The sequence below is a fragment of the Chryseobacterium sp. RU33C genome, assembly GCF_900156015.1.
Lineage (GTDB): Bacteria > Bacteroidota > Bacteroidia > Flavobacteriales > Weeksellaceae > Chryseobacterium > Chryseobacterium candidae.
Genome location: NZ_FTMT01000021.1, coordinates 57,672 through 106,391 on the forward strand (window position 1 = coordinate 57,672; position 48,720 = coordinate 106,391).

The 48,720-nt window shown below is 36.0% G+C and carries 48 protein-coding genes (1 of these 48 cut by a window edge); 36 read left to right on the forward strand and 12 right to left on the reverse strand.

Annotated features, from left to right (window positions below):
* The 14 genes from bglX to BW946_RS16850 form a co-directional block, all read left to right on the forward strand.
* On the forward strand, nucleotides 1-1,270 hold the 3' portion of the coding sequence (gene bglX / locus BW946_RS16785; protein WP_076597260.1) for a beta-glucosidase BglX. It extends 1,058 nt beyond the left edge of the window; 1,270 of the gene's 2,328 nt are visible here — the last part of the coding sequence; the start codon falls outside the window, past its left edge; the stop codon is at nucleotides 1,268-1,270.
* An 89-nt stretch (nucleotides 1,271-1,359) separates the two neighbouring features.
* Complete coding sequence (locus tag BW946_RS16790) at nucleotides 1,360-1,758, forward strand: hypothetical protein (RefSeq protein WP_076597261.1); 399 nt, start codon at nucleotides 1,360-1,362, stop codon at nucleotides 1,756-1,758.
* Between the two features lie 117 nt (nucleotides 1,759-1,875).
* On the forward strand, nucleotides 1,876-2,286 hold the full coding sequence (locus BW946_RS16795) for a hypothetical protein (RefSeq protein WP_076597262.1): 411 nt from the start codon (nucleotides 1,876-1,878) through the stop codon (nucleotides 2,284-2,286).
* Between the two features lie 423 nt (nucleotides 2,287-2,709).
* Nucleotides 2,710-2,853 carry a bacteriocin-like protein gene (locus tag BW946_RS21475; protein ID WP_170872095.1) on the forward strand — a complete coding sequence of 48 codons (144 nt, stop codon included), beginning with the start codon at nucleotides 2,710-2,712 and terminating at the stop codon, nucleotides 2,851-2,853.
* Between the two features lie 377 nt (nucleotides 2,854-3,230).
* Nucleotides 3,231-4,658, forward strand: a complete 1,428-nt coding sequence (gene purB, locus BW946_RS16805; RefSeq protein WP_076597264.1) for an adenylosuccinate lyase — start codon at nucleotides 3,231-3,233, stop codon at nucleotides 4,656-4,658.
* Between the two features lie 43 nt (nucleotides 4,659-4,701).
* Nucleotides 4,702-5,724, forward strand: a complete 1,023-nt coding sequence (locus BW946_RS16810; RefSeq protein WP_076597265.1) for a hypothetical protein — start codon at nucleotides 4,702-4,704, stop codon at nucleotides 5,722-5,724.
* A 23-nt stretch (nucleotides 5,725-5,747) separates the two neighbouring features.
* Nucleotides 5,748-6,719 (forward strand): WG repeat-containing protein, encoded by a 972-nt coding sequence (locus tag BW946_RS16815; protein ID WP_076597266.1) that lies wholly within the window; start codon nucleotides 5,748-5,750, stop codon nucleotides 6,717-6,719.
* A gap of 17 nt (nucleotides 6,720-6,736) precedes the next feature.
* The gene (locus BW946_RS16820; RefSeq protein WP_083688902.1) at nucleotides 6,737-8,164 is read left to right on the forward strand and encodes a serine hydrolase; all 1,428 of its coding nucleotides are present in this window, start codon (nucleotides 6,737-6,739) and stop codon (nucleotides 8,162-8,164) included.
* A gap of 211 nt (nucleotides 8,165-8,375) precedes the next feature.
* A complete protein-coding gene (locus BW946_RS16825; protein ID WP_228402630.1) occupies nucleotides 8,376-9,377 on the forward strand; it encodes a PDDEXK nuclease domain-containing protein in 1,002 nt (333 codons plus the stop codon).
* 26 nt (nucleotides 9,378-9,403) lie between these two features.
* Nucleotides 9,404-13,099 (forward strand): phosphoribosylformylglycinamidine synthase, encoded by a 3,696-nt coding sequence (locus BW946_RS16830; protein WP_076597269.1) that lies wholly within the window; start codon nucleotides 9,404-9,406, stop codon nucleotides 13,097-13,099.
* Nucleotides 13,080-13,493 (forward strand): barstar family protein, encoded by a 414-nt coding sequence (locus BW946_RS16835; RefSeq protein ID WP_083688903.1) that lies wholly within the window; start codon nucleotides 13,080-13,082, stop codon nucleotides 13,491-13,493. The genes BW946_RS16830 and BW946_RS16835 overlap by 20 nt, the downstream gene beginning before the upstream one ends.
* 444 nt (nucleotides 13,494-13,937) lie before the next feature.
* A complete protein-coding gene (locus tag BW946_RS16840; protein ID WP_083688904.1) occupies nucleotides 13,938-14,567 on the forward strand; it encodes an SGNH/GDSL hydrolase family protein in 630 nt (209 codons plus the stop codon).
* The gene (locus BW946_RS16845) at nucleotides 14,567-14,899 is read left to right on the forward strand and encodes a gamma-glutamylcyclotransferase family protein (protein ID WP_076597270.1); all 333 of its coding nucleotides are present in this window, start codon (nucleotides 14,567-14,569) and stop codon (nucleotides 14,897-14,899) included. The genes BW946_RS16840 and BW946_RS16845 overlap by 1 nt, the downstream gene beginning before the upstream one ends.
* A gap of 334 nt (nucleotides 14,900-15,233) precedes the next feature.
* Nucleotides 15,234-15,692 carry a GyrI-like domain-containing protein gene (locus BW946_RS16850; protein ID WP_076597271.1) on the forward strand — a complete coding sequence of 153 codons (459 nt, stop codon included), beginning with the start codon at nucleotides 15,234-15,236 and terminating at the stop codon, nucleotides 15,690-15,692.
* Nucleotides 15,693-15,833: 141 nt separating this feature from the next.
* On the opposite strand, the gene BW946_RS16855 is transcribed toward BW946_RS16850, so the two are convergent.
* The gene (locus BW946_RS16855; RefSeq protein WP_076597272.1) at nucleotides 15,834-16,190 is read right to left on the reverse strand and encodes a diacylglycerol kinase family protein; all 357 of its coding nucleotides are present in this window, start codon (nucleotides 16,188-16,190) and stop codon (nucleotides 15,834-15,836) included.
* A gap of 184 nt (nucleotides 16,191-16,374) precedes the next feature.
* Here BW946_RS16855 and dnaN point away from each other — a divergent pair, with 184 nt between their 5' ends.
* From dnaN to BW946_RS16880, 5 genes are all read left to right on the forward strand, one after another.
* A complete protein-coding gene (dnaN, locus tag BW946_RS16860; RefSeq protein WP_034699704.1) occupies nucleotides 16,375-17,505 on the forward strand; it encodes a DNA polymerase III subunit beta in 1,131 nt (376 codons plus the stop codon).
* Nucleotides 17,506-17,854: 349 nt separating this feature from the next.
* Nucleotides 17,855-18,685: an AraC family transcriptional regulator gene (locus tag BW946_RS16865; protein ID WP_076597273.1), complete on the forward strand. Its 831-nt coding sequence runs from the start codon at nucleotides 17,855-17,857 to the stop codon at nucleotides 18,683-18,685.
* Nucleotides 18,686-18,748: 63 nt separating this feature from the next.
* The gene (locus BW946_RS16870) at nucleotides 18,749-19,366 is read left to right on the forward strand and encodes a DUF417 family protein (protein ID WP_076597274.1); all 618 of its coding nucleotides are present in this window, start codon (nucleotides 18,749-18,751) and stop codon (nucleotides 19,364-19,366) included.
* A gap of 206 nt (nucleotides 19,367-19,572) precedes the next feature.
* Nucleotides 19,573-21,975, forward strand: coding sequence for a phenylalanine--tRNA ligase subunit beta (pheT, locus tag BW946_RS16875; RefSeq protein ID WP_076597275.1), 2,403 nt, complete (start codon nucleotides 19,573-19,575; stop codon nucleotides 21,973-21,975).
* A gap of 490 nt (nucleotides 21,976-22,465) precedes the next feature.
* Nucleotides 22,466-22,876 carry an META domain-containing protein gene (locus BW946_RS16880; RefSeq protein WP_047433591.1) on the forward strand — a complete coding sequence of 137 codons (411 nt, stop codon included), beginning with the start codon at nucleotides 22,466-22,468 and terminating at the stop codon, nucleotides 22,874-22,876.
* A 49-nt stretch (nucleotides 22,877-22,925) separates the two neighbouring features.
* Here the strand turns inward: BW946_RS16880 and BW946_RS16885 are convergent, their stop codons facing one another.
* The 7 genes from BW946_RS16885 to BW946_RS16915 form a co-directional block, all read right to left on the reverse strand.
* Nucleotides 22,926-23,165, reverse strand: coding sequence for a hypothetical protein (locus BW946_RS16885; protein ID WP_002977986.1), 240 nt, complete (start codon nucleotides 23,163-23,165; stop codon nucleotides 22,926-22,928).
* A 45-nt stretch (nucleotides 23,166-23,210) separates the two neighbouring features.
* Nucleotides 23,211-24,107 (reverse strand): 3-hydroxybutyryl-CoA dehydrogenase, encoded by an 897-nt coding sequence (locus tag BW946_RS16890; protein WP_170872097.1) that lies wholly within the window; start codon nucleotides 24,105-24,107, stop codon nucleotides 23,211-23,213.
* Nucleotides 24,108-24,117: 10 nt separating this feature from the next.
* The gene (locus tag BW946_RS16895) at nucleotides 24,118-24,528 is read right to left on the reverse strand and encodes a hypothetical protein (protein ID WP_076597276.1); all 411 of its coding nucleotides are present in this window, start codon (nucleotides 24,526-24,528) and stop codon (nucleotides 24,118-24,120) included.
* Nucleotides 24,529-24,560: 32 nt separating this feature from the next.
* Nucleotides 24,561-25,439, reverse strand: a complete 879-nt coding sequence (gene bla-A / locus BW946_RS16900; protein ID WP_076597277.1) for a CGA/CIA family class A beta-lactamase — start codon at nucleotides 25,437-25,439, stop codon at nucleotides 24,561-24,563.
* A 68-nt stretch (nucleotides 25,440-25,507) separates the two neighbouring features.
* Complete coding sequence (locus BW946_RS16905) at nucleotides 25,508-27,238, reverse strand: cellulase family glycosylhydrolase (RefSeq protein WP_076597278.1); 1,731 nt, start codon at nucleotides 27,236-27,238, stop codon at nucleotides 25,508-25,510.
* A 41-nt stretch (nucleotides 27,239-27,279) separates the two neighbouring features.
* Nucleotides 27,280-27,729 carry a hypothetical protein gene (locus tag BW946_RS16910; RefSeq protein WP_076597279.1) on the reverse strand — a complete coding sequence of 150 codons (450 nt, stop codon included), beginning with the start codon at nucleotides 27,727-27,729 and terminating at the stop codon, nucleotides 27,280-27,282.
* Nucleotides 27,730-28,014: 285 nt separating this feature from the next.
* On the reverse strand, nucleotides 28,015-28,977 hold the full coding sequence (locus BW946_RS16915; protein ID WP_076597280.1) for a Gfo/Idh/MocA family protein: 963 nt from the start codon (nucleotides 28,975-28,977) through the stop codon (nucleotides 28,015-28,017).
* 134 nt (nucleotides 28,978-29,111) lie between these two features.
* Between BW946_RS16915 and BW946_RS16920 the strand changes: the two genes are divergently transcribed.
* The 3 genes from BW946_RS16920 to BW946_RS16935 all read left to right on the forward strand — a co-directional run bounded on the left by BW946_RS16920 (nucleotide 29,112) and on the right by BW946_RS16935 (nucleotide 31,456).
* Entirely contained in the window at nucleotides 29,112-29,759 is a 648-nt protein-coding gene (locus tag BW946_RS16920) for a hypothetical protein (RefSeq protein WP_076597281.1), read from the forward strand.
* A gap of 101 nt (nucleotides 29,760-29,860) precedes the next feature.
* On the forward strand, nucleotides 29,861-30,511 hold the full coding sequence (locus BW946_RS16925) for a protein-L-isoaspartate(D-aspartate) O-methyltransferase (RefSeq protein ID WP_076597282.1): 651 nt from the start codon (nucleotides 29,861-29,863) through the stop codon (nucleotides 30,509-30,511).
* A gap of 651 nt (nucleotides 30,512-31,162) precedes the next feature.
* On the forward strand, nucleotides 31,163-31,456 hold the full coding sequence (locus BW946_RS16935) for a hypothetical protein (RefSeq protein WP_076597284.1): 294 nt from the start codon (nucleotides 31,163-31,165) through the stop codon (nucleotides 31,454-31,456).
* 114 nt (nucleotides 31,457-31,570) lie between these two features.
* Here the strand turns inward: BW946_RS16935 and BW946_RS16940 are convergent, their stop codons facing one another.
* A complete protein-coding gene (locus tag BW946_RS16940; RefSeq protein ID WP_076597285.1) occupies nucleotides 31,571-32,008 on the reverse strand; it encodes an endonuclease domain-containing protein in 438 nt (145 codons plus the stop codon).
* 245 nt (nucleotides 32,009-32,253) lie between these two features.
* Between BW946_RS16940 and BW946_RS16945 the strand changes: the two genes are divergently transcribed.
* From BW946_RS16945 to BW946_RS21480, 5 genes are all read left to right on the forward strand, one after another.
* On the forward strand, nucleotides 32,254-34,239 hold the full coding sequence (locus tag BW946_RS16945; protein ID WP_076597286.1) for a urocanate hydratase: 1,986 nt from the start codon (nucleotides 32,254-32,256) through the stop codon (nucleotides 34,237-34,239).
* Between the two features lie 544 nt (nucleotides 34,240-34,783).
* A complete protein-coding gene (locus BW946_RS16950) occupies nucleotides 34,784-35,704 on the forward strand; it encodes a tetratricopeptide repeat protein (RefSeq protein WP_076597287.1) in 921 nt (306 codons plus the stop codon).
* A gap of 12 nt (nucleotides 35,705-35,716) precedes the next feature.
* Nucleotides 35,717-36,175 carry a DUF3997 domain-containing protein gene (locus tag BW946_RS16955; RefSeq protein WP_076597288.1) on the forward strand — a complete coding sequence of 153 codons (459 nt, stop codon included), beginning with the start codon at nucleotides 35,717-35,719 and terminating at the stop codon, nucleotides 36,173-36,175.
* Nucleotides 36,176-36,237: 62 nt separating this feature from the next.
* Nucleotides 36,238-36,933 (forward strand): TonB-dependent receptor plug domain-containing protein, encoded by a 696-nt coding sequence (locus BW946_RS16960; RefSeq protein WP_076597289.1) that lies wholly within the window; start codon nucleotides 36,238-36,240, stop codon nucleotides 36,931-36,933.
* Between the two features lie 325 nt (nucleotides 36,934-37,258).
* The gene (locus BW946_RS21480) at nucleotides 37,259-37,402 is read left to right on the forward strand and encodes a hypothetical protein (RefSeq protein WP_170872096.1); all 144 of its coding nucleotides are present in this window, start codon (nucleotides 37,259-37,261) and stop codon (nucleotides 37,400-37,402) included.
* Nucleotides 37,403-37,949: 547 nt separating this feature from the next.
* Here the strand turns inward: BW946_RS21480 and tpx are convergent.
* On the reverse strand, nucleotides 37,950-38,519 hold the full coding sequence (gene tpx / locus BW946_RS16965) for a thiol peroxidase (RefSeq protein WP_083688905.1): 570 nt from the start codon (nucleotides 38,517-38,519) through the stop codon (nucleotides 37,950-37,952).
* Nucleotides 38,520-38,827: 308 nt separating this feature from the next.
* Here tpx and BW946_RS16975 point away from each other — a divergent pair, with 308 nt between their 5' ends.
* From BW946_RS16975 to BW946_RS16990, 4 genes are all read left to right on the forward strand, one after another.
* Nucleotides 38,828-40,456: an NADP-dependent glyceraldehyde-3-phosphate dehydrogenase gene (locus tag BW946_RS16975; RefSeq protein WP_076597291.1), complete on the forward strand. Its 1,629-nt coding sequence runs from the start codon at nucleotides 38,828-38,830 to the stop codon at nucleotides 40,454-40,456.
* A gap of 166 nt (nucleotides 40,457-40,622) precedes the next feature.
* Complete coding sequence (locus BW946_RS16980) at nucleotides 40,623-40,982, forward strand: DUF7716 domain-containing protein (protein ID WP_076597292.1); 360 nt, start codon at nucleotides 40,623-40,625, stop codon at nucleotides 40,980-40,982.
* 124 nt (nucleotides 40,983-41,106) lie between these two features.
* Nucleotides 41,107-41,616: an RNA polymerase sigma factor gene (locus BW946_RS16985; protein ID WP_076597293.1), complete on the forward strand. Its 510-nt coding sequence runs from the start codon at nucleotides 41,107-41,109 to the stop codon at nucleotides 41,614-41,616.
* A 13-nt stretch (nucleotides 41,617-41,629) separates the two neighbouring features.
* Complete coding sequence (locus tag BW946_RS16990; RefSeq protein WP_076597294.1) at nucleotides 41,630-42,220, forward strand: hypothetical protein; 591 nt, start codon at nucleotides 41,630-41,632, stop codon at nucleotides 42,218-42,220.
* Nucleotides 42,221-42,261: 41 nt separating this feature from the next.
* Here BW946_RS16990 and BW946_RS16995 read toward each other — a convergent pair whose 3' ends face one another.
* Entirely contained in the window at nucleotides 42,262-43,800 is a 1,539-nt protein-coding gene (locus BW946_RS16995; protein WP_076597295.1) for a S41 family peptidase, read from the reverse strand.
* Between the two features lie 170 nt (nucleotides 43,801-43,970).
* Here BW946_RS16995 and BW946_RS17000 point away from each other — a divergent pair, with 170 nt between their 5' ends.
* The gene (locus BW946_RS17000) at nucleotides 43,971-45,068 is read left to right on the forward strand and encodes an MBL fold metallo-hydrolase (protein WP_076597296.1); all 1,098 of its coding nucleotides are present in this window, start codon (nucleotides 43,971-43,973) and stop codon (nucleotides 45,066-45,068) included.
* Here BW946_RS17000 and BW946_RS17005 read toward each other — a convergent pair whose 3' ends face one another.
* A complete protein-coding gene (locus BW946_RS17005; protein ID WP_047433564.1) occupies nucleotides 45,069-45,356 on the reverse strand; it encodes a GNAT family N-acetyltransferase in 288 nt (95 codons plus the stop codon). It lies immediately after the preceding gene.
* A 361-nt stretch (nucleotides 45,357-45,717) separates the two neighbouring features.
* Here BW946_RS17005 and BW946_RS17010 point away from each other — a divergent pair, with 361 nt between their 5' ends.
* The 4 genes from BW946_RS17010 (at nucleotide 45,718) to BW946_RS21825 (ending at nucleotide 48,491) form a co-directional block, all read left to right on the forward strand.
* On the forward strand, nucleotides 45,718-46,176 hold the full coding sequence (locus tag BW946_RS17010) for a hypothetical protein (RefSeq protein ID WP_076597297.1): 459 nt from the start codon (nucleotides 45,718-45,720) through the stop codon (nucleotides 46,174-46,176).
* Nucleotides 46,177-46,280: 104 nt separating this feature from the next.
* The gene (locus BW946_RS17015; protein WP_076597298.1) at nucleotides 46,281-47,186 is read left to right on the forward strand and encodes a helix-turn-helix domain-containing protein; all 906 of its coding nucleotides are present in this window, start codon (nucleotides 46,281-46,283) and stop codon (nucleotides 47,184-47,186) included.
* A gap of 86 nt (nucleotides 47,187-47,272) precedes the next feature.
* The gene (locus tag BW946_RS17020; protein ID WP_076597299.1) at nucleotides 47,273-48,274 is read left to right on the forward strand and encodes an aldo/keto reductase; all 1,002 of its coding nucleotides are present in this window, start codon (nucleotides 47,273-47,275) and stop codon (nucleotides 48,272-48,274) included.
* Nucleotides 48,275-48,356: 82 nt separating this feature from the next.
* Nucleotides 48,357-48,491: a hypothetical protein gene (locus BW946_RS21825; RefSeq protein WP_262484573.1), complete on the forward strand. Its 135-nt coding sequence runs from the start codon at nucleotides 48,357-48,359 to the stop codon at nucleotides 48,489-48,491.
* Nucleotides 48,492-48,720: the final 229 nt, after the last annotated feature.

Below are 48,720 nucleotides of genomic sequence, written 5' to 3' on the forward strand. Positions count from 1 at the left end.
AAGAAGAATTCTTGAAGCAAAATATGATCTAGGCTTATTTGATAATCCATACAAACACGGAGATGCAAAATTGGCAGCAAAGGAAGTCTATAATATGGAAAACCGTAATATAGCAAGAAGTGCAGCGGCTCAATCCATGGTGTTATTAAAAAATGACAATCAGGTATTGCCTTTAAAGAAATCAGGAACAGTTGCTGTAATTGGCCCATTGGTAAATAATTCAATGAATATGGCCGGAACATGGAGTGTTGCTACAAAACATGCTGCCTCAGTTTCTTTGATGCAGGGATTGCAGGCAAACTATGGAAAGGAAGTTAAGTTTTTATCAGCAAAAGGAGCCAATATAGATGATGATGCCAAGTTAGAAGAAATTTATGCAGCTCACGGTAAAAAAACAGACAGAGATAACCGTTCCAAAGAAGAATTGCTAAGAGAAGCTGTGGATGTTGCCGGCAAAGCAGATGTGATTGTCCTGGCTATCGGAGAATCTGCAGAAATGAGCGGAGAATCTTCTTCCAGAACGGAAATTACCATTCCTCAGTCTCAGGTTGATTTATTAAATGAATTAAAGAAAACCGGAAAACCGATTGCAATGGTTCTTTTCACAGGCCGTCCTTTAGCATTAACCAATGTAAAAGATACTCCGGATTCTATCTTGAATGCCTGGTTTGCAGGATCTGAAGCAGGAAATGCCATTGCAGATGTTCTGTTCGGAAAAGTAAACCCGTCCGGAAAACTTCCGATGACTTTCCCAAGAAGCCTAGGGCAGGTGCCAATCTATTATAATGCTAAAAATACAGGTCGTCCGCTAAGTCAGGACAAAGTAGACAAATGTACTTATGAAAGATTCCGCTCCAACTATATGGATGAATGTAATACACCATTATATGCTTTCGGGTACGGATTGAGCTATACGAAATTCAATTACTCCGATATGGCGGTTTCCGCTAATACCGCGAAAGGAAATCAGACCGTTCAAGCATCAGTTACAGTAACGAATACAGGAAACTATGACGGCGCTGAAGTGGTTCAGCTGTATATCAGAGATAGGGTAGGAAGTATCACAAGACCGGTTAAAGAATTGAAAGGCTTCCAGAAAATATTTTTGAAGAAAGGAGAATCTAAAAAAGTAACTTTTGATATCACTCCTGAAAACCTGAAGTTTTACAACGGAGATTTGAAATACGACTGGGAATCAGGTGAATTCGATATCATGATCGGAACAAGTTCTGACAATGTACAGCATTCAAAGATTAACTGGACTAAGTAAGATCTGAAAAGTTCCTCCGGAGTTGTATATTTTCTATTCTTTGGCATGATTTTTAATAATAGATGTGTAATTATTATATACACATTGACATGAAAAAAACAATTTTATTAAGCACAATGTTCCTTGGTTCTTTAGTGTTTGCCCAAAAAGGAGCCATAAAAGGTGGTGACAAAGATGCACACGGATGTATTGGTTCAGCAGGGTATACTTATTCTCAGATTAAGAAAGACTGTATAAGAACTTTTGAACAAAAAATTAAGCTGACAGAAGTAGCTCCGAAAGACAGCTATACTTCAATAGCTGCAGTTATTTTCAGTAAAGACATGAAAAAAGCTGAGGTTTTTGTAAAAGATGCCGGTGAAAGAAGCATTATCCTTACCAGAACAGGAGGTAAAGCCAAAGTCTGGAAAAAGGATGGCTATGTATTGGTTCCTTACAAAAAGAACGGATATCAGCTTAAAAAAGATAATATCGTGATCTATCAATAAAATCCGATTTCAAAAAAGAAAAGCCATTCGCAAGAGTGGTTTTTTTTGTAACTTAGAAAATTAATTAATATCACATTTTGGGATATTTTAATCTATCAGAAAACAAAAATTTTACATATGAAAAAAATAATTTTATTTAGTACCTTGTTCCTTGGTTCATTCGTTTTTGCGCAAAAAAGTACTCCTGTTCTAGGAGGAGACAGAGATGTTCATGGTTGTATTGGTTCAGCAGGATATACTTATTCACAATTAAGAAATAATTGTATACAAACTTTCAATCAGAAAATAAAACTTAAAGAAGTAAATTCAGATAAAAGTTATACGACAATGACGGCAGTTATCTTTACTAAAAATCAGAAAAAGGCTGAAATTTTTATTCAGGATGGAAATGCAAAAAGTATCATTTTGGATAAAAAAGGAAAAGAAAAAGTATGGAAAAGCGGATCTCACATTAAAGACAGTTATGTCCTTACTCCTTATAAAAAAGGGTATCAAATCAAGAAAAATGATGTTGTCATCTATCAATAAGTTCAGACTTAAAAAGATATATAGCCACTCGGAAGAGTGGTTTTTTTGTGGTATAAATTTAATTAGATTTTAATATGACATGTTTTGTCACTTTAGGTAGATATTTTTGCATCATTATAGAATGAAAATATACAGAGAATTTACTTATAAATAGTGGGATTTACAGGATACCACTTTGAAGTGATTGTCGTGTCTTAAAAAGTATTAAACTCTTTCTAAATAGAGTTTTTTTACCTTCCTTATTTTAAGAAACTATATAAATATACAATAATGATTATTCGAAATAATAAACAAATTATCATTGTAAGTTGAATAAAACGAATAAGTTATGTTTTTGTTCCGAAAAAAATGTATATTGGATCTGCCAAATTAAAGCGTAATCCGAAAAGCATAAGAGTAGGAGAAAAATCAAAAAATGTTACTATGAAAAACTTAAGAGAAATTTCAAAAAGAGAATTGAAAACTGTTCAGGGAGGTATCCCGATGTGTCTGGCAGGGTACTTCTGGTGCTCATTGGAAAGAAAATGTATTCCGGTAGGATCGCCATGCGGACTTATTATCGACTAATTAATTAAAAATAGTATAAAACAGGCTGTCTCAGAAATGGAATAGCCTGTTTTATTTGCTCTCACCAATCTACTTAGCAATCAGGAGCGTTAAGAAAATTTCAAATCCGTTAAAAAATTTCCACTGTCTGAGCATGGGACTTATTCAGAACCGAAGCAGAACCGTATGATCCATGCGAGTTTGGAAATTTTAGGAGTACATTCAAATTTTTAGCGGATGATTCCCGTCTTGAACTTTTGTATACTTTTGCTTCAAGGCAAAAGTATAAATGAAAATCTTTTATTTGATTCAGAATAGGGTTGAAAAATCATAAAATCAGAATTTTTATCTCTCACTGAAAAACCGTATTTTTGTGCATCTAAAAAGTAAAAGAACGAATGAATTCCTACAAAAATCCATTGGAAGAGCGCTACTCCAGTGAAGAAATGTTATTTAACTTCTCACACAATAACAAATTCCAGAATTGGAGAAAGCTTTGGATAGCTCTTGCTGAAATCGAAAAAGACCTCGGACTTGATATTACAGACGAGCAGATCGCTGAGTTAAAAGCTAATGCTGAAAACATCGATTACGTAAAAGCTGCAGAGTACGAAAAAAAATTCCGTCATGATGTAATGGCTCACGTTCACGCTTATGGTGATGTGGCGCCTTCAGCAAAAGGAATTATCCACCTGGGAGCAACTTCGGCTTTTGTAGGAGACAATACAGACTTAATTCAAATCCGTGACGGACTTTTAATCTTGAAGAAAAAGTTGGTGAACGTGATGAAAAATCTTTCGGATTTTGCGATTCAATATAAAGACCTTCCCACTTTAGGATTCACTCACTTCCAGCCGGCTCAGTTAACAACAGTTGGAAAAAGAGCTACACTTTGGTTGCAGAGTTTGGTTCTTGACATCGAAGAATTGGATTTCTTCCTTGAAACCCTGCGTTTCAGAGGAGTAAAAGGAACTACAGGAACTGCTGCAAGTTTCCTTGAACTGTTCAACGGTGATTATTCTAAAGTAAAACATTTAGATAAAGAACTTTCAAAGAGATTCGGTTTCGAAAAAGTGTTCGGAGTTTCCGGACAGACTTACGATAGAAAAATCGATGCGAAAGTAGTTGCTTTATTAGGAAATATTGCACAATCTGCGCATAAATTCACAAACGATTTACGTCTACTTCAAAACCTTAAGGAAATTGAAGAACCATTCGAGAAAAACCAGATCGGTTCATCGGCGATGGCTTACAAGCGTAACCCAATGAGAAGTGAAAGAATCGGAGCATTGGCAAAATATGTAATGTCTCTTACAACGAGTTCTGCAATGGTAGCTTCTACACAATGGTTTGAAAGAACACTGGATGACTCTGCAAACAAGAGATTAACTATTCCTCAGGCATTTTTAGCGGTTGATGCTATTCTATTAATCTGGAACAACATCATGAACGGAATCGTTGTTTATCCAAACAGAATCAACAAGCACATTATGGAGGAACTTCCTTTCATGGCAACAGAATACATTATCATGGAAGAAGTAAAAGCTGGTGGTGACCGTCAGGAAATCCACGAAGTGATCAGAGTTCACTCGATGGAAGCTTCCAAGAAAGTGAAAGAAGAAGGAAAAGAAAACGACCTTATCGAAAGAATCTTAAACGATGATTCTTTAAAACTGGACAAATCAAAACTGAAAGAAGTTTTAGATCCTAAAAACTTTATTGGTTTCGCGCCGATCCAGACGGAGGAATTCATTAAAAATGAAGTGCAGCCGATTATAGACCAAAACAAAGATTTAATAGGATTGGAAGCTGATCTTAAAGTATAAAACAATATGCAGTCTTTTGGGCTGCATATTTTATTTAATTCGTATGAAGGTTTATCTGTTTTTTATTTTGCTTTTATTTCCTGTGATGATATTTTCTCAGGCTTTAAAGCCAAACAAAAAAATTAAATCAACAACAGATTTTGAACACCCAATTTCTGGAATTTATGCTCCGATTAATTTGGGGAATTTTTCCAGAACTGAATTATCTACAAATTCTAAAAATGATAGTGTTTTTGCAGCAGAATATGAAGACAGCAATAATAATCTATCTTTTAAATTTAAAATTCTTCCAGCTTTTCTTGATGAAGAAAGACTTTTACATCACTACTATAAAGATTTGCAAGAAAGAAAATATTCACCTAAAGAAAATCAAAAAATAAGTAAAGTGGTAACTATCAAAGAAGGGAAATTTAAACTTCATGGTATCAGTTCTTACTTTAGCCACCTTGATAGATTGATTAATCTAAGGGTTTATGATGCAGGATTTTGGGTTTTTATTTCAGAGGTTAGCCAAAAAGGCAATGATACTTTAGCTTTAGATAAAGTTCAGGATCAGTTTTTAACTAAAATACAACCTGCAAAAATAGTTGAAAAGAATCCATTAACAAGATATGCCAATATTCTATATGCCCCTGTTGCAGCTCAGGATAAATTATTGCTGAGAACAACAATGAGCAGTGCTACAAATAAAATGAAATGGATCTATGAAAATATTGATAAATATGAAAGAGCAGCAGGAATTCCCGGAGTTCTTTTAGATTTTAAAATTGCTGGAATTAATGGTTTTATCGACTATAAAACAGAGAAAAATCAAGATGTAATAGAAGGAAATAATCCGGCAACACGGTTGATTTCTTTCTTTACAAAACTTAGAAAAGATGGTTTTATAGATGAATATTTAATGGAGCAATATTATTATTTGTTACTTCCTCCAGAAAATCATCAGTTTGATTACACAGGGTATCAAAAATGGAAATTGGAGAATTCAATCGATTATGATACTTCTAAAAAGCTGTATCTTATTGTAAATTTGCGTAAGAAAACAGATCTTAGCAAAGACGAATAAATTACTTGTTGCAATAGATCAATATGAAAAAAATACTTTTAGCCATTTTATTAATGCCAATATTTTCTTTTTCCCAAGAAAAGGAGGTTTTAAAGTATTTTAAATCCAAAGATTCGTTGGTCGGGGTTAAAAATCAAGACGGGAAAATAATTGTTCCGGCACAGTTCAAAATCTTTTCATTCCTTAAAGACGGAGATCCTGTAGAAGGAGAAACCATTCTTTTTGATGGAAGTAAAGAAGGCGAAGAACCGGAGAAAAATGCATGGGGATATGTGTATGACAAAAATGGAAAATTTCTGTACCAGCCTTTCCTTTATGATAATGGAGCAGATTACTTCTCCGAAGGTTTAAGAAGATTGGTTAAAAATGGTAAAGTAGGATTTGCAGACCGAAACGGAAAGATAATTATTGAAGCTGAGCATGATTTTGTATTTCCTTTTAATTACGGATATGCCACCTTTTGTGACGGCTGCGGCTGGGAAAAAACAAATGACGAGCACAGATCTATTGTAGGCGGAAAATGGGGTGTAATGAATGTCAAAGGACAAACCATTCAGCCATTGTCAAAACCAACAGAGAAAGAGGTGGAAATAGACGGAAAATATTATCCGAACCCTTTTCAATACAATGAAAAAGAGAAGAATATCCTTCAGTTTTTTGAAAAGCAGAAGAAAAAGCTTTCAGATCTTCATTATGTAAATTTTTACAGCAAACTCTCTCAAAAAGAAAAAAATCTGTTTTTTGAAATTGTAGAAAGACCCAAAGAAAACTTCCCCTTTTATCAGGTAAATGCCTATGATTACAGGAAAAAAGAATTGGATATGCTTTATAGTTTCAAATTTCTGGTCTCAGAAGATGGAAAAACATTTTATGCAATAGGGGATTTTAATGAAAAGAAGATTCCTTTTGAAAACTGGTTAAAGGAAGAAATAGAAAGTGCAGAAGATTTTCAGAGGAAGCATAAGGATAACCCTAATAAATTTATAAACAAATAGCAGAACTTACTTAGCAGATGACAAAACATATAATAGTATTGATGTTGGCTTTGGGATTTGTGAAAAATTATGCACAAACAGATAAAGCAGTTTATTCATTCATAGATGCAGCTGCGAAGAAAGTTGCAGAAGAATCAAAAGCATACTCAGTTTCTGTCGGAATTATAAAAGATGGAAAAATCTATACCAGACACTTTGGAGAAATAGACAAAGGAAAAGGGAATAAAGCGGATGATAATACTTATTTTGCTATAGCTTCCATTACCAAACTTTTTACAGGGCAATTGCTGGCACAGGCAGTCCTGGATGGGAAAGTAAGCCTTGACGATGATATACGCAAGTATCTGAAAGAACCTTATCCCAACTTAGAATACAATGGTGTTCCCATAAAAGTCAGGAATGTAATTTCTTATGAAACCGCCTTACCTAGAAATCTCCCTATTGATGATGAGCTGAGAAAAAACATGACAGATGAAACGGCTTTTCTATACGAAAAGCTTAATGACGGATATACAAAAGAAGACTTTAAAAAAGACCTGGCTGCTGTAAAATTAGATGCACAACCAGGTACAAAATATAAATACAGCAATACAAGTCTGGAATTAACCGGTCTTATGCTGGAAAATATTTACGGAAAGAGCTATGAAACCCTTTTGAAAGAAAATATCTTTTCAAAAACCGGAATGAACCATACTAAACTGGAGCTTGATAAAAATGAAGTTCAGGCTAATGGATATCATGATAATTATCGTTTAATGCCCGTTTCACGAAGCCTTCTGTGGGGTTCAGGGGGTTCGAAAACCGAATCTACAATGGGTGATATGGTGAAGTTTTTAAAAGAAGAACTCGATTTACAAAACAAAACCGTACAGGAATCTCAAAGAAATATTGAAAATAGTAAAGAAGCTTGGTATGGATATTTTTGGGACAGATATTGCATTACCGAACATGGTAAAAGAGGCTTTAAGCATGGTGGATCTTATGGGATAAATAGCCTGTTTACAGTGTTTCCAGAATTGAATATTGGAGTATGCATCATTGTAAACATTAATGGACCTGAAACATTTTCCGCACTTTATAATGGTACAACAAGTTTAGTAGCTGATCTTGTCTCCACTTCAGATAAAAAGCAGGTGTATGGATATTCCATAAAGAAGGATAAAATCGTTTTTTCTTACGCACATCCGAAAAATATGAATGGAAACCTTATCAATACCATGACTGTAGCAGGAAGTTTCAATAACTGGGATCCAGAAAATAAAGAATATCAGATGATAAAGAAGGGTAAAAACCTTTATGAACTGGAAGTTCCTGTCTCTCGATTTGAAAAAGGAAAGTCCTATTCCTTTAAATTTGTACTGAATAAAGAAGAATGGATTGGAGCTTCTAAAAACGCATCCAATAATGACGGTACCAAAGATAATAATCTGACATTGGTATTATAGGAAAAAGATAGAAGAAAAAGAAAGTAAAAGAGTAAATTTGTACTCAATAATATAGAGTGGATGATAACACTCAAACAGAGGATCTGTACAGAATGCAACAATCTGATAGGGATACTCTGAACTCAGAAAGTAAAAAGAAAAATAAATCTAATATTAAAAATCTGATATTTAATTTTTAATGATGTTACAGAATCAAAATCATCAACAATTAATGACCGATCTTAAGGAGCTGGTAGACAAGACAAGAAGTCAGGTTGCAGCTCAGGTAAACTCGGCAATGGTGGTTTTATACTGGGAAATAGGGAAAAGAATAAATGAAGATGTTTTAGATAATAAGAGAGCAAAGTATGGCAAAGAAGTTATTGTACAGATCTCTCAACAACTTACGTTAGAATTTGGAAATTCATTTTCCGAGAAAAATATCCGAAAAATGATGCAGTTTGCGTCTGTTTTTAATGATTTTAATATTGTCGCATCAGCGATGCGACAATTATCGTGGACTCACTTCCTGCTTCTCATTCCTATTTCACAAGATACTAAAAGAAATTTTTATCTTGAAGTTTGTAAAATTGAAAATTGGAGTGTCAGAGTCTTGAGAGAAAAAATCAATTCTCTGCTTTTTGAACGAACAGCAATAAGCAAAAAGCCTGAGGAAATAATAGATAAAGAATTGAAAAACTGGTCTGAAAAGAATATTTTAAATCCTGATTTAGTTTTTAAAGACCCCTATTTTCTTGATTTTTTAGAATTGAAAGATACCTTTTCTGAAAAAGATTTGGAAGAAGCCATTATCGTGGAACTTCAAAAATTCATTTCTGAGTTGGGAAGTGATTTTGCATTTCTTTCAAGACAGAAAAGAATCACAATAGATAATAGAGATTACTACCTGGATTTACTTTTCTATCATAGGAAACTAAAATCTTTAGTTGTTATCGAGCTAAAATTAGGTGAATTTGAAGCCAGTCATAAAGGTCAGATGGAGCTTTATCTCTCATATCTTAATAAATATGAAAAAGTAGAAGGGGAGAACTCTCCCATTGGTTTAATCCTTTGTTCAGGAAAAAATTCCGAACATATAGAACTCATGAATCTGGAAGGGGATAATATAAAAGTAGCAGAATATTTACTTATCTTACCTTCTGAAAAAGTTTTGCTTGAAAAATTGCATCGTTCAATAGAGATAGCAAGAAATAAATTTGAAAATAAAAAATAAATCTAATATTAAAAATCTGACATCTAATGTCTAATAACAAAAGAATTTTCGTAGAAAAAAGAGGAATTTTCGATGTTGAAAGTCCAAAAATTTTTGATGAAGTAAAAGCGGTTGTTCCAGCAGTTCAAAGCGTGAAAGTATACAACGTATACGATATTTTCAACCTGAATGACGGAGAATTTGAAAAAGTGGTGAATAACACTTTCGTAGACCCTGTTACTGATATTTTACACACAGAAAACCCTGCAAAAGCTATTCATTTCGGAATGGAATTTTTACCGGGACAGTATGATCAGAGAGCAGACTCTGCTCAACAGTGTATCGCTTTGCTGACAGAAAATGAAAAATCAAAAGTAAGAAGTGGAAAATTAATCGAATTTGAAGGCGTTTCCGAAGCGGATTTGATTAAAATCAAAGACCTTCTGATCAACAAAGTGGAATCTCAGGAAAAAGACTTATCCGTTCTGGATATTCCTGCAGAAGAAGCACCGTCAAAAGTAATCATCCATGAAAATTTCATCAATTTTAATGATGCTGAACTTGAAAACTTCTATAACAAGCATGGTTTTGCATTAGGATTGGATGACCTGAAATTCATTCAGGAATACTTCAAAACTGAAGAAAGAAATCCTACGGAAACAGAATTAAAAGTATTAGACACGTATTGGAGCGACCACTGTCGTCACACCACTTTCGAAACACAGTTGTCAGACATTCAGTTTGAAGGTCAGTTCAAACAAACATTGGAAACCATTTTCAATGATTATATCGAAAAAAGAAAATTCTTAGGCCGTGAGCTGAAGCCCATTTCATTAATGGACCTTGCAACAGTATGCGGTAAATATTTCCATAAGACAGGAAACCTGGATAATCTTGTTATCTCAGACGAGATCAATGCATGTACCATCCAGATTGAAGCAGAATACGACGGTAAAAAAGAACCTTGGTATTTACTATTCAAAAACGAAACGCATAATCACCCAACAGAAATTGAACCTTTCGGAGGGGCTTCTACTTGTTTGGGAGGTGCTATCAGAGACCCATTATCCGGAAGATCTTTCGTTTTCCAGGCGATGAGATTAACAGGTGCTGCAGACGTTTTAGAATCTGTTGACAAAACTTTACCAGGAAAATTACCTCAGAAAACCATTACAAAACAGGCTGCCAACGGATATTCATCTTACGGTAACCAGATCGGTCTTGCCACTACAATGGTTTCCGAAATCTATGACGAAGGCTACAAAGCCAAAAGAATGGAAGTAGGTTTCGTTACCGGGGCTGTTCCTGTAGATTGGGTAAGACGTGAGAAGCCTGCCAACGGTGATTCAATCATCATTCTAGGAGGTGCAACAGGTCGTGACGGAGTAGGAGGAGCAAGCGGAAGTTCAAAAGAACAGGACGAGACTTCAATCCACACCATGAGTTCTGAAGTTCAGAAAGGAAATGCGGTAGAAGAACGTAAAATTCAGAGACTATTCAGAAATCCTGAAGTAACGAAGCTGATCAAAAAATCAAACGACTTCGGAGCAGGAGGAGTTTCCGTGGCAATCGGAGAGATTGCAGACTCTTTAGAAGTGAACCTTGATGTATTACCATTAAAATATGAAGGATTAAACGGAACCGAGCTGGCTATTTCTGAATCTCAGGAAAGAATGGCGGTGGTAGTAGATCCTCAGGATAAAGAAAAATTCATCAGATTCTGTGAAGCTGAAAACATTGTTGCCGTAGAAGTAGCAAAAGTGACAGATTCAGGAAGAATGCAGATGTTCTGGAAAGGAGACAAAATTGTAGACCTTTCAAGAGCTTTCTTAGATACCAACGGATGTTCAAAATCTCAGGAAGTGAAGATCACTCACCTTGAAGAAGTCAAAGAAGAAACAAAAGCTTTCACCGCAGAAAACTTCCTGAACATCTTAAAAGATAAAAACGTAGCTTCCCAGAAAGGACTGCTTGAAATGTTCGACTCTTCAATTGGAGCAACAACAGTAGCAATGCCTTTAGGTGGAAAATATCAGCAAACCTTAATGGAAGGAAGTGTGCAGACACTACCAGTTTTAGGAGCAAAAGACATTAAAACCGTTTCTCTGGCGAGCTGGGGATTCGATGCTGAAATCTCAAAACAAAACTCATTATTGGGAGCATCTTACGCTGTTGTAGAAAGTGTGGCGAAGATTGTAGCCATGGGAGGTGATTATAAAAACATCAGACTTAGCTTCCAGGAATACTTTGAGAAACTAGGACAAAATCCTGAAAAATGGGGCAAACCTTTAGCTTCACTTTTAGGAGCTTATGATGCACAGATCAACCTTGGATTAGCTGCTATCGGTGGTAAAGATTCAATGAGTGGAACATATCAGGACCTGAATGTTCCGCCAACTCTGATTTCTTTTGCATGTGCTAACGGAGATAAAGAAAATATCATTTCTCCTGAACTGAAAAGCGCAGGAAACAAACTGTATTTCTTCAATCATATCGCTCAGGAAAGCGGGCTTCCAGATTATAGTGCTTTAAAAGAAATCTTTGAATTCATTTTCGAAAACATCAAAGCAGGAAAAATTGTTTCTGTGAAAACAGTGAAAGAAGGAGGTCTTGCAGTTGCTTTAGCCAAAATGAGCTTCGGAAACAGATTAGGAGCAGAGATCAATGCTGATGAAAATGCATTATTAGCGAAAAATATCGGAAGCTTAGTTATCGAGGCGAAAGAAGAATTAAGCGCAGCTGCCCTTCAGTTGATCGGAGAAGTAAAAGACTCAGGAACCTTGAAAATTAACGGTATTGAATCAAACATTACAGATCTTGTAGCGGCCAATACTAATACATTTGAAAATCTTTTCCCGACTGTAGAAAAAGAAAAGATCACGGTTGAAATTGATGCAAAATACAACTCGGTCAACCCAAGAAATATCATCATTAAAAAACACGGAATCGCACAGCCGAAAGTGTTTGCTCCGGTATTCCCGGGAACCAACTGTGAATATGACACGCTGAATGCATTCCAGAAAGAAGGCGCTGTAGTAAGCAGTCTGCCTTTAATCAATATCAATCACCAGTTACTCGATGAAAGCATTGATGCATGGGTGGAAGAGATCAGAACATCTCAGATCCTTGCATTCTCAGGAGGCTTCTCTGCGGGCGATGAGCCGGATGGTTCTGCAAAATTCATTGTAAACGTTCTGAAAAACGAAAAAATGAAAAATGCAGTACACGAATTATTAGATAGAGACGGGATGATCATTGGGATATGTAACGGATTCCAGGCTTTGGTTAAATCTGGATTATTACCTTACGGAAGAATCAAGGATTTGGATGAAAACTCTCCAACATTAGCTCACAATGCCATCAGAAGACACATTTCTCAGATGGTTACTGTAAAGGTAGTGAACGATGAAAGTCCATGGTTAAAAGGAATGAAAGGTCAGACTTACACCATTCCGATCTCTCACGGAGAAGGACGTTTCATGGCTTCAGAAGAAGAAATCAGGAAATTGTATGAAAACGGGCAGATTGCAACACAGTACATCGACTTCGATGGAAACATTGCTCACGGAATGCCGTTCAACCCGAACAATTCATTATTCGGAATTGAAGGAGTGACCAGCCCATGTGGAAAGATCTACGGAAGGATGGGACACCCGGAACGTTTTGCTGAAGGTCTCATGAAGAATATACCAACCGCGAATTATCACAACATATTCAAAAACGGTGTTGAATACTTCAAATAACAATACAAGAAAAATGATCGTCATCCATGGCGGTCATTTTTCGTCTTTAGGAGGTTTCTACGAAGAAGCTTCCCGCGTGCTGATGAAGGATTTGGATTGGAAAGTAGGAACGTTGGATGGTTTTGATGACATCCTTTACGGAGGTTTCGGAGTATTTGAAAACAAAGAAGAAATTGAAATCATCTGGAAAGAATCACAGAAGTCAAAAGAAGACTTAGGCTTTAAGGCTACCCGTGAATTCTATGAAAATAAAATCAGACAGGGAAAACCTTTCAACATAGAATTGATTCAGCGGAAATTAGACGAATTGATTGAAGGAAAAGGAAAAACGCTTTTTGAAATCCTGATTGAAATTATAAAATCACATACCAATATTATACTGAGACTGGAATGATGAGTAATGATTAATGAGTGGAAATTTTGTAGCGTTGACATTTCCAGCTAGTTTCATCAAATCAACTTGTTGATTCCTTCTTTGCTTACTTTGGTCAATATGCTAACAATAAGATCTTTGCGTCAAAAAAACAGAAAATATTATTAACCATTAAGAATAATAAAGATTGTAAGGTGAGTTAAGATTCATCTAGGATGAATAAATAAATAATAACTTCAGCTGTTACCTTAATAATTCTTCATTTTTTACAAAACCTTAATGGTTCAAATCACTTAATTCAACAAGGATATAAATACGTCTATTGCTGAGTGAAACGCCCTTGCGAACGAAAAAATTAATATAATACTTTGCGCCTTTTGTGTTAAAAACTTACAATTTGAAAGATATTAATATAATTTTTCTCACTATTTTTACTTTAACAAAAAAGGAAACAATAGAAGTTGAATGAAGAAAATTATGTACGGGCTGTTCTTTGGTGACAGCATTACTTACGGAGAATATGACGGAGTTTTTGGCGGTTGGGTAGATATTCTGAAAAGATATGCCCTGCAGAAATTTCATGAAGGAAACGGAGATGAACTCATCCTGTTCAATCTAGGAATAGGAGGAGAAACCACAGAAGGATTACTGAAAAGAATCCCTCACGAATTAAAAGCAAGAAATTCAGCAGATGGAAATATTGTTTTTCTAAGTTACGGAGCCAATGATCTTGCGGTAAAAGATGGAGTACAGATCGTAGATCCTGAAAAATTTAAAAAAAATATTAAAGAAGCTGTAGCACATGCCAGACACTTTTCCAATGAGATTTATCTGGTAAGCATTCTCCCTTTCTCTCAAAAGATAGATGGAGTAGTAGTAAGTTCCGGGAAAAAGAGAATCAATGAAGATGTAGTGCTTTATAATCAGATGCTGAAAGATATTGCAGTTGAAGATTCGCTGACCTATATTGATTTCTATTCCGCTTTTCTGGATGATAAAGAAATTCTGCTTTCTACAGACGGTGTACATCCCAACGAAAAAGGCTATGGAATGATGGCCGAAATCGCAATCCCAATCATTGAAAAATATTTATAATGCCTCATTTATTTTCTTACGGAACCCTGCAGAAAGAGCAGGTTCAAATGGAAACCTTCGGAAGACTTTTACAAGGTGAAAAAGACACTTTATCAGGCTACAAATTAAGTATGCTTGAAATTACAGATCCTGAAGTACTTCGGAAAAGCGGTCAGCAATACCATCCCGTACTTGAATTTTCAGGAAATGATAATGATGAGGTAGAAGGAATGCTTTTTGAGGTGACAGAAGAAGAAATCCTTCAGGCTGATGAATACGAAGTGGATGATTACAAAAGAATCGAAACCGTTTTTAAATCTGGAAAAAAAGGGTTTATCTATGTCGGGAAATAGTCATTGCAAGCAACGCGAAGTAATCTCAAATAAGAGTTAGAACTATGATTCAAATGATTTTATCAGGGATATAATTCCAACGGTCTCTTTGTCATTCCGAGCAAAGCAAGGAATCTAAGCTTGAATGTTCTCTCGCAGATCTCGCAAATGGAATACTTTTAGACTTAATAGGTGCTTTTCTACTGATATGACAAATTTAATATTCAATAGAAGTGGGCTTTAGCCCACTTATCCTATAAAAATAAATTCACTGGCTTCAGCCCAAACTTAAAAAACTGCTGACATACCCTTGTCACAACCTGTTTTTATCTTTGTCCTAACAAAAAATCAAGAAATGAATAACGTAAAAGTGGCACCTTTTAAGGTCATCGGAATTTCAGTAAGAACAACCAATGAAAATGGACAGGCAGGAAAAGATATTCCGCTTCTATGGGAGAAAATGATCAGCGGGAATATTGTCAATTCCATTCCAAATAAAATAGACAATACCATTTATTCTATCTACACGGATTACGAAAAAGACCACACAAAGCCTTATACAACAGTACTCGGATGTAAAGTAGAAAATCTTAACTATATTCCGGAAGGAATGACGGGTTATTCTTTTGATGGCGGAGATTATCTGAAATTTACTACAAAAGGAGATCTTTCAAAAGACCTGGTAATTCATGAATGGTTAAAAATCTGGAATATGGACTTGGACAGGATATTTACTGCCGATTTTGAAGTCTACGGAGAAAAAGCACAGAATCCGTCAGACGCAGAAATTGATATTTTCATCGCTGTGAAATAAAAGATGAAAAAATATCTCTAATCTTCACAAATTTAGAACCGAAGGACTAAACATTCCCCTCCTCCGGAGGGGTGTCAACAATTCAAAGAATTTTTGACGGGGTGGTCTAAAACTTCCAGCTCCCAGCTTCTTTCTTCCGGCTCAGCTAAAAAAATATTTCCAGTACACCAGAATCCCAACACTCACAGAAGCAATAGCCGTAAGCACTACAGCTCCGGCTGCAATGTCTTTAATAAAGCCAATTCTTTTGTCGAAATCAGGTTGAACGATATCACAGATCTTTTCAATAGCAGTATTGAAAATTTCAGCACTTAGGACAGCAAATGAGGCCATAAGAACCAATGCTGCATCTGTATAACTTAAATCGAAATAAAAAATAAAGAAAAGGTTAATGAAGAATATCAGAAGCTCAATCTGGAAATTTCTTTCCGTCTTTATCATCATGAAAACACCCCGGAAAGCATTGAGAAAACTTTTATGGATAGGAGGTTTTTGCATGGTTTTGAACTTTTCAGGCAAAGATAGGCTTTGTATTTTGATAAAAAAATGAATCTCTGAAGAAATACAGGCATAATGTCAAGGCTCAAAACAAATTAAGGATCTTTGTGAAAAACTCCTCCATATTATTCTTTTCTTTGTTGTATCTATTTATTATATTTGTAGAAACTTATTTTATAAATCTATGAAATTTATTATTTCAAGTGGTGAACTGCAGAAGGCTTTGCAAACTGTAAGTGGCGTAATATCAAGCTCTCAATCGAGACCGATTTTAGAAAACTATCTTTTTGAATTAGACGGAAATAATGTTACCATTACAGCATCTGACGGCGAGACAACTCTTGTTACTTCTCTGGAAGTAAAGTCTGATGATACAGGTAAATTTGCTGTTCCTGCTAAAATTTTTCAGGATTTTATCAAGACATATGGTGAACAGCCTCTCACATTTGTTGTAAAAGACAATGCCGAAGGTACTGGAAGCCAGCTTGAGATTTTAGATGAAAAAGATAATTTCGCAGTAGCATTAGACAATGCTGATGACTATCCTGAATTGCCGGAATTCGACGCTTCACAAAGTGTAACGATGCCGGCAGGAGTTTTGTCTGAAGCGTTGACAAATACTTTATTTGCTACCAGTAACGACTCTCTTCGTCCGGTAATGACAGGAGTTCTTTTCCAGTTTGGAGAAAACGAAACCAATTTCGTTTCTACAGACTCCCACAGATTGGTGGTGTACAAAAGAGCAGACCTTATGAATGCTGAGCCGATGGAGTTTATCATGCCTAAGAAACCTCTGAACATTTTCAAAAATATCCTGGCAAGTTCCAATGAAGACGTAACCATAGACTTCAATGAGAATATGGCTAAATTTACTTTTGGCAAGCATATCTGGATCTGCAGACTGATTGATGGTAAATATCCAAACTATACAGCGGTAATTCCAAAAGAAAATCCAAATGTATTGACCATCAACAGAAACCTGTTGCTGGGAGCAATCAAAAGAGCGTCTATCATGTCTAACAAATCTACCAACCAGGTAAGATTCAAGCTTTCCGGAAATATTCTTCACCTTCATGCAGAAGATACTGAATATGCAAACAAAGCTGACATGCAGATTCCTTGCGACTACAACGGAGAAGATATCAACATCGGATTCAGTTCAAAATTCTTAACTGAAATGCTGACGATTTTAGGATCTGACGATATCACCATGAAAATGTCCCAGCCTAACAGACCAGGGATCATTGAACCTCTTGATGGTCTTGAAGAAAACGAAAACATCTTAATGTTATCAATGCCGGTCATCGGATTGTAATATTAGCATAACAAATAATAGAAAGCCGGAATTTTCCGGCTTTTTTTGTAGGGTCTAATCGACTTAGGAATTAGGAGCGTTAAGAAAATTTAAATGTAATCCGCCAAAAAATTTCCATTGTCTGAGCATGGGATATACTATTGAACCGAAGAAGAACCAGACGATCCATGCGAGTTTGGAAATTTTAGGAGTACATTCAAATTTTTAGCGGATGATTCCCGTCTTGAACTTTTGTATATTTTTGCTTCAAGGCAAAAGTATAATAAGAGAAAGGCGTATTCAAAAGAATATTAAATAAATAGTGTTATTTGTGAATCATTAGCGTCATTAGTGTTTAAATCAACTCCTCATGGAAATAAAAATACAGCTTTATCACACTTCAGATTTTCCCTCAGAATTCACTACAGAAAACTACAGTGTAATTCTGTGGAAAGGGTCTGGTGTTTTCTCTGTAGATGCTATTAATTATTCTTACGGCGGATATAATATTCTGTTTCTTTCTCCTTATCAGAAGTTGAAACTGGCTGCTGAATCGGAGGAAAACATCCATATACTTTTCTTTCATGGGGATTATTATTGTATAGAGTATCATAAGGAAGAAGTAGCATGCAACGGGCTTCTCTTCAATAATATTTATCTGAATCCAGGCGTTGAGCTGTCAGAAGAAAACTTCAATTATATTCTTGAGCTTTTTAATCATATTCAAAAAGAAGAATCTGAAAAACATCCATTTTCGGAATCTATTATCAAGACCTATATCCAGCTAATTCTTGCTATTGGCAGCAAACAGAAAATCAGTATCGAAAATACCTTGGTTTCTAGCGAAAAGCTTCCCAATAAAAATGCTGCAGAATTTCAGAAACTGCTGGAATCCCATTTTAAAGCGGAAAAAGAACTGTCATTTTACAGTGACAAACTGAACATCACCAATAATACTTTGAGCAAAGCTGTAAAAAAAGAATTTTCCAAAACACCCACACAGCTTATCAACGAAAGAATTATCCTGGAGTCAAAAAAGTTGCTGCATTTAACTTACAGATCTGTAAAGGAAATTGCCTCTGAGTTGGGATTTGCAGATGAATTCTACTTCAGCAGGTATTTCAAAAAAGCGGTAGGGTGTTCTCCAAAAAATTACAGAGAGAAAGTAGGAATCTCTGTTGTCGCAAAAATGTCCATGTAATATCCTGAAATGTCTATGTTGACGCTGTAACCATGTGAATACCTTTGATGGAAAATAAATCACATGAAAAACAACATAATTTACCCGCAACTCTTACAATTGGATGCTTACTTTTTAAATTTTCTCAGAATTTCAATTTTCATCGTTATGGTCTGGATTGGAGGCCTGAAGGCATTTCATTACGAAGCCGACGGAATTGTACCTTTCGTAGCCAATAGTCCACTGATGAGTTTTTTCTACAAAAATGCAGGTAATAAAGTTATTAATGCAGATAAAAAATGGGTTGCAGAATACACTTTGTATAAAAATCCGGAAGGAAAAGTGGTTCAGAAAAATATTGACTGGCATCAGGAAAACGGAACCTATGCCTTTTCTTACGGTTTAGGGACAATGATCGTTGTAATAGGAGCTATGGTGCTACTGGGAATTTGGTTTCCTAAAATTGGAGCTTTGGGTGGAGTATTAACATTTTTAATGTCATTGGTTACGTTGTCGTTTCTGATCACTACCCCTGAAGTTTATGTCCCCAATCTGGGCGGAGATGGAGTAACACCTCAGTCTGGTTTTCCATATCTGTCAGGAGCAGGACGTTTGGTTTTGAAAGATATTATCATGATGGCCGGAGGGTTGGTATTATTTTCAGACAGCCTGAAGAAGGTAGTAAGACCGTTGAGGCAGTAGATTCCCGAATCAGCAGCTGAAAGATTAACGAAAATTTATTATCTTAAAATCGCTTCTAAATTTCTCTATTTCTCAAAAAAACACGACATTTGTAGCTCGAAAAATCATACCGGAATAAGGCGTGGAATTTCAAATAAAAGTTTCAAAATAGAACAGATGAAATCTTAAAACTCATCTGACGAATTAAATAAGAGATAGATTAACAAATGAAAATATCAAACAACTGGCTGAAGGACTTTGTAAAAACGGAATCAAAAACTGAAAGAATCGGTGAATTCCTTACAGATATAGGTCTTGAGGTTGAAGGGATAGATAAATTTGAAAGTGTAAGAGGCAGCCTGGAAGGAATTATTATAGGTAAAGTTTTAACTTGCGAAAAACATCCTAATGCTGACAAACTGAAGAAGACAACTGTAGACGTAGGAAACGGAAAGGTGCTGAACATTGTTTGCGGTGCTCCTAATGTAGAAGCTGGGCAAACTGTTCCGGTAGCTGTTGTCGGAACTAAAATCTATGACAAAACAGGAAACTTTTTTGAAATTAAAGAAGCCAAAATCAGAGGAGAGGTTTCCCAGGGAATGATTTGTGCAGAAGATGAACTTGGTCTTAGTGATGATCATGGAGGTATCATGGTACTGGATGAAACCCAATATGAAGTAGGGAAAAACTTTGCTGACTATTTTGAACTTACCAATGATGAGGTTTTTGAAATCGGGTTAACGCCGAACAGAACAGATGCTATGTCTCACTACGGTGTTGCCAGAGATTTACATGCCTACCTTTCTACAAACCAATTGAAGTCGCAATTTAATAAAGTAGCTTCTGAAGCTTTGAATAACGAGGGAACTCACGATTTTAAACTGGAAATTGAAGATGCAGAATTGTGTCCAAGATATATCGGAGCTGTGATTGAAGATGTAAAAGTTGCAGAATCACCATCGTGGTTAAAAGACAGATTGAAAGCGATCGGATTAAGCCCGATCAATAACGTTGTAGATATTACCAACTATATTCTTCACGGGTACGGACAGCCGCTTCACGCATTTGATGCAGATAAAATTGCAGATAAGAAAGTGAAAGTAGGTGTAGTAAAACCCGGAACGAAATTTACGACTTTAGATGGTGTTGAAAGAACATTGAATGGTTCTGAAATCATGATCAAAGACGGTAAAGATAAACCAATGTGTATTGCCGGAGTATTCGGAGGTGAGAACTCAGGAGTATCAGAAACAACGACAACAATATTCCTTGAAAGTGCTTATTTCAACCCGATTGCTGTAAGAAAAGGAGCTAAAGCGCACAGCCTGAATACAGATGCTTCTTTCAGATTTGAAAGAGGTGTAGACCCGAACCTTACAAGAACGGCCATCACTCATGCTATCAAAATGATTCAGGAAATTGCTGAGGGAAAATTAGTAGGTGAATTACTAGAAGAATATCCTAAGAAAATAGAAGACAACTATGTGATCATCAGATTCTCTAAAATTGAACAGATTTTAGGAACAAAAATTCACAGAGAGAAAGTAAAAGAAATCTTAAAAGCATTGGAAATTCAGGTTTTAAATGAAATTCCAAACGGTTTTGAAATCTCTGTTCCTGCTTACAGAGCAGATGTAACAAGAGAAATTGATGTGATTGAAGAGATCTTAAGAATCTACGGATACAATAAAATTGATGCTCCACAGAAGTTTTCATTTACGCCGGTTAAACTGAGTACTAACGATCAGGATGAGCTGGAAAACAGCTGGGCAAGAACTTTACAGGGGCTTGGTTTCAATGAAGTGATGAACAACTCATTAACTTCTGTAAGGGATGAAACAGATGCTGTAAAGCTATTGAATCCTTTAAGCGGTGATCTGGCATTCATGAGAAAGTCTTTATTAGAAGGACTTCTTCAGAATACAGTATACAATATCAACAGAAAGAATCAGGATATCAAGTTCTTCGAATCAGGAAAAATTTATCACAAAAAAGATAAATACGAAGAAAGAAAACAATTAGCTTTATTGGTTTCAGGAAGAGATGTTGCCGAAAACTGGCTTCAGCCAAAATCTGCGGTAAGCTTCTATAATCTTAAAGCCTATGTAAAAGTTTTACTGGAAAGACTTGCTGTGGATTATAAAGAAGTTGCTTTGTCTGATGAAAGATTCTCTGATGCACTGGCATATGAAGTTGACGGTAAAGCATTGGTGAGAATTGGAAAAGTATCTCCGGCCTTATTAAAAGACTTTGATATTGATCAGGAATGTTTCTATGCAGAGATTGAACTGGAATATGCTCAGGAACTTCGTTCTAAAAATCAATTAAAATTCAAAGACATTCCGAAATTCAACAAAATCAGAAGAGATCTGGCTTTACTGATTGATAAAACGGTAAACTATCAGGATTTATATCAGACGGCTAAGAAGAACAAATCTCCATTCATTAAGAATATTAACCTGTTCGATGTATATGAAGGTAAAAATCTTCCTGAAGGTAAGAAGTCTTATGCGATGAGTTTTGAGCTGTTAAATGAAGAGAAAACTCTTGAAGAAAAAGAGATTACAGAAGTAATGGATTCTCTGATTAAAGCTTTCCAGAAAGAATTCAACGCAGAGTTGAGATCTTAATACTTGAAAATACATTTTATTAATAATAGAAACGGACTTTTTTAAGTCCGTTTTTTTGTTTTATTGAGTTGTTGTCAGGCTTGGGCTAAAGCCATTGGTCTGTTTGTGTTTTAAACAAACGGGCTGAAGCCCGTTCATATTGAATCGCATTAGTGATATTAGTGAAAATATTAGTGTTATTCGTGTTAAAATGGAAATTTTGTATAAAAACAATCTATCCACAGTCTTTGTCACTCCGTAGATGCCTCAATATATTTTATAAACCAGTTATAGTATAGATTCCTTCGGAATCACAAAGGCAACGCTACAACTTTAGGACAGATAAAGCTCTTATGTCTTAACGCTTTCAAGCCTTTTTTTGATTATCAACAGTGTAAAAATAACTCTGAAAATTATTCAAAATATCAACTGTTAAAGAATAATAAAATTCATTGCAACCCGTTTAAATAATATAATTTCCGTAAATTTGGGTTAATTCAAAAAGAAAAAAATGAAAAATCTTTTTTTAAGTATATGTACAGCTGCAGTTTTGGCTTCATGTGGATCTATGACAAGCCCGTCTGCATCTAAAGTGGGAAAAGCTCAGCCTGCTCTTGCCAGCACAAAATGGACATTGGCTGAAACGGTAAAAGGTAAAGTTCCAACATTGAATATTGAAGGAGAAAAGATCACTGGAAATGCAGGATGTAATAACTATTTCGGAACGGCTACAATTGATCCTTCTACAGGAAGTTTTACAGCCGGACAAATGGGATCCACAAAAATGATGTGCAGCAACATCGGAGTAGAGCAGAATTTTATGGATATGATGGGAAAAGCTAATAAATATGTGGTTTCCGGAAATACTTTAGAATTGTACAAAGACAATCTTTTACTATTGAAATTCACTAAATCAGAATAAAAAAACAAAAGGAACTCAATAGAGTTCCTTTTTTATGTTTAGAGTGTTATTAATCTTCCTCTTCTTCATCGTACTTAGCCAACTCTTCATCGCACCATTTGAATGCTGCTTCTACTACTTTAGTAGCCTCGTCTGCCATCGTTTCTTCATCATCACCTTCAAGATCATCTAACCACTCAACTTCTTCTTCCTCAACGTTTAAGATAAATCTTGGATATTCTGTATGAACCACGAATAGATCCTCTGGAAATTCCGAATTATCTGCTAATAAAAACTTTGGTAATTTCATTTTTTTAATGTTTTAACTTTCTCAAAGATAATTAAAATTATTGATTTAAGATGACTTCAAAAACATTTTTGAAACTTTTTCAGCTTTTTTGCTTTCAGAATAATCATAGAACCCTTCTCCTGATTTTACACCCAGTTTTCCGGCTGTCACCATATTGACAAGCAATGGGTTCGGAGCGTACTTAGGATTTTTGAAACCGTCATACATAACGTTCAGAATAGCAAGACATACATCAAGACCAATAAAGTCTGCCAGCTGAAGCGGACCCATCGGGTGAGCCATCCCCAGTTTCATTACCGTATCAATTTCTTCTACACCAGCCACTCCGTTGTAAAGTGTCTCGATAGATTCGTTAATCATTGGCATTAAAATTCTGTTCGCCACAAAACCAGGATAGTCATTCACCTCTACAGGAACTTTACCCAAGGTTTTACTCATTTCATAAATGGCATCAAAAGTCTCTTTAGATGTAGAATATCCTTTGATGATTTCTACCAGTTTCATAATAGGAACCGGGTTCATGAAGTGCATACCGATTACTTTATCAGCTCTTTTGGTAGCTGCAGCAATTTTTGTGATAGAAATAGAAGAAGTATTGGTTGCAAGGATACAGTTGGCAGGAGCCAGCTCATCCATCTGACCGAAGATCTTCAGTTTAAGATCAAGGTTTTCTGTAGCAGCTTCTACAATAAGATCAGCAGATCCTGCAGCATCGTTCAATGCTGTGAAAGTAGTGATGTTGCCTAAAGTTTCAGCTTTTTGCTCCTCTGTAAGATTTCCTTTTGCAATGATTCTGTCAAGATTGGTAGTAATGGTTTTTAAACCTCTGTCCAAAGCTTCCTGGGATACATCTACAAGATTTACTTTAAAACCGCTCTGTGCGAAAGTATGTGCAATACCATTCCCCATGGTTCCCGCTCCGATAACTACAATGTTTTTGATCATTTTTCCTTTATTTTTTATAGATAGTTAAATTTTTTACCTCCGTAAGGTCAGATTGTGTGACAACAGCTGTTGAATCAAAAGTAACATTTCCTATACTCTGACTTTTTTTACTGTTGTTCTGGTTGGAAACAGTAGCCGTTAATCCTCTTATCAGTCGTTTTTTCTGATTTTTTGTGAGGAAGTCTGTGCCAACGTATAACGTAAATTCGCCTTCTCTTCCCATGCCTTTTTGGATCAGGACTTCCATGCTTTTTATCTGGCTTTTATTCTTAAATTCTTTCAGAAAACTCATCACAGGCTTATCAGATGCAGGACCACAGCATACACTTCCGTAGCTGATCTCTAAATAATTCTGATTCTTCTGTGAGTAGAAGAATGTGAAAGCCAATAGAGCCGTTGTTATTATTATTTTTTTCATGTTAAATCGCTTTAAAAAATAAGCTTAATATTTTATTTATTAAAATTATCCCAAACGATCTTCGAAATATCGGAAACCATTCTCGTATTTACCCTTTCTGTTTCTGTGGAATTGCTTACAAATACAGCAATTGCGTAATGTTTTCCGTTGGGTAGGGTAATGATTCCCATATCGTTTTCTGCTACTGTAAGAATGTTATCGGGCTTTCTGGAAGAGCCTGTTTTATGGGCAACAGGTGTTCTTTTGGGCAGCTGTTCCACAATTTTATTAGTTCCTGTTGTGGTAGCGAGCATAATTTGCATTAAGAAATCTGTGGATTTTTTGGAAAGTAATTTTCCGTCATAGAATTTTTTTAAAAGTGCTACTGTGGAGTTGGTGCTGCTTTCATTTCCATATTGATTTTTCCAGTCTTTATGCATATCATCCTCAGTATACTTAATTTGAAGGTCTTTCACCCCTTTAGAATCCATAAATTGCTGAACAACCTTGGGGCCTCCTATAAGTCTTAAAAGAAAATCACAAGTGTTATTATCACTCTGAGCTACTGTATACTTAATAATTTCTCCTAAAGAAAGCTCAATATTCCCTTCCGGATATTTTTCGCGTAAAGGAGACCACGTATTTTCAAGTAAGTCGGATTTTTTTATTAAAAATTTCTGATCTGTTGAAAATTTGCCTTTGTCTGCCATATCCAGCACAGTACTGGCCAGGTGGAATTTGAATACACTCAGCAAAGGGAGTTTTTTATCACCGTTTTTGCTGTATTTAAAATTACTTTCAAAACTCAGAACAGATACTCCTATGGTAGCTTTTTTATCCTTTATTATTGAATTTATTTTTTGATCCAGAGCTGATTTCTGAGCAGAAGCAAATGCCGAAACCAAAAGAAGAACGAAGGTTATTTTTTTCATAGAAATGCAGTTAAAATAAATCCCTTTTAGAAGCCTAAAAGGGATTTGCAATTTAAGATAAATTCTTGTTATTTCAACTCAAAATAATTAAGGTTTGCCCCATCATTTTCGAAGACAATTCTGATTTTGTTTTCTCCTTTCTGTAAGATGATATTTTGGGCTGAAACCGTTTTCCAGTTTTCATTTCCTCCTGTTGATGCAAGTGAAACCGTCGCTAAAACTTTTCCGGAAGCTGTTTCAATTCTTATTTTAGAAGGATTAGCCGCCGAATATCTGATATCTGCTGCATAATTTCTGTCTCCTTTGGACTGAACCGTGTACTGAAGCCATTCTCCGGTTTCTGTTTTTCCTACATAATACTGATTGGTAACTTTATCATTACATTTATAAATATCCACCCCATCATTTCTCATCTGCTGTCCGGAGTTCCATTCCGATCTTTTAGCCGGATCACTTACCCAAAGATTGATGAAATCCTTATCAAGATAGGCAGAGCCCATTCTTCCCAGATCATATTCCGAAGCGTATATTCTTCCCGGAGCCTGATGGTTTCTGAACGGTTTTGTAGTAGCATCTGTAATCTGCCTGAACATGGCATCAATCACATCTCTTTTAATCTCAGTGTTGTTTAGTTTATAGTTGTCTGCAATCTGTAGTAAAGCTTTTTTAGCATACTCTTTAGAAGGCTTTTCACCTCCGTTTTTCCAGTAATCCAATAATTTTTCATATTCAGGCGTGATTTTTACATTGGTAACTCCTGCAATATTATCAATCTTTTTCATCGGCCAGAAGGCATACCCTATATTGTGTTTATCCAAAAGCTGAATAAGCTCAGTGAACCATACATTGGAATTCTCGCCGGTTTCCCCAAGCCAGATCGGCATATTGTGCTTCTCTCTGAGATCAAGGGCAAATTGAAGGGTTTGATCATCATTGTAATTCCAGTATTTATGAAAGCTGAAAGCCATATTATTATCCCAGATAGCCGGAAGTCCGTTATAATTGTTTCCCCATCCGTTTCCTTCAATGAAAATAATATGCTTTTTATCAACCTCTCTGATGGCTGCTGTAATGTCTTTCTGGAGCTTCCAGAGCGGAGCATTGGACATTTCATCCGTACCATTGGGGTTCTTTCCTGTGAAATTAATATTAGGTTCATTAATAAGATCATACCCTCCAATCCATGGATTGTCTTTATACCTTTCCGCCAGTTTTTTCCACAGCGCTACAGTTTTTCTCTGATTCTCTTCATTGGCCCAAAGTGAAGGCTTGGATTTATCATTATCAGAAATGTTAGCGTCATTTCCCTGACCTCCGGGAGCGGCATGAAGATCCAGAATCAAATATATTTTGTTATCGGTGCACCATTGAAGAAGATCATCTGTCATTTTAAAACCTTCCTCCAGCCACGTATCTTTTCCTTTTACAGGCTCTTTTTCAATAGGAAGGGTATAAAGATTGTAATGCATCGGCAATCTTATAGAATTGAATCCTGCTTTGGCCAGAAAGTTGATATCTTGCTTTGTGATTCCGTTTTTCAGATAAGCTTTGTAGAACTCATTCATTCCGTCTTCACCAATTAATTCAGCAATCTTTTCCTTAATCTTATACTGAGGACCAGCAAAATCAGCAGTTTTCAGCATATATCCTTCCTGAAGCATCCAGCCACCCAGCCCAAGGCCTTTCAACTGAATATCTTCACCTTTATCATTAACGATTTTCTGTCCCGAAGTCTTCAGTAATTGTGATGTCCCAAATTGAGACAATAAAAATGCGGATAATAGAACGGCTCTTTTCATAGTAGTTTCGATGATTTAAAATAATAGGAATTTTTTAGAAATTAGTCATACTGAATGTTGGCATCATAGAAAGAGTCTACATTCAGACCATTTATTCTGCCAGGAATCCATTGTGTATGTAAAACAAAATCTTTCAATTGTTTATTGAATTGTTTTTCAAATATATTGTTTTTTTTGTTTTGAAATTCACTTTTTACTGATAAATCCTTAATTTCTCCGTTTTTAGTAATAATAAAAGAAGCTGAAGTATAGGAATAAAACTTTTCCTTTTTTGTACTATATCCTTGGGGAGTAGGAAATTTTTTTAGGTAATCAGTTTGCAGCTTTTCAAACTGATTGTCTGTGGTTGAGTTAGGATAGCGCGAAATATTATCGCATTGTTCATATGAAAATATTTCATCGGGATTATTTTTTATAAATAATTGTTTCGCCGTAAAACGCAATGAGTCTATAAATTTCTTTCCAAATCTTTCTAAAATAAGTCTGTTCATCTCGATTTCCCGGCAGTTTTCATACTGATCATTCGGAAATCTTACGCAAGATATGGGAATTTGCTGCGTTTTTATATGATTCTTGTTCAGAAGCTCTATAAATTCCTTTTCACCCAGATAATCATAGCCTAAGCCTGAAAAATTGGTCCAGGTATACTTTTTATAATTGAAATCATTTTGTGCCTGCTTTTTTTGATCATCACAATCTATCTTATAACCATTTTTTTTTGATTACAAGATAGCATTGTGATTGCTGCCAAAAATAGTGCAGACTTTATTTTCATGTTAATTGATCAGTTTCATAATCTCTAAAGCCACCTTCAACGCTTCAGTTCCGTCTTCAAGAGAAACTTCTACATTTTTGTCGCCAGTAATCGCATCAGCGAAAGAATTTAATTCGTCCAGAATAGCATTGTTAGGCTGTATATTCGGATATTCAAACAGAATCTGGTTCTTTTCTCCCTCTGCATTTTCAATAATCATATCAAATGGAGTAGGGCTTTCAGGAGCATCCTTCATCCTGATTACTTCAGCCTTTTTCTCAAGGAAATCAACGGAAATATAAGCATCTTTCTGAAAGAATCTGCTTTTTCTCATCGCCTTCATAGAAATTCTGGAAGTCGTAAGATTGGCAACGCATCCGTTTTCAAACTCTATTCTCGCATTGGCAATATCCGGAGTTTTGCTTACTACGCAAACGCCGCTTGCGTGAATATTTTTCACTTTAGATTTAGCAATACTTAATAAAATATCAAGATCGTGAATCATAAGATCCAATACTACGGAAACATCCGTACCACGTGGATTAAATTCTGCCAGTCTGTGGATTTCAATAAACATAGGATTGCTGATATATTCCTTGGTGGCAATAAAAGCCGGATTGTATCTTTCAACGTGCCCTACCTGTGCTTTGATTCCTTTTTCCTGGCACAAACGAAGAATTTCTTCTGCCTGTTCAAGAGTCTGGGTTACCGGTTTTTCAATAAAGAAATGAAGGCCTTTATCAATGGCTTTTAAAGCATAGTCATAATGATAAACAGTTGGAGTGACAATATCAAGCATGTCAATCTGTTCAAGCAATTCATCAAAATTTTCAAAATACTGATATCCGAATTCGGCTTCTAATTTCTTTCCGTTTTCAACATCTTTATCATGAAAACCTACAAATTCATATCTATCTGACTGATTAAGAAGTTTTAAATGTATTTTTCCCAAGTGTCCGGCACCTACCAAACCTGCTTTTAACATAGCTGTATTAAATTTTTGTAAATATAGTGAATGTACATTTATAAAATACATGACTTTTTACTTGGAAATGCACTAGATTAAAGGCATCCATTCATTAAAGAAATTACAGTAAATTAACGGTCTGAAAAATAACGATGAAAAGAATAATTTCGATTGTACTTATGGCTGGATTATCTACTGCAGCATGTATAGGAGATAGTCCGTATGACCCGCAGGCTCAATGTGGAACACCCACAAATTTGACATTTGAAAAAGTAAGCAACACCCTTTCCTGGAATATGAACACCATGGGCGAAGGGTATTATGAAGTGCAGTATGGAGAGCAAGGTTTCACTTTGGGAAAGGGAACTACAGTGGTTACCTACAAAAATTCCTATAGCCTCCCGCTCTATCAGAATAATAAATATGATCTTTATGTGAGGAAAAATTGTGGAATAGACAATGGACGAAGTAACTGGGCGGGACCTATTACTGTTTTGGCGGGTAATACGACAACTTGTGTACAGCCAGCGTATGCAACTTATACCAAAACAACTTCCTCCGCGCTTTCTTCTACTTTTGATGCTGCGGTATCCTGGGATAACGATGGCGTTTCTGCGTATGAAACTGTTTTGACGATAAGTTCTGCGCCACCTGCGAGTGGACAATTAGCAATGACAGGCCAAAAAGCCGTCTACACGGGATTAAGTAAAACCCAGACCTACAACTTTTTTGTCAGAAAAAGATGTGCTGATAATACCTTTAGCACGTTTTACGGACCTTATCCTATAAAATGGAATTAAGTAACAAGTATAAAGCTGCCATTTTTTGATTGCTTATTTTTTGTGGATAATTCTTTGCTGCAATTTCTGAAATCTAATTTCTAATTTCTTACTTTTGTCAAATGCAGGATTCGTTTGTACATAAAGGAAAAAGAAAGATTTTAGTTGAGTATCTTCGAAACAGGATTGGAATTTCAGACGAAAATGTACTTTCGGCAATGAGTGAAGTTCCGAGACACCTTTTTATCGAAAGTATTTTTGAAGATTTTGCCTATGAAGACAGAGCATTTCCTATTCTGGCACACCAGACTATTTCCCATCCTTCCACGGTAGCGGAACAGTCTGAACTGCTGAAGGTAAAACCAGGTGAAAAAGTATTGGAAATCGGAACAGGATGCGGATACCAGACTGCCGTTTTAATGGCGATGAAAGCTCATGTATATACTGTAGAAAGGCAGAAAGATCTGTTTGATTTTTCCAAAAAGAAACTCAGAGAACTTCATCTGTTTCCAAAATTTCAGAGTTTTGGAGATGGTTTTGTGGGTCTTCCCACTTTTGCTCCTTTCGATAAAATCATCGTAACCTGTGGTGCTTCCACACTGCCTACAGAACTTTTAAAACAGCTGAATATAGGGGGAATAATGGTGATTCCATTAGGACCAACGGATGAGCAGGTTTTATACAGATTTACCAAAGTAGGCCCTACAGAATTTGAAAAAGAAGAATTTGGAGCGTATAAATTTGTTCCGATGCTTGGTAATACGAATCAATAGTAAGAAGATTTCTAAAGAGTGTGTCATTCTGCATGCAATGTAATGAAGAATCTCATACTGTTTAGTCAATAAGATTCTTTCTCAGTCAGAACGGTAAAAGCCAGATAATTTGACTTTTAGAGAGCCTGTTTTCAAATATAAAATTCATCTGTTTTAATCAAAATTTAAAATCTTTTAATCCATTTCGGAATGAAAATTGATGGAATTAAAGCCCTCTGTATAAATCACCATCACAAAAAATAAATAGATCTTGAATCAAACATTCAGATGAAAAGAGATAATTTTTTTAATATTAAAGTTCAATAACCTTACTTTTTGCGAGTGAGGTTTTTTTATTTAAAATCATTAAATAACAGAACAATAAAAGTTTTTATCAATAAAAGAATTCCGGAAACAGGAATTGAAATGCTGAAATAAACAGGTCTGGATGTTGCCCACCCGGAACTCATATCTGAGGAGAATCTTATTTTTTGGATTTTCTGCTGCTGAAGCCCGAAACAGGATGGCGGGGATGACCGAAGGAAGTATTATCGCTATTGAAAGAAAATAAGAAAATGCCGCATTGTGCAAATCCTGAAGTATATTCTGATTATTCAGCATAACTTGGAATTATTTTTGTTTTAAGTATGTAAACCCTTAAATAACACTATCATGATACCGGAAGACAATATTAATGAACAAAACAGAAAGCTGGAACAGATGGATTATAATCCTGATGAAGATATTTTCCAGAAAGAAAAACATATTCCGCTTGATGGAGACGGAAATCCTATTCTGAATGAAGATTTTGATGACGATAAAATAGATAAAGGCTTAGATATCCCCGGAGCTGAGGACGATGATGAAATGGAAGAAATAGGAGCAGAAGATGAAGAAAACAATTACTGGAGTCTCAGCGATAATGAAGATGACCACGAAGAAGAAAACGATGATGTTTTAACCTAAATTTTGACGATACGAAAACAAGCCTTATTGAATTTCAGTAGGGCTTGTTTATGTTGAATAACGACTCATATGGGTCAGGGCAATTCCCCTCCCTCGGAGGGGTGGATTCAAAAATTAAAGAATTTTTGAAGACGGGGTGGTTCCATAGTGAAGCACAATAAAATCCTCCAATTCCTTCATCACCAGACTCAGATTATTTCTTACATTAAAATCACTGATTCTGAAAACCAAAAGTCCCAAAGCTTCAAGATATTCCTCTCTTATCCCATCATAAATCTGCTTTTCATCATGGCTTGATCCATCTATTTCTATAATGAGCCCAAGCGTTTTTACATAAAAATCAACGATATAATTTCCGATAATCCTTTGTCTGTCAAAATCAATGGTATGAAATTTTTTTGCACGGACTTTCTTCCAGAAGATTACTTCACCTAAGATCCGGGCTTTACGCTTTTCTTTTAATAATACTTTTAAATAGGGATTGTAGGGAAGATTCTCAACGAAATTCCTACGGATGGGAATTCCGTTGATGGAGGTGAGGGTTTCTTTCATTATTGTGTTTTTAACCACCCCGTCTTTTAAAGCTTACACTTTAAAATCCACCCCTCCGAGAGAGGGGAATTGAGGCACATTTATTCAAATATAGTATTTAATATCAAATATTGGTTGATTTATAGATTTTGTAATTTTGCTTAAACCTTAAACCATTCTTCCTTTCACCACTTGCCTATATTTCCTATTTTGAATATCTTTAAAACTTCAAACATTGTTTAAAACATAGACCTTTAAATAGTAATATGACATTTCAAGAACAGATACAGCAGGGGATTCCTGATCAGCTGCCACAACCGAAACCATACGAGACCAATATCAACCATGCTCCGAAGCGTAAAGAAATTTTAGGAGAAGAAGAGAAAAAGCTGGCATTGAAGAATGCTTTACGTTATTTCGATCCCAAGTTTCATGCAGAACTGATTCCTGAATTTAAGCAGGAACTTGAAGATTACGGTAGGATTTATATGTACCGTTTCCGTCCGGATTATGAAATGAAGGCAAGACCTATCACAGATTATCCCGGAAAGTCTGAGCAGGCCAAAGCCATTATGCTGATGATTCAGAATAACCTGGATTATGCCGTAGCACAGCACCCTCATGAACTGATTACTTATGGTGGAAACGGAGCTGTTTTCTCAAACTGGGCACAGTATCTGCTGACCATGAAGTATCTGTCAGAAATGAATAATGACCAGACATTGGTCATGTATTCAGGACATCCTATGGGATTGTTCCCGTCTCATAAAGACGCGCCAAGAGTGGTTGTAACGAATGGTATGATGATCCCGAACTATTCAAAACCGGATGACTGGGAGAAATTCAATGCATTAGGCGTTACCCAATACGGACAGATGACAGCGGGAAGTTATATGTATATTGGTCCTCAGGGGATTGTTCACGGAACAACGATTACGGTATTAAATGCCTTCAGAAAAATCAAAAAAGAACCGAAAGGAGGCCTTTTCGTTACTTCAGGATTAGGAGGAATGAGTGGAGCTCAGCCAAAAGCAGGAAATATCGCGGGCTGTGTAACCGTATGTGCAGAAGTGAATCCTAAGATCACAAAAATCCGCCATGACCAGAAATGGGTGAATGAAATCCATGAAGATCTTGATGCATTGGTAAAAAGAGTAAGAGAAGCACAGACCAACAAAGAAACGGTGTCTTTGGCTTACCTTGGAAATATTGTAGAAGTTTGGGAGAAATTTGATCAGGAAGAGGTAAGAATCGACATCGGATCAGATCAGACTTCACTTCACAATCCTTGGGCAGGAGGCTACTATCCTGCAGGACAAACTTTTGAAGAATCCAATACCATGATGGCTGAAAACCCTGAACTATTTAAAGAAAAAGTTCAGGAAACATTGAGAAGACATGCTGCAGCCATCAATAAACATACAGCAAAAGGAACGTATTTCTTCGATTACGGAAATGCCTTTTTACTGGAAGCTTCCAGAGCCGGAGCTGATGTAATGGCAGAAAATCCAACATTGGGAAGAGAATTCAAATATCCGAGTTATGTACAGGATATTATGGGACCTATGTGTTTCGATTATGGTTTCGGGCCATTCCGTTGGGTATGTTCCAGCGGAAAGCCGGAAGATCTTCAGAAAACGGATGATATTGCCTGTGCAGTGTTGGAAGAAATGGTTAAAAACTCTCCGGAAGAGATCCAGCAGCAGATGAAAGACAACATCCAGTGGATCAAGGGAGCACAGGAAAATAAACTGGTGGTAGGTTCGCAGGCAAGAATCCTGTATGCAGATGCGGAAGGAAGAATGAAAATTGCGGAGGCCTTCAACAAAGCTATTAAAAACGGAGAAATAGGACCTGTGGTATTGGGTAGAGATCACCACGACGTTTCAGGAACAGATTCTCCTTACAGAGAAACTTCCAATATCTATGACGGATCAAGATTTACGGCGGATATGGCCATTCACAATGTGATTGGAGACAGTTTCCGTGGAGCTACATGGGTTTCCATTCACAATGGAGGTGGAGTAGGCTGGGGAGAAGTAATCAACGGAGGTTTCGGAATGCTGCTGGATGGAAGCGATGATGCCGACAGAAGACTTAAGTCTATGCTTTTCTGGGATGTGAACAACGGAATCTCAAGAAGAAGCTGGGCAAGAAACGAAGGCGCTGTTTTCGCCATTAAAAGAGCAATGGAAGCAGAACCCAATCTGAAAGTAACACTTCCGAATTTGGTAGATGAAAATTTACTGTAAAAACATTTTAGATACAAAGAAGAGGCTGTCTCAAAAGTCAAACAATCTGGCTTTTGTCATTCTGACGAAGGAAGAATCTCCTTGATAACCAAATATATGAGATTCTTCACTACATTTCATTTCGTTCAGAATGACACTTTTGAGACAGCCTCTTTTGTTTCTTATTGCAATAAAAGTTTAGATTTCTTTGGAATGACAAAAGGAGTGCGTAGATATCCATAAAGTCTGTCATTCCGTAGAAACCTAGGTTTTTTACTTGAAAATCCAGATTCCACGCTCCACTGTGTTCCGCTCTGAATGACAAATGGTGCATACTTAATTCGCACAATCAGCGTAGAGATATTCACCTCTTTTGTCATTTCAGAATCTCAGCCGTAAAGAATAATTGTAGATTCCATACTCAAATTCTGAACTTCGTTCGTAGATATCCTCTAAATGCCATACGTTGTGCTTTCCCACATAAAATTAAAATATCAGTTTAAAAATATAGTAAAGTTTTTTTATTTTTAAAATTCAATAAAAACTAGAAAACATCATACACAATATGAGAAAATACTTTTTCAGTTTACTTTTCGGAACTTTATTTTCAATATCTGCTTTTGCCTGCCTGAACGGAGAGAAAATGGTGTTGGCCAATCAGGAGATATTATATGTTGATTTCGATGGAGAAGTGCCATATGGTCATCAGATCGGCGTTAAAGAAGAATTAGAAGAGTTTTTGGTGAAACTGAAAAAAGGATATAATAAGACAAAGGATGTTGATTATCTCTCGGACGAAGGGTACATTTTAATCCTTTTAGGAAGATATCAGGAAGCCATTGATCTTTATAAGAAGATTGAATCTTTAGAGCCTGGCAGGTATTCCACGGCATCCAATATGGGTACAGCTTATGAGCTGATAGGAAATAATAAAGAAGCTTTGAAATGGATTGAAACAGCAATGAAAACAGAACCTCATTCCCATTCAAAATCTGAATGGATTCATATTAATATTTTAAAAGCTAAAATTAGGGGCAGATCTATCTCATCCATCGATCTTATTGGAAAAGATTTTGGGAATGGGAAAGCTCCTCAATCCACATTAAGCAAGAAAGATCTTCAATTGCTTAAAATGCAGATCTTTTATCAGCTGAATGAGAGAATGACTTTTGTAAAACCCAAGGATGCAATCGTAGCGCAGCTTTTATTTGATCTTGGAAATATTGCTTTATTGATGAATCAAAAATATGATGCTGAAAAAAGTTATACGCAGGCCAAAGAATATGGCTTTGAAAATTCTGTATTAGAAGAAAGAATGAAGTTGTTTTCTCAAGCACTCACAAAAAATGGAAAACAGGTTTCAGATGATCCGAAGGAATCAGAAGAATTAAACTGGATAAGTGTTGTGTTTTCTGTTTTATCATTGATCATTTCAGGGTTTGTTATTTTTAAATTCAGAAAGAAGATATTCTCATTGTTTAAATAATGTTTCCCATCGATGAATAAATATATAAAGATTGCAATGTTCTTCTGTGGGCTGGCTTTGTCATTACCAGTGATCTGGTTTTTTAATTCATTTGCTTTCGGACCGGGAGTTCAGGATTTCTCTAAAAACTTAACCGGAGGCTATAAACTTTACAGAAACTCGGCGCATGAAATATTTGTAGCCCCTTCAGATGGATGGAATAGTGAAACTGCTGTCATCCGCTCCAAGGTCATTAAAGTAAATGTATATGATGATTTCATTGTTGCAGAAAAACAAGGATTAAAAAGGAGAAATCCTAATGATAGTTCGGATACCTATGAAGTTCCGGATGAGAATATAAAAGATTTTTGGATTCTTAATACAGGTAAAAATTATGTATTGGGCAATCTAAACAAAACTGATTTTAAAAGGAAATTAGATTCTCTTCATATTCCTGTTACAATTGAATTGGTTGATATTTATAAATACTAAAATTTCACAACCCTTTCCAACCTTTCTCCAAAACCGTGCATCTTTATAAGAAAAGACATTCTATGAAAATAACCATACCCAAGCCCTGTCATGAAAACTGGGACACTATGACACCTTATGAAAAAGGAAGATTTTGTGCGGTCTGTTCCAAAACAGTACAAGACTTCAGAACAGCTCCGGATGATGAGATTATACAGGTTTTTAGTAATACTTCACAGGAAATCTGTGGCGCTTTTCATCCATCGCAGCTTAACAGGGATTTGCATTATTCTTATATCAATTCTCTTTTTGTAAAATTTGCTGTCGGTTTTATACTTACAACAGGTGGAATCGTGAGTGTGCATGCACAGCAAAAAAATGCATGTGATACGCTGAAGGCTGATGAAGTAGAGGAAGTTGCTTTCAGTACTCAGAGAGACAGGAAATTGCTTGGTTCTGTTGCAGTAGTGCCTGCCAGCGCTTTATTACAAGGCAAAGAAAAAGAAAACAAAGAAATTATATCAAAATTATCAGGAGTAATTAGGATGACTCCTGGAGATAATAACAATATACGTATTGGCGGGGCTCCTTCAAGCGGCACAGCGTACAAGCCTCTCTATGTTGTAGATGGGAAAATAAGTGATTTTGAAAAAGTAAATACACTGGATCCTAATTTTATAGAAACAATGAATGTTCTGAAAGGAAATTCTGCTGTAGTAAAGTATGGTGAAAAAGCAAAAGATGGAGTAATCGAGATTACCACTAAAAAGAAAAAATAAGCTACAGATTGTTTTGAAAAAATATACAGCCCACTATCAAAAAAAAGACTTGGTTCTGGTATCGGACATTCAGCACGAAATCGGAAGGATAACAAAGATCAGGAATTTGTTTTAATATGAGGAATGTATCGTTTTAAACTCCAAAAAATACAATATTAAGAATGTAGGTTTTTTAAAGAATGATGTAGAACTTTTTGATGATGATACAGTAGTTTACTTTACTGATCTGGCGAAAGAAAGAATTATTAAGTCGGGGCTGGAAGTTCATATCTATTATTTTAAATTAAAAAAGACCCGCCAGCTGATTGAAAAAGGGCAGATATTGATGGAAATAAGTGAAGAAAAAAAATGGTTGAAAGAACCCGTTTTTCATATAGAAGCGGATGATTCTGTTGATGATTTGCTTGCTTTACTGTTCCTGCATTTTTCAACAAAAGAATTTAATTATATTGGTGGAGATGGGGATTAAAGGCTTTTGTATAAAGATTCAATGATTGTTTCATTATAATTCCAGAAACCGACTTCCATAGTCACTCCGCAGGAGTCTCAATTATGTTTTTAAGTATAATATAAAAAGCTTTATGCATCAACAGACTATTCTTAATAATTTAATTTTTCTTAATGGTTGTTTTCTTACAGTCTCTGGGGACTAGAATTTAGATTCCTTGCTTTGCTCGGAATGACAAACGGAGTGTTGAAATTTTATCGGAGATAAAATCTTTGCGCCATAAGAGCGTTTATTTTAATAACAATTTGCGCCTCTGCGTTTCCAACAAAAAATCACAATACAAAAGAGGCTGTCTCAAAAGTCAAACAATCTGGCTTTTGTCATTGACTACGTCGAATCTTCGATTTCTGACGAAGGAAGAAACTCATTGATTTTTATATGAGATTCTTCACTACATTTCATTTCGTTCAGAATGACACTTTTGAGACAACCTCTTTTTATTTTGAACCATTAAGAACATCGGTTTTCTTCTTCATATTCTTAACTATTTAAATTTTAATGTAATTTATTATTTCACCGCCGCAATGGCTGCTTCATAGTTCGGTTCCTGAGAAATATCCGGTACCTGTTCTTCATAAATGATCTTGCCTGAAGGATCTATCACCACAACGGCTCTGCTCAGAAGCCCTTTCATTGGAGAATCTACCAGCTCCACACCATAGTTCCAACCAAAATCGGAACGGAAATCTGAAAGCATTACCACATTTTTGATTCCTTCAGCACCGCAGAATCTTTTCTGGGCAAAAGGCAGATCTTTGGAAATACAAAGGACTACAGTATTGGGAAGATTTCCAGCCTCTTCATTGAAATGATGCACAGAAGCTGAACAAACACCAGTGTCTACACTCGGGAAGATATTCAGAATGACATATCTTCCTTTGAAGGAGTCCAGCGTCTGATCATTCATATTCACATCTGTAAGGGTAAATTGGGGAGCCGGCTTATTCAGTGCCGGTAATTTGGCATAAGTATGAACTTCTTTCCCGCCCATTAAAACAGTATTGGTTGCTTTAGATTTTTGAGCAAAGCCCACTGCAGAGAAGAATAGCAGTGTGCCGCAAACTAATTTTGAAAACATGAAATTTATTTTTAAGCTAAATTATCCTTTTTTTAGGAGCTAAGATTAATTTTAATTCAAATAGATCGAATCTATGGTCAGATTGTTTTTTTTCAAAACATTTTACCTCTACCTTTATCTTAGAAAATATAGTTGTTTCAAAGGTATAATTCTGAATGAAATAAAATATAATGAAGAATCTCATATAAAAATCAATAAAGATTCTTCCTTCGTCAGAAATCGAAGATTCGACGTAGTCAATGACAAAAGTCAAATAATTTAAATTTTGAGACAATTTCAAATTTATCACATAAAAAATAGAAAGATTTATGAGTTCAGAAAATACGGCATCATTCCATCACATTTTTAAAGGAGAAAACGAAATTCCGGAAGAATATAAAGTTCCGGTTATCCATCAGAGAACTTATCTTTTGAATGGGGAACTGGTAGAATGGAACGGCGATGTGACGGAAATTTATTCTCCGGTGTGCATCCCCACAGAAAACGGATTGGAAAGAAAGCTTCTGGGAAGTATCCCGAATATTGGTCCGAACGAGGCTATGGAAGTTCTTGAAGCCTGCGTAAAAGCCTATGATAACGGACTTGGCGAATGGCCTGCCATGTCTGTGGAAGGAAGAATCAAATGCATGCAGAAATTTGTCTATCTGATGATCCAACAGAGGGATCTGGTTATCAGACTGCTGATGTGGGAAATTGGCAAAACATTGGCCGATTCTACCAAAGAATTTGACCGTACTGTAGATTATATCAATCAGACCATTGATGCTCTTAAGGATCTGGACAGAGAATCTTCCCGCTTTCAACAGGCTGAGGGAACCATTGCACAGATCAGGAGAGCACCGCTGGGTGTGGTTTTAAGCATGGGACCATTCAATTATCCTCTGAATGAAATTTTTACCACACTGATTCCTGCTCTGATCATGGGAAATACTATTTTGTTTAAACTTCCCAAACATGGTGTTCTGGCTCATTATCCTTTATTAAACGCTTTCAGAGAAGCATTCCCGAAAGGAACTGTGAATACATTATATGGAAAAGGATCAGAAATTATCACTCCGGTTATGGAAAGCGGAAAAGTGAATGTGCTGGCTTTTATAGGATCAAGTAAAGTGGCTAACGGACTAAAAAAACTGCATCCGAAAGTGAACCGTTTAAGAGCTATTCTGAGTCTGGATGCTAAAAATGCAGCCATTGTTACTAAAAATGCAGATCTGGATGTAGCGGTGAGCGAGTGTATTTTAGGAGCGCTTTCTTTCAACGGACAGCGTTGTACAGCATTGAAACTGATATTCGTTCAGAAAGAAGTGGCGCTGGCATTTACAGAGAAATTAAGTACTGCGGTCTCTACGCTGAAGGTCGGGCTGCCATGGGAAAAAGAGGTGAAAGTAACACCACTTCCGGAAGTCAACAAACCTGCTTATCTGAAAGAATGTATTGATGATGCCTTACAGAAAGGAGCTGTGGTGCTGAATAAAAATGGCGGCTATACAGATGAGTCTTTTGTTTTTCCTGCAGTAGTATATCCTGTAAACAGTGATATGAAGCTGTACCATGAAGAGCAGTTTGGTCCTGTAATTCCTGTTGTTCCGTTCGAAGATATAGAAGAACCTATAGAATATCAGGTGAATGCTTCCCATGGGATGCAGGTAAGTATTTTCAGTGAAGATCCGCATGAGGTAGCGAGACTCATTGATCCGTTTGTAAACCTTGTAAGCCGTGTCAATATCAATTGCCAGGCGCAGAGAGGTCCTGATGTCTTTCCTTTTACCGGAAGAAAAGACAGTGCAGAAGGAACACTTTCCGTATTTGATGCGCTGCGCTCATTCTCTATCCGGTCTCTGGTGGCTGCAAAGCTTACAGATTCCAACAAAGAGTTACTGAACACCATCGTCAGAGAACATGATTCCAACTTTTTAAGCACTGATTATATTTTCTGATTCTGACGGGTATTGTATTTAACATAAAATAAAAGTCCTCAACAAACCAAGGTGTTTTTTGAGGACTTTTTTAACTTAATGCCGGAAAATAGAGTTTTGTGTTATAATAGGATGGTATTCTATAAAATTTCTATCTTTAGAACATTGAGTTGTAAAAAAATATCACATGGATGATTTTAAAAATCAGGTGTATTCTATAGAAGAATTCCTGGAGCTTGTAAAGAATAAACAGGATAGGAAAGCATCCTTTGACCCGGAATATAATTATGCGGTTTACTCTTCTACGGAAGAGTTTAAACCTGAAATGAAAGTTTTTATCGGAGATCCTTTGGATATCGGAGGGAATGATCATGAAATCTTACCTGATTTCGTTTTTCATAACAAGCTTCACTATATGTGTTCTGATGAAAATATTCAGGATGTGGTGGATCTTGCTTTCAGACAGCGTGCTGATGTTACCTCTTCGCAGCTTATTAATGCCCTGAACCATTATCTGAAAAAAGATGATTTCTTAGATTTTAAATAATAAAAGAATTACATACTTAAAATAAATAAACCTGATATAAAAAATGTCAGGTTATTTTTATTTCTTTTGTAAAAATCTGTAACAATTTTTTTAAACGAAAACTAACTCTATAGAGTAACAAGCTATGACCTCATTAGAACAAGAGTTTATACGTAAAATTGAACAGCATAAAGGAATTCTGTTTAAGATTTCTAAAATGTACATGACTGAAAAGGATGATCGTGATGATCTTTTTCAGGAGATTACCTATCAGCTATGGAAAGCATTTCCCGGCTTCAGAGGTGAAAGTGAATTTTCTACATGGCTATACAGAATTGCTTTGAATACCGCTATTATTTTCCTGAAATCAGAAAAAAGAAGAAGCTTTATAACCCATGAAGATTTTTCTAACCAGATCATTATACAGGAAGACTATGATTGTCGTAAAGAAGAGTGTCTCACTGATATGTATAAAGCAATCCATCAGCTTAACCCTATTGATAAAGCCTTTATTTTCTATTATCTGGAAGATTTTTCAGGCAGGCAGATTGCAGAACAGATGGGAATCTCAGAAGGAAATGCACGGGTGAAAATGAACCGGGCAAAAAATAAACTTAAAGAGATCTTAAGCCAAATAAAAACCAACCAACATTAAAATCAGTAATCCCATGAATATCGATGAATTGAAAAATACCTGGAACGAAGATATTGTGGAGGAAACTCCCGAAATAAGTATAGAACAAAGCAATAAACTGAATCTTCCTCTTGAAAAGATACGCAAAAATATGCGTGTGGAATTCTGGTGGATGATAGGAATCTTTGTCTTTGCTTTTCTGGTGTGCTCAGTATGCAGACCATTTAAACTTCAACTGTACATCACGGTATTGATTGCCTCCATGCTTATTGTCACTGTTTTCTTTTTCAGTAAGTTCTTTAAGCTATATAATGAAATCAGTAATCCTGCACCTAAGACTTATGATTCTTTGAAAGATCTCGTGATGCAGCTCAATCTTAATAAACAATATTATCTTTCCTATTACATCAGTTTTGCCCCGTTTCTTGTGTGTGAGATCCTTATTGTCCTGGAGTTTATCCCGTGGCCAAAGCCTTTGAGTGAATTGAAGATTGCAGTGATCTTAATTAGTACAGTAACCGCAGGATTATTTTTGCTTTATTTTGTTGGAAGGTTTTGGTATCAACGCTATTATGGAAGGTATATCCAATATATTGAAGATCTTTTGGAAGAATTAAAAAGATAAAAAGAGTTCGGCGGGCTGAAAGCCCGCCGAACCCATATTCATTACTGTCCTTTATTTTCTTTTTCTTTGGCAATTTCGTTCTTTATCCAATCCAGCTGTGGATCTTTTTGATCAATAATATCCTGCATGTTTTCAGTAACGGTCACATCCGGAACAACCCCTTTCCGTGAGTCTGAAAAATTGATATTAGGCTGAACCAGAAGCAGACCTATGGGAAATCTTATTTCAGAATTGGGAAGCTTCTGATAGGAATAAAAACCGGCAACAGTTCCGTCATTGGCACCTCCTGTTTCTTCTCCCACCAGTGTTGCTCTTTTATCATTTTTAAGTTTGGCTGTAATAATAGAAGATGCAGAAAAGCTTCCTCCGTTGATGAGTACAAAAACTTTTCCGTGAAAGGCTTCCTTTTTAGGTTTTGTAGGTTTGTCAGCCTTCATTTTGTAGAATACCTTTCCATCCTTTTTATAAGTACTGAAAGTCTGTGCAAAAAAGTAACTCGGATAGGCAATACTTTTAAGAGCATATTCCAAAGGCGTACTTTTTCTGAAATAATTGGTGCGTAAAGGAGCATTTCTGGAAGTTAGCTGAGAGGGTTTTATCAGAGTAAACGGTTCATCAGCTAAATAGGAATACAGGTTATTGATTTCATACAAAGAGCCGCCATAATTATTTCGGACATCTATGATGAGGTAGGGAGATTTTGCATGGTGGATCCTGGCAAAAGTCTTTTTATAAAACTCATCCGAATAATCCCTGGAAAAGCTTTTCACCTTAATATAAGCAATAGTGCTGTCTTTGTCCAGAAACTTGAAGCTTCTGTTATAAGAATTACTCGAAGCTACATAATCGTTCAGCTTCTTTTCGGGAGTCTTTTTCTGCATTTCCTTATCCTTTTCAAGGTCTGAATCAGATTTTGCTTCTCTGGTTAAGGTATACGTTCTTTTTTCACCATTATAAAGGGTTTCAAGAGTGGCTTTGCTGCCAAAACCATTTTCCGCAGTATAAAAATTAAAGAACAGATCTTTTAAAAAGTACGGATGGAAAGTGGTATTATCACCATCACTGCTGATCAGGCTTCTGTACTTACTGATGTAATCAGATACAGGAACATTATCGATTGATAGAATTTCAGTTCCAGGTTTTATGTGTTCGATAGAATCTTTGTTTTGAATGATATACATGCGGTCTCCAGATATATAATATTCAAAACGGCTGAACATTCCTTTTTGGTGTTCAAGTCTTTTAATTTCCTCTTTTGTAAATTTCTTTCTGGGAATTCTCAAGGAAAGATGTCCTTCACGAATTCCGGCAATGACAGGCTGAAGTTTAAAATAAAACTGAAGAGGAGTAAGAGGCTCGTTGATGGTCTGCTTAAGACTGTCAAATTTACGCTCCAGTTCCTTCCTGGAAATATACCAGTATAACTGAGGGTGCATTTGCTGTAATTTTGAATACGCAAAGTCCACATCCTCTTTAAGTTGCTCCGGTGGAATACATGAGGCCCGCTGTTCGTTGTGTTTTTGTACAGAAGCACAAGACGAAAAAATAGCGAGAAGAAATATTACCGAATAATTTTTCAATGTATCTGAGTTTTTTAGGGTGCTAAAATAGAAAGTTTAAAATTAATCCTGACCTAAACACCTGATAAATTTTTAAAAATACATGGTAAATTTAGTTAAAAAATAGAGTGAAATGGAATAAATTTTCATTTAAAAACAAAAGTCAATACATTTGATATTATTTTGTACAGATGATTTACTGGATTATTACCTGTTTGGTTGTTTTGACGATTACCTTTTTTATCGTGATCAATATGAAAGCGTTTGGTGGAGTTCCAAAAGGGAAGAGACTGAAACGCATAAAGCAGTCGAAACTCTATAAAAAGAGACAGTTCCGGAATATCAGCCATACTCCTTCCATTACAGAAGGCTACAAGATGTGGAAAGTAACCTATGATTTCTTCTTAGGAAAGAAAGATCCGCTGTTGAAACCTCTGAAAGCAATTCCATCCCTTCATACCAATCTGAAAAATATTGATAAAAATGAAGATGTATTCATCTGGCTGGGGCATTCCTCTTATTATCTGCAGACAGATGGAGTTTCGTTTTTAATAGATCCTGTCCTGAGTCTGTATGGTTCACCCTTTAAATACTTTAATAAGGCTTTCAAAGGCTCAGATATTTTTAAACCTGAAGACATTCCCGGCATAGACTATCTGGTTATCACACACGATCATTTTGATCACCTGGATTATCCCACCGTAAAATCTATTGAGGAAAGGACGAAAACGGCCATTATCCCTTTGGGAGTAGGAGCACACCTTGAAAGATGGGGATATGCTGAAAACAAGCTTATTGAAGAAGAATGGGGAACAGAAGTTATTCTAAAGAATGATATAAAAATTGTTTTTACTCCTGCCAGACATTTTTCCGGCAGAAGAGTAAAGCAGAATGATACGCTTTGGAGCTCATATGTTCTGATAACGCCTACGAGGAAAATTTTCTTAGGAGGAGACAGTGGCTATGATTCCCATTTTAAAACAATCGGTGAGCATTATGGACCTTTCGATTATGCTGTTCTTGAAAACGGACAGTATGGAGAAGCATGGAGGTATATTCACAAATTACCGGAAGATGTAATTCAGGCTGCTATTGATCTTAAAACACGGTGTATTATTCCTGTTCATGCTGCCAAATTTGCATTGGCACTTCACCCATGGAATGAACCCTTACAAAAGATAACGGCTCTTGGAAAAGAAAAACAGCTTAATGTCTTCACTCCCATGATTGGTGAGGTAGTAGACCTGAATCATCCGGGACAGGAATTTACAACCTGGTGGGAAAACTGATCAGGCATGCCATATTTCTTTATACCTTGCAGGGTGATTTTCAAACTGCTGTCTTACAAAATCACATTCCGGGTCTACAAGCAAATCTTTTTCTTCTGCATAGCGTACCAGCTCGTCCAGTAATAGTTTAGCATATCCTTTTCCTTCACGCTCTTCATCAAGTTTCGTATAAAATACAATAAGCAGCCTTCCGTCAACCTCTATGGACATATAACCTGCCTTTTTCCCATCGATAAGTAACTGCAATTCATCCTGATATTGAGATACCTGAAACTTTATATTTTCCATAACAATGTAAGATTTGGTTGATTAAAACTAATTTGAGAAAATTACTTTAAAAATATTCTCTCCATTAAAATTACGAAATTAAATCATATGAAGTAATATTTTTCAGGAATCTTAACGGATTTTATAACGTAAATGAGGAAAAGATAAAAGATAAAAGATAAAAGATATTGTTGATAAGATTCTATACGCTGAGCTTTAGCCTACCTAACAATAAATTATTCAATAATTTGATAAAGAAAAAGGAAATATTTCAAACATAATAAATCATTTGTAATTTTTATTAACAAATATTAGTATTTATAATTAATAATTGGCACTTTAATTGACTAACCCTTCATGTTTAATTTTAAAGTGGAGTGAAATGAAAAAATTAATATTAACAGCATTATTGGTCGGGACATTTAGTTTGAGCTATGCCCAATCTGATGACTATAATGATTATAGAAGGAGTATCTCGGATATCAACTGGCAAAGAGTAATTACTGATCTTGTGCTTTCAACAGCACAGGCGAATCAGATTTACGTGTTGAATGACAGATATCGTGATTATGATACCTGGAGCAGAGTCTATGTAGTAGAGCCGGGAAGATGGAGGAATGACCGTTATTCAGAGCTGGAAAGAATTTTGGGTAGAGAAAAGTATATCATCTTTAAAAAGAAATATTACAGAGGTCAAAATCCGGTAATCGTCTATGGAAGAAATAAAAACGATTATAAAAAATACCGTAAACAACAGGAAAAATATTACAAAAACCAGGAGAAATACTACAAAAAACAAAATAAACATCATGGTCACGGACATCATGATGATTGGGATTAACCCTATGATCAACCTAAATGGCTGGCATTTTTTGTCAGTCATTTTATTTTTGACAATCCGGTAGTATTGTTATTTAATTTGTTTGATTTTTATAACTTTGATCTATGGAATCACACGAGTCACTCAAAGGTTTTTATGAAAGAAATGCTCCCAATCTGGCATCACAGTGTATTGGTGTCAATACAATGGGGCATTTCAATGTATTTTCACGGGAATACTGTTCTCCACTCACGCCTTACAGCAGAAGAGATTACTATAAAATTTCACTCATCATAGGAAAAGGAAAACTTCATTATGCCGATAAATGGATCAAAGTGGACCGTCCGGCATTATTGTTTTCCAATCCCATTATTCCATATTCCTGGGAAGCTGATGATGAGGATCAGAAAGGTTGGTTCTGCCTGTTTACAGATCAGTTTCTGCATAATGGAAGCCGTATGGGAAACCTGCAGGATTCTCCGCTGTTCAAGATTGGAGGAACACCTGTTTTCTTTGTAGATGAAGAACAGCAAAATATACTTGCTGAGATCTATACCAAAATGATGACAGAGATTCAGTCGGAGTATATTCATAAATATGATATGCTGAGAGCGTATCTTCATCTGATGATTCATGAAACGATGAGAATGCAGCCGGCAGAAAGTTTTGAACCTTATCAGAATGCTTCACAAAGGGTAGCCTCTTTATTTATGGAATTGCTGGAAAGACAATTTCCAATCGACAGTCCTGAGGCTTTTCTGAAATTAAAAACGCCGAATGATTATGCACAGAGTCTCTCCATTCATGTGAATTCTTTAAACCGTTCGGTAAAGGAGATTACGGGAAAAACAACCAGCCAGCAGATTACCGCAAGGATTATTCAGGAGGCCAATGCCTTACTGAAACATACAGATTGGAATATTGCCGAGATTGCCTACGGATTAGGTTTTGAAGAACCTGCTTATTTTACCAATTACTTTAAAAAACAAACCGGAATTACTCCGAATGCCTTAAGAATGAATGTTGTTTGATTTTTATAATTCTTAGTTTGAATTCTATATCGGGGTTGGCTTCCGGATGTTCTAATTTTGTCATGTAAAATTAAATCATACCTATCATGAAATTTAAGAAATTAGGAAACACAGAAGAACAGCTATCAGCAATCGGTTTAGGTTGTATGGGAATGAGCTTTGCTTATGGTCCCACAGATGAGCAGGAAAGTATCAATACTCTGCATAGAGCATTAGATTTAGGAGTAAACTTTTGGGACACAGCAGATATGTATGCCAATGGAGAAAACGAAAAACTGATCTCTAAAGTTTTAGTACCCAACAGAGATAAAATTTTCATTGCAACTAAATTCGGATTCAGGTTCAAAGATGGTAAAGCTAGCCACAGTGGCGCTCCCGGAACTTATTTTGACGGTTCTCCGGAATGGATAAGACAGGCCGTAGATTTAAGTCTTCAAAGATTAAAGATTGATACCATTGACTTGTATTATGCTCACAGAGTAGATCCAAATGTTCCTGTAGAAGAAACCGTGGGAGCGATGGCAGAGCTGGTAAAAGCTGGTAAAGTGAAATATATCGGATTGTCTGAAGCTTCAGCGGAATCTATCAGAAAAGCTAACAAAATTCATCCTATTGCAGCATTGCAGTCAGAATATTCTATCCTTACGAAAGATGTTGAAAAGGAAATTCTACCAACCATCAGAGAGCTTGGGATTTCTTTAGTGCCTTACTCACCGTTGGCAAGAGGACTTTTTACCAATATTTACGATATACAGAAACTGGGTGACGATGACTTTAGAAAATCATTACCGCGTTATCAGCAGGAATATCTTGAAAACAATACCAAACTGGCAGATGAGATCAATGAGTTTGCCGCTTCCAAAGGAGTAAAAGGAACTCAGCTGGCATTAGCATGGGTGTTGAATCAGGGAGATGATATTATCCCGATTCCCGGTACAAAGCGAATCAAATACCTGGAAGAAAATATTGCAGCAGTCAATATCGAACTTTCCCAGTCAGATCTGGATACGATTGATGGAATTCTGAAAAAATACCCGAACGTAGGAGAAAGGTATACCGAAGGTTCAATGAAATTGGTCAATAACTAAGAATTATTTATACAAAAGCTGGGTTTCTGATAATGGGAGCTCAGCTTTTTGTTTTTATGTTTAAAATAAAAATAGCTACGCTATGAATAGACAAGAATTATTAAAGAACGGATTGTTGGCAGGCACATTTAGTATGACCCCTTTTTCCGGTTTAATGGGCGAAAACAAAATGCTATCTGAAAAAACAGAGGAAGATCTTTCCGGTTTAAAAAAATAAAATTGGGAGAGCTTGAACTTTTCGTGCTCACAGACGGATATATTCATGAACAGAATCTGAACTCATTTGCCCCCAGAGGAATCGTTTCAGAATTGAAAACCATCCTCAAAGATAATTTCAGACTAGATAATTAGCGTGAGTTCGATATAACTATTGAAATAAATACAGTTGTTTAGTATCTACAAAATTGTTTTTAAGCGAAGGTTTTTTGTCCATGAAATTATATGCT

Excerpts from the sequence above, each read along its gene's own strand:
- BW946_RS16790 (WP_076597261.1), top strand. The coding sequence starts at position 1,360 with ATGAAAAAAACAATTTTATTAAGCACAATGTTCCTTGGTTCTTTAGTG.
- BW946_RS16795 (WP_076597262.1), top strand. The coding sequence starts at position 1,876 with ATGAAAAAAATAATTTTATTTAGTACCTTGTTCCTTGGTTCATTCGTT.
- BW946_RS21475 (WP_170872095.1), top strand. The coding sequence starts at position 2,710 with ATGAAAAACTTAAGAGAAATTTCAAAAAGAGAATTGAAAACTGTTCAG.
- purB (WP_076597264.1), top strand. The coding sequence starts at position 3,231 with ATGAATTCCTACAAAAATCCATTGGAAGAGCGCTACTCCAGTGAAGAA.
- BW946_RS16810 (WP_076597265.1), top strand. The coding sequence starts at position 4,702 with ATGAAGGTTTATCTGTTTTTTATTTTGCTTTTATTTCCTGTGATGATA.
- BW946_RS16815 (WP_076597266.1), top strand. The coding sequence starts at position 5,748 with ATGAAAAAAATACTTTTAGCCATTTTATTAATGCCAATATTTTCTTTT.
- BW946_RS16820 (WP_083688902.1), top strand. The coding sequence starts at position 6,737 with ATGACAAAACATATAATAGTATTGATGTTGGCTTTGGGATTTGTGAAA.
- BW946_RS16825 (WP_228402630.1), top strand. The coding sequence starts at position 8,376 with ATGACCGATCTTAAGGAGCTGGTAGACAAGACAAGAAGTCAGGTTGCA.
- BW946_RS16830 (WP_076597269.1), top strand. The coding sequence starts at position 9,404 with ATGTCTAATAACAAAAGAATTTTCGTAGAAAAAAGAGGAATTTTCGAT.
- BW946_RS16840 (WP_083688904.1), top strand. The coding sequence starts at position 13,938 with ATGAAGAAAATTATGTACGGGCTGTTCTTTGGTGACAGCATTACTTAC.
- BW946_RS16845 (WP_076597270.1), top strand. The coding sequence starts at position 14,567 with ATGCCTCATTTATTTTCTTACGGAACCCTGCAGAAAGAGCAGGTTCAA.
- BW946_RS16850 (WP_076597271.1), top strand. The coding sequence starts at position 15,234 with ATGAATAACGTAAAAGTGGCACCTTTTAAGGTCATCGGAATTTCAGTA.
- BW946_RS16855 (WP_076597272.1), bottom strand. The coding sequence starts at position 16,190 with ATGCAAAAACCTCCTATCCATAAAAGTTTTCTCAATGCTTTCCGGGGT.
- dnaN (WP_034699704.1), top strand. The coding sequence starts at position 16,375 with ATGAAATTTATTATTTCAAGTGGTGAACTGCAGAAGGCTTTGCAAACT.
- BW946_RS16865 (WP_076597273.1), top strand. The coding sequence starts at position 17,855 with ATGGAAATAAAAATACAGCTTTATCACACTTCAGATTTTCCCTCAGAA.
- BW946_RS16870 (WP_076597274.1), top strand. The coding sequence starts at position 18,749 with ATGAAAAACAACATAATTTACCCGCAACTCTTACAATTGGATGCTTAC.
- pheT (WP_076597275.1), top strand. The coding sequence starts at position 19,573 with ATGAAAATATCAAACAACTGGCTGAAGGACTTTGTAAAAACGGAATCA.
- BW946_RS16880 (WP_047433591.1), top strand. The coding sequence starts at position 22,466 with ATGAAAAATCTTTTTTTAAGTATATGTACAGCTGCAGTTTTGGCTTCA.
- BW946_RS16885 (WP_002977986.1), bottom strand. The coding sequence starts at position 23,165 with ATGAAATTACCAAAGTTTTTATTAGCAGATAATTCGGAATTTCCAGAG.
- BW946_RS16895 (WP_076597276.1), bottom strand. The coding sequence starts at position 24,528 with ATGAAAAAAATAATAATAACAACGGCTCTATTGGCTTTCACATTCTTC.
- bla-A (WP_076597277.1), bottom strand. The coding sequence starts at position 25,439 with ATGAAAAAAATAACCTTCGTTCTTCTTTTGGTTTCGGCATTTGCTTCT.
- BW946_RS16905 (WP_076597278.1), bottom strand. The coding sequence starts at position 27,238 with ATGAAAAGAGCCGTTCTATTATCCGCATTTTTATTGTCTCAATTTGGG.
- BW946_RS16910 (WP_076597279.1), bottom strand. The coding sequence starts at position 27,729 with ATGAACAGACTTATTTTAGAAAGATTTGGAAAGAAATTTATAGACTCA.
- BW946_RS16915 (WP_076597280.1), bottom strand. The coding sequence starts at position 28,977 with ATGTTAAAAGCAGGTTTGGTAGGTGCCGGACACTTGGGAAAAATACAT.
- BW946_RS16920 (WP_076597281.1), top strand. The coding sequence starts at position 29,112 with ATGAAAAGAATAATTTCGATTGTACTTATGGCTGGATTATCTACTGCA.
- BW946_RS16925 (WP_076597282.1), top strand. The coding sequence starts at position 29,861 with ATGCAGGATTCGTTTGTACATAAAGGAAAAAGAAAGATTTTAGTTGAG.
- BW946_RS16935 (WP_076597284.1), top strand. The coding sequence starts at position 31,163 with ATGATACCGGAAGACAATATTAATGAACAAAACAGAAAGCTGGAACAG.
- BW946_RS16940 (WP_076597285.1), bottom strand. The coding sequence starts at position 32,008 with ATGAAAGAAACCCTCACCTCCATCAACGGAATTCCCATCCGTAGGAAT.
- BW946_RS16945 (WP_076597286.1), top strand. The coding sequence starts at position 32,254 with ATGACATTTCAAGAACAGATACAGCAGGGGATTCCTGATCAGCTGCCA.
- BW946_RS16950 (WP_076597287.1), top strand. The coding sequence starts at position 34,784 with ATGAGAAAATACTTTTTCAGTTTACTTTTCGGAACTTTATTTTCAATA.
- BW946_RS16955 (WP_076597288.1), top strand. The coding sequence starts at position 35,717 with ATGAATAAATATATAAAGATTGCAATGTTCTTCTGTGGGCTGGCTTTG.
- BW946_RS16960 (WP_076597289.1), top strand. The coding sequence starts at position 36,238 with ATGAAAATAACCATACCCAAGCCCTGTCATGAAAACTGGGACACTATG.
- BW946_RS21480 (WP_170872096.1), top strand. The coding sequence starts at position 37,259 with ATGGAAATAAGTGAAGAAAAAAAATGGTTGAAAGAACCCGTTTTTCAT.
- tpx (WP_083688905.1), bottom strand. The coding sequence starts at position 38,519 with ATGTTTTCAAAATTAGTTTGCGGCACACTGCTATTCTTCTCTGCAGTG.
- BW946_RS16975 (WP_076597291.1), top strand. The coding sequence starts at position 38,828 with ATGAGTTCAGAAAATACGGCATCATTCCATCACATTTTTAAAGGAGAA.
- BW946_RS16980 (WP_076597292.1), top strand. The coding sequence starts at position 40,623 with ATGGATGATTTTAAAAATCAGGTGTATTCTATAGAAGAATTCCTGGAG.
- BW946_RS16985 (WP_076597293.1), top strand. The coding sequence starts at position 41,107 with ATGACCTCATTAGAACAAGAGTTTATACGTAAAATTGAACAGCATAAA.
- BW946_RS16990 (WP_076597294.1), top strand. The coding sequence starts at position 41,630 with ATGAATATCGATGAATTGAAAAATACCTGGAACGAAGATATTGTGGAG.
- BW946_RS17000 (WP_076597296.1), top strand. The coding sequence starts at position 43,971 with ATGATTTACTGGATTATTACCTGTTTGGTTGTTTTGACGATTACCTTT.
- BW946_RS17005 (WP_047433564.1), bottom strand. The coding sequence starts at position 45,356 with ATGGAAAATATAAAGTTTCAGGTATCTCAATATCAGGATGAATTGCAG.
- BW946_RS17010 (WP_076597297.1), top strand. The coding sequence starts at position 45,718 with ATGAAAAAATTAATATTAACAGCATTATTGGTCGGGACATTTAGTTTG.
- BW946_RS17015 (WP_076597298.1), top strand. The coding sequence starts at position 46,281 with ATGGAATCACACGAGTCACTCAAAGGTTTTTATGAAAGAAATGCTCCC.
- BW946_RS17020 (WP_076597299.1), top strand. The coding sequence starts at position 47,273 with ATGAAATTTAAGAAATTAGGAAACACAGAAGAACAGCTATCAGCAATC.
- BW946_RS21825 (WP_262484573.1), top strand. The coding sequence starts at position 48,357 with ATGAATAGACAAGAATTATTAAAGAACGGATTGTTGGCAGGCACATTT.